Annotated in this window: 58 protein-coding genes and 2 pseudogenes (2 of these 60 cut by a window edge); 22 read left to right on the top strand and 38 right to left on the bottom strand. The window is 45.0% G+C overall.

What is annotated here, in order from left to right; genetic code table 11:
* Positions 1 to 696 carry the 5' portion of a GntP family permease gene (locus CS562_RS18865; protein WP_076287280.1) on the bottom strand. It extends 600 nt beyond the left edge of the window, so 696 of the gene's 1,296 nt are visible here — the first part of the coding sequence; it begins with the start codon at positions 694 to 696; its stop codon lies beyond the left edge, outside the window.
* 162 nt (positions 697 to 858) lie between these two features.
* On the bottom strand, positions 859 to 1,293 hold the full coding sequence (locus CS562_RS18860) for an Lrp/AsnC family transcriptional regulator (protein WP_099857887.1): 435 nt from the start codon (positions 1,291 to 1,293) through the stop codon (positions 859 to 861).
* Positions 1,294 to 1,453: 160 nt separating this feature from the next.
* Between CS562_RS18860 and CS562_RS18855 the strand changes: the two genes are divergently transcribed.
* Positions 1,454 to 1,915 carry a VOC family protein gene (locus tag CS562_RS18855; RefSeq protein ID WP_076287278.1) on the top strand — a complete coding sequence of 154 codons (462 nt, stop codon included), beginning with the start codon at positions 1,454 to 1,456 and terminating at the stop codon, positions 1,913 to 1,915.
* Positions 1,916 to 2,044: 129 nt separating this feature from the next.
* On the opposite strand, the gene CS562_RS18850 is transcribed toward CS562_RS18855, so the two are convergent.
* A complete protein-coding gene (locus CS562_RS18850) occupies positions 2,045 to 2,584 on the bottom strand; it encodes a C40 family peptidase (protein ID WP_076287277.1) in 540 nt (179 codons plus the stop codon).
* Between the two features lie 96 nt (positions 2,585 to 2,680).
* Between CS562_RS18850 and CS562_RS18845 the strand changes: the two genes are divergently transcribed.
* On the top strand, positions 2,681 to 3,598 hold the full coding sequence (locus CS562_RS18845; RefSeq protein WP_099857885.1) for a phosphatidate cytidylyltransferase: 918 nt from the start codon (positions 2,681 to 2,683) through the stop codon (positions 3,596 to 3,598).
* A 205-nt stretch (positions 3,599 to 3,803) separates the two neighbouring features.
* Here the strand turns inward: CS562_RS18845 and CS562_RS18840 are convergent, their stop codons facing one another.
* Positions 3,804 to 4,385, bottom strand: coding sequence for a hypothetical protein (locus CS562_RS18840; protein ID WP_099857883.1), 582 nt, complete (start codon positions 4,383 to 4,385; stop codon positions 3,804 to 3,806).
* Between the two features lie 146 nt (positions 4,386 to 4,531).
* On the opposite strand from CS562_RS18840, the pseudogene CS562_RS18835 reads away from it, so the two are divergent.
* Both CS562_RS18835 and CS562_RS18830 read left to right on the top strand, forming a co-directional pair.
* Positions 4,532 to 4,675 (top strand): annotated as a pseudogene (locus tag CS562_RS18835) (IS5/IS1182 family transposase); the annotation flags it as partial.
* A 330-nt stretch (positions 4,676 to 5,005) separates the two neighbouring features.
* On the top strand, positions 5,006 to 5,608 hold the full coding sequence (locus tag CS562_RS18830) for a hypothetical protein (protein WP_099857881.1): 603 nt from the start codon (positions 5,006 to 5,008) through the stop codon (positions 5,606 to 5,608).
* A gap of 90 nt (positions 5,609 to 5,698) precedes the next feature.
* Here CS562_RS18830 and CS562_RS18825 read toward each other — a convergent pair whose 3' ends face one another.
* Positions 5,699 to 6,274 carry a lysozyme gene (locus tag CS562_RS18825; protein WP_099857879.1) on the bottom strand — a complete coding sequence of 192 codons (576 nt, stop codon included), beginning with the start codon at positions 6,272 to 6,274 and terminating at the stop codon, positions 5,699 to 5,701.
* Positions 6,275 to 6,986: 712 nt separating this feature from the next.
* Between CS562_RS18825 and CS562_RS18815 the strand changes: the two genes are divergently transcribed.
* The 4 genes from CS562_RS18815 to CS562_RS18805 all read left to right on the top strand — a co-directional run bounded on the left by CS562_RS18815 (position 6,987) and on the right by CS562_RS18805 (position 9,595).
* Positions 6,987 to 8,036: a bifunctional transcriptional activator/DNA repair enzyme AdaA gene (locus tag CS562_RS18815; protein ID WP_099857877.1), complete on the top strand. Its 1,050-nt coding sequence runs from the start codon at positions 6,987 to 6,989 to the stop codon at positions 8,034 to 8,036.
* Between the two features lie 70 nt (positions 8,037 to 8,106).
* The gene (locus CS562_RS33500) at positions 8,107 to 8,367 is read left to right on the top strand and encodes an isocitrate lyase/phosphoenolpyruvate mutase family protein (RefSeq protein WP_257219540.1); all 261 of its coding nucleotides are present in this window, start codon (positions 8,107 to 8,109) and stop codon (positions 8,365 to 8,367) included.
* Positions 8,339 to 8,881, top strand: a complete 543-nt coding sequence (locus CS562_RS18810) for an isocitrate lyase/PEP mutase family protein (protein ID WP_257219539.1) — start codon at positions 8,339 to 8,341, stop codon at positions 8,879 to 8,881. Before CS562_RS33500 ends, CS562_RS18810 begins: the two co-directional genes overlap by 29 nt.
* Positions 8,882 to 9,076: 195 nt before the next feature.
* On the top strand, positions 9,077 to 9,595 hold the full coding sequence (locus CS562_RS18805; protein WP_076287273.1) for a hypothetical protein: 519 nt from the start codon (positions 9,077 to 9,079) through the stop codon (positions 9,593 to 9,595).
* Between the two features lie 55 nt (positions 9,596 to 9,650).
* Here CS562_RS18805 and CS562_RS18800 read toward each other — a convergent pair whose 3' ends face one another.
* From CS562_RS18800 to CS562_RS18770, 7 genes are all read right to left on the bottom strand, one after another.
* The gene (locus tag CS562_RS18800) at positions 9,651 to 10,349 is read right to left on the bottom strand and encodes a hypothetical protein (protein WP_099857876.1); all 699 of its coding nucleotides are present in this window, start codon (positions 10,347 to 10,349) and stop codon (positions 9,651 to 9,653) included.
* Positions 10,346 to 11,221 carry an ATP-binding cassette domain-containing protein gene (locus CS562_RS18795; protein WP_099857874.1) on the bottom strand — a complete coding sequence of 292 codons (876 nt, stop codon included), beginning with the start codon at positions 11,219 to 11,221 and terminating at the stop codon, positions 10,346 to 10,348. Before CS562_RS18795 ends, CS562_RS18800 begins: the two co-directional genes overlap by 4 nt.
* Positions 11,218 to 11,598 carry a GntR family transcriptional regulator gene (locus CS562_RS18790; protein WP_063565917.1) on the bottom strand — a complete coding sequence of 127 codons (381 nt, stop codon included), beginning with the start codon at positions 11,596 to 11,598 and terminating at the stop codon, positions 11,218 to 11,220. Before CS562_RS18790 ends, CS562_RS18795 begins: the two co-directional genes overlap by 4 nt.
* Positions 11,599 to 11,696: 98 nt before the next feature.
* Positions 11,697 to 11,867, bottom strand: a complete 171-nt coding sequence (locus CS562_RS18785) for an aspartyl-phosphate phosphatase Spo0E family protein (RefSeq protein ID WP_076287270.1) — start codon at positions 11,865 to 11,867, stop codon at positions 11,697 to 11,699.
* 241 nt (positions 11,868 to 12,108) lie between these two features.
* Positions 12,109 to 13,491 carry a transcriptional regulator gene (locus tag CS562_RS18780; protein ID WP_076287269.1) on the bottom strand — a complete coding sequence of 461 codons (1,383 nt, stop codon included), beginning with the start codon at positions 13,489 to 13,491 and terminating at the stop codon, positions 12,109 to 12,111.
* 274 nt (positions 13,492 to 13,765) lie between these two features.
* Positions 13,766 to 14,683: an aldo/keto reductase gene (locus CS562_RS18775; RefSeq protein WP_063565845.1), complete on the bottom strand. Its 918-nt coding sequence runs from the start codon at positions 14,681 to 14,683 to the stop codon at positions 13,766 to 13,768.
* Positions 14,684 to 14,857: 174 nt separating this feature from the next.
* Positions 14,858 to 15,748 carry a diacylglycerol/lipid kinase family protein gene (locus CS562_RS18770; protein WP_099857872.1) on the bottom strand — a complete coding sequence of 297 codons (891 nt, stop codon included), beginning with the start codon at positions 15,746 to 15,748 and terminating at the stop codon, positions 14,858 to 14,860.
* A 343-nt stretch (positions 15,749 to 16,091) separates the two neighbouring features.
* Between CS562_RS18770 and CS562_RS18765 the strand changes: the two genes are divergently transcribed.
* Complete coding sequence (locus CS562_RS18765) at positions 16,092 to 17,612, top strand: leucine-rich repeat domain-containing protein (protein WP_099857870.1); 1,521 nt, start codon at positions 16,092 to 16,094, stop codon at positions 17,610 to 17,612.
* 161 nt (positions 17,613 to 17,773) lie between these two features.
* Here the strand turns inward: CS562_RS18765 and CS562_RS18760 are convergent, their stop codons facing one another.
* Positions 17,774 to 18,688 (bottom strand): AraC family transcriptional regulator, encoded by a 915-nt coding sequence (locus CS562_RS18760; protein WP_099857868.1) that lies wholly within the window; start codon positions 18,686 to 18,688, stop codon positions 17,774 to 17,776.
* A gap of 119 nt (positions 18,689 to 18,807) precedes the next feature.
* On the opposite strand from CS562_RS18760, the gene CS562_RS18755 reads away from it, so the two are divergent.
* On the top strand, positions 18,808 to 20,145 hold the full coding sequence (locus tag CS562_RS18755; protein WP_099857866.1) for a glycoside hydrolase family 30 protein: 1,338 nt from the start codon (positions 18,808 to 18,810) through the stop codon (positions 20,143 to 20,145).
* Between the two features lie 118 nt (positions 20,146 to 20,263).
* On the opposite strand, the gene CS562_RS18750 is transcribed toward CS562_RS18755, so the two are convergent.
* Positions 20,264 to 21,226 (bottom strand): endo-1,4-beta-xylanase, encoded by a 963-nt coding sequence (locus CS562_RS18750; RefSeq protein ID WP_099857864.1) that lies wholly within the window; start codon positions 21,224 to 21,226, stop codon positions 20,264 to 20,266.
* Between the two features lie 321 nt (positions 21,227 to 21,547).
* Between CS562_RS18750 and CS562_RS18745 the strand changes: the two genes are divergently transcribed.
* A complete protein-coding gene (locus CS562_RS18745) occupies positions 21,548 to 22,738 on the top strand; it encodes an MFS transporter (RefSeq protein WP_099857862.1) in 1,191 nt (396 codons plus the stop codon).
* A gap of 253 nt (positions 22,739 to 22,991) precedes the next feature.
* A complete protein-coding gene (locus tag CS562_RS18740) occupies positions 22,992 to 25,277 on the top strand; it encodes a 5'-nucleotidase C-terminal domain-containing protein (protein ID WP_099857860.1) in 2,286 nt (761 codons plus the stop codon).
* A gap of 78 nt (positions 25,278 to 25,355) precedes the next feature.
* Here the strand turns inward: CS562_RS18740 and CS562_RS18735 are convergent, their stop codons facing one another.
* On the bottom strand, positions 25,356 to 26,048 hold the full coding sequence (locus CS562_RS18735) for a hypothetical protein (RefSeq protein ID WP_099857858.1): 693 nt from the start codon (positions 26,046 to 26,048) through the stop codon (positions 25,356 to 25,358).
* Positions 26,049 to 26,085: 37 nt separating this feature from the next.
* Positions 26,086 to 27,024, bottom strand: a pseudogene (locus tag CS562_RS18730) (macrolide 2'-phosphotransferase).
* Between the two features lie 431 nt (positions 27,025 to 27,455).
* Here CS562_RS18730 and CS562_RS18725 point away from each other — a divergent pair.
* The 3 genes from CS562_RS18725 (at position 27,456) to CS562_RS18715 (ending at position 31,655) form a co-directional block, all read left to right on the top strand.
* Entirely contained in the window at positions 27,456 to 27,812 is a 357-nt protein-coding gene (locus tag CS562_RS18725; RefSeq protein WP_099857856.1) for a hypothetical protein, read from the top strand.
* Between the two features lie 291 nt (positions 27,813 to 28,103).
* On the top strand, positions 28,104 to 29,549 hold the full coding sequence (locus tag CS562_RS18720) for a DEAD/DEAH box helicase (protein ID WP_099857854.1): 1,446 nt from the start codon (positions 28,104 to 28,106) through the stop codon (positions 29,547 to 29,549).
* Between the two features lie 288 nt (positions 29,550 to 29,837).
* Entirely contained in the window at positions 29,838 to 31,655 is a 1,818-nt protein-coding gene (locus CS562_RS18715) for an AbfB domain-containing protein (protein WP_257219552.1), read from the top strand.
* A 153-nt stretch (positions 31,656 to 31,808) separates the two neighbouring features.
* Here the strand turns inward: CS562_RS18715 and CS562_RS18710 are convergent, their stop codons facing one another.
* The 5 genes from CS562_RS18710 to CS562_RS18690 form a co-directional block, all read right to left on the bottom strand.
* Entirely contained in the window at positions 31,809 to 32,396 is a 588-nt protein-coding gene (locus CS562_RS18710) for a hypothetical protein (protein WP_099857850.1), read from the bottom strand.
* 27 nt (positions 32,397 to 32,423) lie between these two features.
* The gene (locus CS562_RS18705; protein WP_099857848.1) at positions 32,424 to 32,981 is read right to left on the bottom strand and encodes a class I SAM-dependent methyltransferase; all 558 of its coding nucleotides are present in this window, start codon (positions 32,979 to 32,981) and stop codon (positions 32,424 to 32,426) included.
* A 232-nt stretch (positions 32,982 to 33,213) separates the two neighbouring features.
* A complete protein-coding gene (locus CS562_RS18700; RefSeq protein WP_099857846.1) occupies positions 33,214 to 33,771 on the bottom strand; it encodes a GNAT family N-acetyltransferase in 558 nt (185 codons plus the stop codon).
* A gap of 157 nt (positions 33,772 to 33,928) precedes the next feature.
* Positions 33,929 to 34,195, bottom strand: coding sequence for a CD3324 family protein (locus tag CS562_RS18695; protein ID WP_099857844.1), 267 nt, complete (start codon positions 34,193 to 34,195; stop codon positions 33,929 to 33,931).
* Between the two features lie 272 nt (positions 34,196 to 34,467).
* Positions 34,468 to 35,367, bottom strand: a complete 900-nt coding sequence (locus CS562_RS18690; RefSeq protein WP_099857843.1) for a helix-turn-helix transcriptional regulator — start codon at positions 35,365 to 35,367, stop codon at positions 34,468 to 34,470.
* Between the two features lie 74 nt (positions 35,368 to 35,441).
* Here CS562_RS18690 and CS562_RS18685 point away from each other — a divergent pair, with 74 nt between their 5' ends.
* Positions 35,442 to 35,975, top strand: a complete 534-nt coding sequence (locus CS562_RS18685; protein WP_217504702.1) for a dihydrofolate reductase family protein — start codon at positions 35,442 to 35,444, stop codon at positions 35,973 to 35,975.
* Between the two features lie 112 nt (positions 35,976 to 36,087).
* On the opposite strand, the gene CS562_RS18680 is transcribed toward CS562_RS18685, so the two are convergent.
* From CS562_RS18680 to CS562_RS18665, 4 genes are read right to left on the bottom strand one after another with little or no spacing between them, the layout of a single operon-like run.
* Positions 36,088 to 37,212 (bottom strand): SGNH/GDSL hydrolase family protein, encoded by a 1,125-nt coding sequence (locus CS562_RS18680; RefSeq protein ID WP_099857841.1) that lies wholly within the window; start codon positions 37,210 to 37,212, stop codon positions 36,088 to 36,090.
* A gap of 48 nt (positions 37,213 to 37,260) precedes the next feature.
* Positions 37,261 to 37,743 carry an SRPBCC family protein gene (locus CS562_RS18675; RefSeq protein ID WP_099857840.1) on the bottom strand — a complete coding sequence of 161 codons (483 nt, stop codon included), beginning with the start codon at positions 37,741 to 37,743 and terminating at the stop codon, positions 37,261 to 37,263.
* A gap of 55 nt (positions 37,744 to 37,798) precedes the next feature.
* A complete protein-coding gene (locus CS562_RS18670) occupies positions 37,799 to 38,167 on the bottom strand; it encodes a DUF4180 domain-containing protein (RefSeq protein ID WP_099857839.1) in 369 nt (122 codons plus the stop codon).
* 25 nt (positions 38,168 to 38,192) lie between these two features.
* A complete protein-coding gene (locus tag CS562_RS18665; RefSeq protein WP_076287251.1) occupies positions 38,193 to 38,789 on the bottom strand; it encodes a TetR/AcrR family transcriptional regulator in 597 nt (198 codons plus the stop codon).
* A gap of 205 nt (positions 38,790 to 38,994) precedes the next feature.
* Here CS562_RS18665 and CS562_RS18660 point away from each other — a divergent pair, with 205 nt between their 5' ends.
* Positions 38,995 to 39,753 (top strand): MBL fold metallo-hydrolase, encoded by a 759-nt coding sequence (locus CS562_RS18660; protein WP_099857837.1) that lies wholly within the window; start codon positions 38,995 to 38,997, stop codon positions 39,751 to 39,753.
* 37 nt (positions 39,754 to 39,790) lie between these two features.
* Here CS562_RS18660 and CS562_RS18655 read toward each other — a convergent pair whose 3' ends face one another.
* Positions 39,791 to 41,113 carry an ATP-binding protein gene (locus CS562_RS18655; protein ID WP_257219537.1) on the bottom strand — a complete coding sequence of 441 codons (1,323 nt, stop codon included), beginning with the start codon at positions 41,111 to 41,113 and terminating at the stop codon, positions 39,791 to 39,793.
* A gap of 171 nt (positions 41,114 to 41,284) precedes the next feature.
* Between CS562_RS18655 and CS562_RS18650 the strand changes: the two genes are divergently transcribed.
* Together CS562_RS18650 and CS562_RS18645 are read left to right on the top strand one after the other, a co-directional pair.
* Positions 41,285 to 41,782 (top strand): DinB family protein, encoded by a 498-nt coding sequence (locus tag CS562_RS18650; RefSeq protein WP_099857835.1) that lies wholly within the window; start codon positions 41,285 to 41,287, stop codon positions 41,780 to 41,782.
* Positions 41,783 to 42,033: 251 nt separating this feature from the next.
* A complete protein-coding gene (locus tag CS562_RS18645) occupies positions 42,034 to 43,104 on the top strand; it encodes an SDR family oxidoreductase (RefSeq protein ID WP_099857833.1) in 1,071 nt (356 codons plus the stop codon).
* Positions 43,105 to 43,159: 55 nt separating this feature from the next.
* Here the strand turns inward: CS562_RS18645 and CS562_RS18640 are convergent, their stop codons facing one another.
* The 7 genes from CS562_RS18640 to CS562_RS18610 form a co-directional block, all read right to left on the bottom strand.
* On the bottom strand, positions 43,160 to 43,531 hold the full coding sequence (locus tag CS562_RS18640) for a winged helix-turn-helix transcriptional regulator (protein WP_099857831.1): 372 nt from the start codon (positions 43,529 to 43,531) through the stop codon (positions 43,160 to 43,162).
* 206 nt (positions 43,532 to 43,737) lie between these two features.
* On the bottom strand, positions 43,738 to 44,157 hold the full coding sequence (locus CS562_RS18635) for a MarR family winged helix-turn-helix transcriptional regulator (RefSeq protein WP_099857829.1): 420 nt from the start codon (positions 44,155 to 44,157) through the stop codon (positions 43,738 to 43,740).
* 67 nt (positions 44,158 to 44,224) lie between these two features.
* Positions 44,225 to 44,959, bottom strand: coding sequence for an SDR family NAD(P)-dependent oxidoreductase (locus tag CS562_RS18630; protein ID WP_076287245.1), 735 nt, complete (start codon positions 44,957 to 44,959; stop codon positions 44,225 to 44,227).
* 41 nt (positions 44,960 to 45,000) lie between these two features.
* Complete coding sequence (locus CS562_RS18625) at positions 45,001 to 45,816, bottom strand: SDR family NAD(P)-dependent oxidoreductase (RefSeq protein ID WP_099857827.1); 816 nt, start codon at positions 45,814 to 45,816, stop codon at positions 45,001 to 45,003.
* 266 nt (positions 45,817 to 46,082) lie between these two features.
* Positions 46,083 to 46,601, bottom strand: coding sequence for a hypothetical protein (locus CS562_RS18620; RefSeq protein ID WP_125477302.1), 519 nt, complete (start codon positions 46,599 to 46,601; stop codon positions 46,083 to 46,085).
* Positions 46,602 to 46,669: 68 nt separating this feature from the next.
* Positions 46,670 to 48,295 (bottom strand): rhamnogalacturonan lyase B N-terminal domain-containing protein, encoded by a 1,626-nt coding sequence (locus tag CS562_RS18615; RefSeq protein ID WP_099857823.1) that lies wholly within the window; start codon positions 48,293 to 48,295, stop codon positions 46,670 to 46,672.
* Between the two features lie 453 nt (positions 48,296 to 48,748).
* Entirely contained in the window at positions 48,749 to 49,102 is a 354-nt protein-coding gene (locus CS562_RS18610; RefSeq protein WP_099857822.1) for a DoxX family protein, read from the bottom strand.
* Between the two features lie 142 nt (positions 49,103 to 49,244).
* On the opposite strand from CS562_RS18610, the gene CS562_RS18605 reads away from it, so the two are divergent.
* Positions 49,245 to 49,604 carry a winged helix-turn-helix transcriptional regulator gene (locus CS562_RS18605; protein WP_076287241.1) on the top strand — a complete coding sequence of 120 codons (360 nt, stop codon included), beginning with the start codon at positions 49,245 to 49,247 and terminating at the stop codon, positions 49,602 to 49,604.
* A 139-nt stretch (positions 49,605 to 49,743) separates the two neighbouring features.
* Here CS562_RS18605 and CS562_RS18600 read toward each other — a convergent pair whose 3' ends face one another.
* On the bottom strand, positions 49,744 to 50,709 hold the full coding sequence (locus CS562_RS18600) for an SMI1/KNR4 family protein (protein WP_099857820.1): 966 nt from the start codon (positions 50,707 to 50,709) through the stop codon (positions 49,744 to 49,746).
* Between the two features lie 148 nt (positions 50,710 to 50,857).
* Positions 50,858 to 51,481: a hypothetical protein gene (locus tag CS562_RS18595; RefSeq protein ID WP_099857818.1), complete on the bottom strand. Its 624-nt coding sequence runs from the start codon at positions 51,479 to 51,481 to the stop codon at positions 50,858 to 50,860.
* Between the two features lie 168 nt (positions 51,482 to 51,649).
* Here CS562_RS18595 and CS562_RS18590 point away from each other — a divergent pair, with 168 nt between their 5' ends.
* Together CS562_RS18590 and CS562_RS18585 are read left to right on the top strand one after the other, a co-directional pair.
* Positions 51,650 to 52,387 (top strand): glycosyltransferase family 2 protein, encoded by a 738-nt coding sequence (locus tag CS562_RS18590; RefSeq protein ID WP_076287238.1) that lies wholly within the window; start codon positions 51,650 to 51,652, stop codon positions 52,385 to 52,387.
* Positions 52,387 to 53,118 (top strand): glycosyltransferase family 2 protein, encoded by a 732-nt coding sequence (locus CS562_RS18585; RefSeq protein WP_099857816.1) that lies wholly within the window; start codon positions 52,387 to 52,389, stop codon positions 53,116 to 53,118. Before CS562_RS18590 ends, CS562_RS18585 begins: the two co-directional genes overlap by 1 nt.
* Before the next feature lie 105 nt (positions 53,119 to 53,223).
* On the opposite strand, the gene CS562_RS18580 is transcribed toward CS562_RS18585, so the two are convergent.
* The 3 genes from CS562_RS18580 to CS562_RS18570 all read right to left on the bottom strand — a co-directional run.
* Positions 53,224 to 55,323 (bottom strand): TerD family protein, encoded by a 2,100-nt coding sequence (locus tag CS562_RS18580; RefSeq protein ID WP_099857998.1) that lies wholly within the window; start codon positions 55,321 to 55,323, stop codon positions 53,224 to 53,226.
* 402 nt (positions 55,324 to 55,725) lie between these two features.
* The gene (locus tag CS562_RS18575; RefSeq protein ID WP_099857814.1) at positions 55,726 to 57,231 is read right to left on the bottom strand and encodes a malate:quinone oxidoreductase; all 1,506 of its coding nucleotides are present in this window, start codon (positions 57,229 to 57,231) and stop codon (positions 55,726 to 55,728) included.
* A 358-nt stretch (positions 57,232 to 57,589) separates the two neighbouring features.
* Positions 57,590 to 57,671 carry the 3' portion of a contact-dependent growth inhibition system immunity protein gene (locus tag CS562_RS18570; protein ID WP_099857812.1) on the bottom strand. The gene runs 335 nt beyond the window's last position, so 82 of the gene's 417 nt are visible here — the last part of the coding sequence; its start codon lies off the right edge, out of view; it ends in the stop codon at positions 57,590 to 57,592.

Raw genomic sequence — 57,671 nt, 5'->3', positions numbered from 1 at the left:
CAACGGTGCCACAATCGCTTTTCTCAGTGGTGGATACTGTGAAGTGTCCACTTCACCCTGCTCTGCTTCCTGATCGGTTACCATTACACCTTTGTTTCTAAGCATTGAAGCTACGATAACGGTTACAATTAACCCGCAGATGGCTGGAATCACGCCTGCCAGCATGACATTGCTGAGATCCAGATTGAACCCCCGTGCTGCAGCGATCGTATTCGGATTCGGGGATATAATATTCCCCGCCTTGCCTCCACCGGATAAAGCAAGCAAAAGGGCCAGCTTGGATATACCCATTTTGTTACCAACAGACAGCGCAATTGGCGCTACGATCAGGACGGCCACGGGAATAAATACCCCAACGGCTGTAATAATCATCGTTGCCAGTGCCAAAGCCAGAATGGCCTTACTGCCGCCAAACTTTCGTACGATGGCCTGGGCGATTGTCTCTGCTGCCCCCGACTCCATCATAACTCCAGCTAATACCCCAGCAGCCAGTACACGAAGCACGGTGCCCATGACACTTTGAGTGCCGTTCACTAGTATATTTACAGTCTCTTCTAGATTAGCTCCGCCAATTAAAGCGCCTACAATTGCGCCCAGAAATAAAGAGTAGACCGGATTCAGCTTCTTCAGAATCAGTATAATCGCAATTGCAAGTCCTGCCAGCGCGCCGATCCAGCTAATTGTTAAAGGTTCCATTGTTCATTGCCCCCCATGCACTTGTTGAACACGCTTTCATTATAGTTGCTGGTGAGCCAAATAAATATTGATGATCAGACGAAATTCATTGTGCATATGCACAATGAATAGTGGCAAGACCGAATATCCTGCCACCATTACACTAACGTGCGTCGCTGCTTCCTAGAGCAGCACACGGTGTTCCATTATATTTTTCATACTGATATGGGATTTGGATGGACCAAGCTTCACAAGCGAGTCTTGGAACTCAGCAAGCTCTTCAATGGTTGCCGTCTGAACCTTGATCAGATAATTGTACTCACCGCTAATCCGATATAAATCCGTGACCTCAATAGCCTGTTCACAGAAGTGAACGAATTCCTCACAATGCTCTGTTTTGAGTAAAATAAAAGTCGTTGTCCCACGATTTAGTTTGGCCAGATCATAGATGGTTGAATAACCCGATATGACCCCATTTTCCTCCAGTTTGAGAATTCTCTCCTTGACTGAAGGTTGGGACATGTTCACCTCTTTGCTAATCTGTACAATTGGCATGCGTGCATGGTGCTGCAGCAGTCGCATAATTTGATGGTCGATCTCATCTATAACATAACCCATTTGTAGACCTCCTGAGCATCAGGCTAATTTAATAAGCTTTTTGAGATAAAAGAGCTCATAAATTGCAACTCTCACCCCATTATATCCTTTGATATCGCATGGTTCCAATGCAGCGTTCCCTTTATACTTTAGAAAACAATCTGTAGAAGGAGTGATGAGCATGAGTGTAAACGGACTTGCTCACGTAGCCATTCAAGCACGTAATTATGAGGATACCCTCTCATTCTATACCGATGTATTAGGATTTAAAGTTGGTCACTCCTGGAGTCTGCCCGCCTTTCAAATTACCGAGGCGTGCATGCTGATCTCACCGGATCAACGCACCTGCATTGAACTGTTTGACCCCGGAGCCGTAATCGCGGCCGAAGGCGAACCAGCAGACTCTCCGGAAGCAGTGAAGCATGGGGCATTGCTGCATTTCGCCTTTTACGTAGACCATGTGGAAGAGATATACGAGCGAGCGCTTGCTCATGGTGCTAAACCTTATATTCAACCCGATTGGATCTCACTTGGTGAACCCCCGCTTCAAGTTCGAAATGCGGTTGTGCATAGCCCGAATGGTGAAGTGATCGAATTCCTCGAAGAGGTTGATTTTGACCGTTCCTCTATATCATCTATCTAGCGTTACACAAACCGAACAGCCTGTTGCACGGAAATCCGTGGCGGCAGGCTGTTTTATACTATGTTATTTGAGCAATAGGACAGCGAGCGTATGGGCATAAGACATACTCCTTGCCCTCATTCCCTCTCTTCAATCCGGCGTATAATCGCTTAACTTCCCTTCATACACCAGCTGCAGTTGTTCACTTTGGCGAAAATCATCCGGGGTCACCAGCGCAGGCAGCTTGTTCCACAGCTTGATGCCTGAACGTTGCAGAATCTCGGCAACAAATTGCGAGCAAAAGTAGGAGTTGCTGAACTCTACTGGCTCCTTCAACGTAATGCCAATCACACCAAGCAGATTGTACATATATTTCTGGCGGCTGCGAATGAAGATGTGCAGCACTCGTTTCATTTTTTCCACTTCACGCTCCGTCACCTGAAGCTCATAAATCACACATGTGGTATTTGGATACTTACTGTATGTACCTGTCTGAATATCTTCCTTCACGAACCCGCCGTTCAGCGGATTGCTGGGATGCTTGCGCCCAAAGCTGTACAGCTCGGATAATTCCCGGTCAAATGAGATGGAGGCATGATTGTATGGTGCTCTGGTGTAACTCTGAATGACTTTGGTAAACAACGTTCCCGTATTCGTAAGCAGGATATAGATGGAGCGTGGTTCTGTCATAACGAAATTTCCCCTTATCAAGTTGGTACTATTCCTTCATAATAACATAGGTACCCTATATTGGAATCTTACTTCTGGATAAGCAGGTGATTGTACTTGAGCAGTTCACTCTTTACCTTAACACTGATTTTTATTGCTTTATTGGTCATACATATCGTGTACAAAATCATTACGAGGCTCCAGCCGGACAAGGATTATTCGGGCATTGGCAACAAAATCAAAACCTGGTGGGGCATGTTTGTCATCTTTTGTCTCGCCACCCTCTTCAATCCGATTGTCTCCCTGATCTCCCTCATGGTACTTACCTTTTTCGCGCTGAAAGAGTACTTCTCCATGATCCGTAGCACCCGCAAAGCTGATCGCAGGTTGTTTCTATGGGCGTATCTGGCGATTCCGGTACAGTTCTACTGGATCTATATTGGATGGTATGGGATGTTTATCGTGTTTATTCCGCTCTATGTCTTCCTGGTGTTACCCCTGCCACGTCTAATTAATAAGGGCACGGTTGGTTTCCTGCGCAGTGTTAGCTCGACGCAATGGGGTTTGATGCTAATGGTATTTGGACTTAGTCATCTGGCCTACTTCCCGTTCGCAACACCGGAATATGGTTCAAAGCTGGTCCTGTTCCTGGTCGTGTTAACCCAACTGAATGATGTGGTGCATTATCTGGCCTCGCTCTATCTGGGCAAACGAAAAGTGGTGCCCACGGCCAATCCTTTTTTGACCTGGGAAGGGTTCGCCTGTGCATTCGTTGTAACCACTGCCGCCTCTTATTTCATTCACCCTTACCTGACTCCGTTTGATGCACGTTTCGCGCTTTTCATCGGTGTGTTAATCGCTCTGGCTGGGTTCTTCGGAAGTCTGACGGTTTCTGTTCTGAAGCGGGATTTGTTAATTGGGGATGACAATAAGTTCGATGCGCTGAAAAAAAGCTACCTGAGCCGGGTCGACAGCCTGACGTACACCTCTCCAGTCATGTTCCACGTGGTGCGTTATTTCTTCGACTTTATGTAGGAACAGCAGTATCTGTTACAGATACGAGGTGCGGAAACGCTCAGTCGATAGAACAAAGTGAGAGCTCGCGTCATCAATAAAAAGCAGCCTTTACGGCTGCTTTTACTCATTTATGGGAGAAATGAAGGCATACGTATAATGTGCCTATTTCATTTTCCATTTTTGAATTAACAGAAAGCACCGAACACGGCTATGATATGCCTGATTATTTTAATTTAATTTCCTTCTCCGAGGTCACTTCTTTCCCCTCTTCATTGGTAAACACAAACGTCGCTTTGCCGCGTTCACCCTTCATCTCATCCGAATAGATAAATCCGGAGAATTGCCCGTCACCACTGATATAAAATCCTTCTTTCCCATTCGCGCCATGCTCGATCGCTTCCTTGTAGGAATTCACAATCGTTACTGTGTTGGACGTCCAGCGCATCTCGGATAAAGCGTAGCCCTCAGGAACTTGTTTTATCGCAAAATCAAAGCTATTGCCCTCGGACGGCTTATCCGTCTGATCAATGACGATCATGACCTGTCCTTCCGCATCAGCGGAGGATTCCGATTGGGCCGTAGGCTTGCCTTCATTCCCACTTTCATTCGCCTGATTATTGTTATTCTTCGCCTCAATATTGGGAACGGAACTATTTCCCGCTTCCTCTATGGGCTGCTTTGATTGTGGATAGGCGTGTTCCTGTACGGATTCGTTGTTGTTTTTCGCCCCACATGCACTGGTCAACAGCAGAATACATAGAGCAGACACCCAGAGAATAGATTTATTTTTTTTATTTTTCATCATTGGAACTCCCTCCATTGATCTAAAGTAACAAGCACGATGCATTCATCCAAAGAGAACTTTCCAATCAGCACCTTCTATAGTAATTACTACACCATATCGTCTCACATTAAGCTCCATATTATGTAAATGGGTTATAAGTTAGCTCGATTATTTCATCGATTGTGCGTGTTCACCAGCATGGATCAGGCGCAAAAGGGGCAAAGCAAGCGTTCGGACGTTCCCGGGGAGGACTAGGCACCAAAATTCATGCCGTAGTTGATGCGCTCGGAAACCCACTTCATTTCAAATTAATATTGTGATCTAGATAACATAAAGTTAACCTTATTCATAAATAATGTTAATTTTATGTCATTCATCACTTAAATTGCTCTGATATAATTTCTGCTAGGTAGAAAAAGGGGAATAACTTGTTGAAAAATGAGCGACATCGAAAAATAAAGAAAATGCATCCCCCCATTTGTTATACAGCAGTGAAGGATTACTTGCTGTATGGAAGTAGCTTTTAGCACATGGTGATATAAAAAACGATGGAACAGGAGATTTTAATCCATACGGGGATTAACTCAGTTATCAAGCGAGAAAACATGCGAAAACATAACTTTATAGTAGGAGTGTGAGATATGAAAAAAACATTATTGGCTTGTATGATGATAATGTTGATGTTAGCATCAGCTTGTGGAAAGGTTGAAACCACTTCAAGTTCAAATACATCTAGTGAGCCAAAACCTGAAGCAAAGGAGTCTACCAGTCCAGCTAGCACCTCCGAGTATTGTTCGCAAGGACGTGTAAAATTGGATAGTGAAACTGAAAAATTTATTTACGGAACTTGGAAAGTTAAGAAGCACCTTGGGTTTGCAAATTCTTATAATGATGCTTCTGAATATCCAACAGGGCAAAAATTTATCGGGGATGAAATTGTAATCGAAAACGACTTTTTTTCATCTAAAGGACTTAAAAACTATAGTGATTATCAATATGAGCTGAAGAATCCATTATATGAAATTACATCAACATGCGATAACGCTGACGCATTTTATAGACTATATAAAATAGATATGCCGGATCTGAATGCTAATGATGTAGTAAAAGCCATTGATATAAGTGATCCATCAACAAAGCTCAGTATACCTGTTAGCGTAAGTTTCTTTGTTGTTAATAACGATAGGCTGATCTTATTATCAGAGGCGACTATTTTTGAGCTTGAAAAACGAAGAACTAAATGAGTTTGCTTGTGGTAATAAATTTTGTGATAAAAGAAAGAAAGGTCAGCCATAAAGGCTGACCTTTCTTGTTTATGTTGTAAGACGATTGAACTATAGTGTATATACTGGATATTTATGAGTATAACCCGAGCCTTTACAAAACAGTTCTGCTTCTTCATTTCTTCGTCTCGTTAAGGTTCTATCATATGAAAATGCTTTACTTACTAGTTTAGAACAATTGTCAAGTTCCTGAGTTGAACGTGGCCCTTGGAAAGATGGGTAGATTAGCTTGTATGCAAGCAGAGCTACTACATCATCGGTACTAAGCACCCCGGAGCCTGCATTAAAAGTAAGCGAAACAAGTGCATCAAACTGATTTTGTGAAAGTGACATACCTGCAGGAAGTGCCACTTTATTCACTGATGATACAGCACTTGCAGTATCATTGGTGAAAAATGTATTTGCCTGAGACTGAGTAATTGGAGAAGTATAACTGAGTCCCAAAGATTTTGATAGAGCGTCAGCTTGTGCTTGGGTTAAAGTTGTATTCGCAGTGTATGTTTTAGACTTTGTTATCAGATGTCCATATCCAACTGTTGGAAAACCTTTTGGATCGGCATAGAATTTTAAGTTAAGTCCCTCATGCCCTTTCATAAAAGTTGCTCCATTAGCGCTTAGATTTGCCATAATAAATCACTCCTAAAGTTATTTTTATTAGTTATGAGAGCAATAAGGAGGAAACATAGCCAGAACAACCATTCCCCAGTGTTCTGCAATGCCGTATCGCCTTCACATATATATAAAGAGAAATAAGTCTCTTTTTTTACAACCACGCTCCAAATTTTTATTTCAATTCACTAATATCGAAAGTCTGTATCACCTCAATCATTTTGACATAGAGCTCTTGTTTTAAATCATCTTGATAATCAGCGGGGACTTGTCGCAAGGAGGTGGTATAAAAGATTCTAGGACATGTAATGTTGCCTCCTGATCGTGGTGTTGCTGTGCTTGTACTAAAAGTTCGGCCAACATAAAATCACCGCTTTACGTTTTTTGTATTTCATTCTTCAAGGCATTAATGGCATCGCTTAGTTCAGATATTTTTTTCGCCCTGTCAAATAGTGAACATTATCCTTTAAAAAGTTGTTTTGTCGCAGGTGGGGCAATCGGTGTCTTATCCGGCTGGCTGCTTCTGGGCGAAGTCATTCGGGATTACGTTTATATGGGCGGGCTATGCATATTCCTGGGGATCTTTCTGGTAAACTGGACTGGACGAGCAAATAATAAGGACGTATTAATAAAATAAAATATTCATGCCTGATTTTCGGCGATGCCCAGTGCATCGTTTTTTTATAATATCAACAAGGATAAACTTTACTGATATAAGGACGTGCGCCCAATGATTTCTGCTGAACTGAAAGAACAATACTATGAGGCTCTTGTGGCTAAGGATTCGGAATACGAAGGTTTATTCTATGTAGGCGTCAAGACGACGGGTGTTTTCTGCCGGCCTACATGCCCCGCGCGGAAGCCCAAGTTCGAAAACTGCGAATTCTATGAGACGGCTCAGCAGGCTTTGCTTGCTTCGTATCGTCCTTGCCAGCGCTGCCGCCCGTTGTCTCATCCCAATCAGGTATCTGATGTGGTACGCGTATTGGTGGAAGCCGTGGAGAACCATCCGGAGAAACGCTGGAAAGGCCAGGACTTCAAGGCATTATCTATCGACGAATCGACGGCCAGACGTCAGTTCAAGAAGCGATTTGGCATGACCTTTGTGGAGTATGCCCGTGCCCGTCGTATGGGACTGGCCCTGAAAAATATTCGCTCCGGTCGAACGGTCATTGATGCCCAGCTGTCCACCGGTTACGAGTCCGGCAGCGGGTTCCGGGATGCCTTCTCGCGAATCATGGGCGCAGCGCCCACACAAGTAGATGAACAAAATGTCTTGAAGGCGTCCTGGATCGACACACGTCTTGGACCCATGATGGCTGTAGCCGATGAGAAGGCGCTATATCTGCTCGAATTCGTGGATCGCAGAGGTCTGGAGCGTGAGGTAGAACGTTTGCGCAAACGAACGAAGTCAGCCATTGTACCTGGAGTAACAGAACCGATTCGTTCCATTGAACGGGAACTTGCGCAGTATTTTGAGGGCACGCTAACTGTATTCCATACCCCGTTGTTCTGGTTAGGAACACCATTCCAGAAGAGTGTATGGGAGCAATTGATTGCGATCCCACCGGGCGAGACGAGGTCATATCAAGATATCGCGAATGCACTGGGTAAACCTACAGCATGTCGGGCGGTAGCACAGGCCAATGGAGCCAATCAGCTGGCCATTGTTATTCCATGTCACCGTGTGATCAATGCCAGTGGAGAACTGGGAGGATACGGAGGAGGCCTGACACGCAAAAACTGGCTTTTAACCCACGAGAAGCAGGCTCCTGAATAACTCAAGAGATATGAAATGAACGGCATGTGGTATGAAGAGGATTAGCTATGTAACGGAGGAGATAAGTCTTATGAGTACGCAACAAGAAAAAGCGGCGATGTTCCACCAATCCCATACGAAAGGCAATCCCTTGATTCTGGTCAATGTCTGGGATGCCGGGAGTGCACTCGCCATCCAATCTGCTGGAGTAGCAGCAATCGCTACTGGAAGCTGGTCTGTATCTGCTGCCCACGGTGAACAAGATGGAGAGGCGATGCCATTCCAGCTGGTACTGGACAATCTGGTCCCGGATTACAGCGAGCGTGGATTTGCCTGTTACGATCGATATTGAGGGAGGGTATGGCAGGTTTGCGTCAGAAGTGAAGGGAAATGTGAGCCAAGTGATCCATCACGGTGCGGTAGGAATTAATATTGAGGATCAGCTCCCCTCTGGCGCAGGACTGTACGCTGTGGAGGAGCAATGTCTGAGACTGTCGGCTGCCCGAGAAGCCGCGGAGCAGGCAGGCATTCCGCTGTTCATTAACGCCCGCACAGATATCTTTTTGCAAAATGCACCTGAACGACACAATCACGCACTCCTGGAAGAAGCACTTATTCGCTCCAAGGCATATGCAGAAGCAGGCGCCAGTGGTCTGTTCGTTCCAGGCTTACAGAATCAACAACTGATTCAGGAATTGTGTGAATGTTCGTCGCTTCCGGTCAACGTGATGGTTACATCCCATGAGCCTTCACCGAAACAACTTGCTGGGCTGGGTGTGGCACGCGTAAGCTATGGGCCTTATCCTTATCTGCAAGCAATGGAATACCTGAAAGAACTGGGACAAAGTATTCTATCTGGAAACTAACACAAAGGCGTGCTTCTCATTTTTCACCAGAGGGAAGCGTACTTTTTCACGATATTCAATTAATGCTACTATTATAAGCGATCATCTATGATGTGAATCCTCAAACAGGTGCTAGACTGCGCCTGTTTTTTGATGCTTATCTTTTCACCTATGTATGTTATAATCACCACTACCCAACACTAACAGGAGGAAAATATGCTTAACGTTGAACAAAAGCTTGAAGTGCTACAATCGTATCCCCAACTGCAACGCAAAGATGTTTCTCTCGGTCGTGTTAATTTCCACTACGAAGAAAGTGCGTATGATAAAAAGATTGTTGCTCTCCATATTCACCCTAACGGTAACGGTTATATCTATGCAGGGCTACTGCCCAACTATGAGACCGATGCTAAAGGATTCGTCAATATTCGTGATTACTCCGAAGAAGATCTACGCACATTATTAGATGAGACAATCAAAGCGATGTCTCACAATCCCAACGCAGTTGAATTCGAGGTGCCAGAACAAGTAAAAACTGCTGCTCCTGCATTGGCTACAACCTCTACAGGTGGCGGAACATGGGTCGATGAAGATGGACATACGCTGACTTTAAAATATGAAGATGACATGTGGTATGTGTATTCCGGTGTTAATCTGGATATGGCTTTCGAAACACGTAGCGAAGCTGGCGAGTATCTCAAAGAAGAAGGATTCAAACCACAAGCTCAAGCCTAACTTATACAAAAAAACACGAGGTGTGTATGTACACACTCGTGTTTTTCTGATCTGATCAGTCTTTTCTGCCTTTCATTGTAAGCGGCGCATTCTTCATCATCGGGTACGTGCTCAGAAGCAAAGCACCTCCAATGACCCCCAGAGTGGTGAACAATGCGATGAGATTGACATTTGTAAACCACTGGACCCACGTGCTCAGATCTGATAGAACAATTACCAGCGTAACGATTAAGCTAACCCCAAAGAACAGGACAAAAAAGTTGCGCATCCCCAATCTAATCCAACAAACAGTTGAGAAGATGGATAACCCCAGCACCAGAAAACCAATCATCAGATCAAACCATAGATAGGAAAAAAAATGATATTCACTTGAATACAGCATACCTGGTTGATAAAAGGTTACGCCAAGCGTCCCATATTCATGGAGAAGATGCATAATGAAATAGATGACGTTCAGTATCGTAATTGTTCCTACGACCATCCATACCGAAATGATATAAAAGGATTTCATAAACTGTATTCGTGTACTGCCCATACCGATCGCAACCGGAAACAATGTGATGATGCCCGCGACCGCAAAAGCACAGATTCCTCCGTACATTGGACCGAATAGTTGAGTAGTATACGTCACATCAAAGATGAATCCAATGGCCAGATAGACAACTGTAAGCATGAGTGTAATTGACGAGAAAATCATTAAATACCAGCGCATATCGTCCAGAATCAGCCGATTCGTACCTTTCACCGAGTTCATCGCTTAATCCCCTCCTGATTACGCGTCCTGTTGACCAAATAATCCTGTAAAGTTGCCTTCTCAATGGAAAGCCCCTGCGTATGAGCGATGTCTTTCCACGTTTTCGAGTATGGCTCATCAATCATCACTTTCAAGGTCGATCCCATCTGGGAAGATTCTATGACCTTCACGTCTGCGGTAACTCGATTGACATCTTCAATTCTCCCTGTTAGAAGAACTCCTTTTTCGCGCATCTCTTCCATCGGCTGATTAAACAACACTTCCCCGGCTTGCAGAACGATGAGGGACTCACATAAAGGCTGAATCTCCTCAATATGATGGCTTGATATTAGAATTAGACGCGGGTTATCTTCATATGTCTCCAGTAAAGTATTGTAGAAATATTTACGTTTCTCCGCATCAAGACCATTGGTGGGCTCATCCAGAATCGTTACTCTTGCGTTACTGGCAAGACCCAATATCATCTGAGCGGCGGTCTTCATGCCTTTTGAGAATTTGGTGATCTTCTTCTTCACTGGCAGTTCGAACATGTCGATTAGTTGCTCGGCGAGAGCCTGATTCCACTGAGGATGGAAGTATTGACCGAATCGAACCATGTCGTTGATCGTCCAATTTCTACCCAGGGGATGGTTCTCCTGGATATAACACAGATTCTCCTGCGCAGCCAAGTTGTTGTATGGATCCTGGCCCATCACTTCAATGGTTCCAGTATCAGGCCGGTTATGGCCTGCGAGCAGACTCATCAGGGTTGTTTTGCCTGCACCATTTCTTCCCCACATTGCACTAATGATCGGCTCACTCTCATGTAACGTCACGTTTTTTAGCACCGGCGTCTGTTGATAGCTGTAGGTCACCTGCTCGATCTGAATCATAACTCACTCTCCTTATCTTTCTTGCCCCGGATCAAATCGATAATCATGTCCTCATTCATGTGAATCCGTCTGGCCTCTTCAAGTAAAGGTTTAATATATTCCTCGTAGAAATGCTGCTTTCGTTCAACAAGCAATGCTTCCCTGGCTCCCTTCGCAACAAACATTCCAACACCTCGCTGTTTGTAAATGATACCTTTGTCCACGAGCATTTGAAGCCCTTTGCGTGCCGTGGCTGGATTAATATTGTAAAAGCGAGAGAGTTCATTGGTTGAAGGGACCTGTTCCTCCACCTTCAATCTGCCGTCTACAATGTCATCCATAATCATCATGGATATCTGATGAAAAATAGGCTGAGATTCATCCAAATTCGATTTCATGCGATTCCAACTTTCATTCATTGTTAATTAGTTAGTCGGTTAGTTACTCATGTGACTAACTATAGTATACGGAAACCAATATGTAAATAGGCGAAGCACTAATTAATCAACTTTTTCATTTTGGCTCGATTGTATTGATTAATAAGACCGTCCAGAACTACAGATTGCTGGATGACTTCAGGATGAAGCAAACTGCCGTATTCCGACTGCAAGCGGTGAAGCTGTTGTCTGGCTTCTTCGATCTGAGACATTAACTCCAAGCAATCCATAGTACCCCTCCTTTTTGTCATATTTTAGTTTATTATGCCAATCGATAGGCCGCAAGGGGTACGACATACTTATTCTTCCACCAGACGCAAAAAAAGACGCCTCTGAATGAATATTCAGAAGCGTCCCTTACCAATTTTTTAAGTTCCGAATCCGTGGTCAGCAGTTCTCATAATTCCGGGGTCTGGAACTTCCTTGCCTGAGACAGGTTCCGTAGCAGGAGCTACAATGTAAATAATAATACTACATGTAGCTATCAGCAAAGCCAACTTTCTCTTCATTGAGTTTCTGCACCTCACTAATGATCAATTTGTATTGCTGTTTCGCCGTCTCAGTTGCAAACTCCCTATATTGCTCAAACAGTCCGACACCTCTAAGCATACCTCGTCCACTGCTAATTTCAATAGAGAATCGTAAACTATCCAGAACAAATTGTATTCCTGTGAAATACTCGTCTTTCTTTAGATAATACGCAGCGAGATCTGCTAAAAGACGTAAATATCGATCATCTGTAACCTGTCTGCTAACCTTTCCAATTCGGTTGCTCTGTTCCTGGTACGTAAAGTATGATTCATACTGTTCGAGCACATCATCAATATTTTTATCATAGCGATTGGCAGCAGTCACAATATCACAAAGCGCCGGGAAAATTTCATTTTCTTTTGTTGAGATGTAATTCAAATATTCAGGCAACACATCAAACTGTCCGCTCATTAATTGATATATATAACGGTTGCCCTCAGCCCATTCCTGAAACTGATTCATAACTACCATCTCGTCTTGATTAGGGTTCTTAACCCAACTGTTATCCGTGTATAAAGAAACATATTTAAGCGCGCCTTGATAGTCTTTAAGTTGATAGCACGCACTACCTGAAGCCAAATAAGAATACAGAATGTAAAACACAATTGGTCTTTTGGTTTCTTCCTGTTTCCTTCTTCCATTCAGCTCATAATGGATGGTTGCTTTCACCCTAAGCTTCTCGGACAGCTCCTGAACTTTATTCCATCTGTGCAAGGCACCAAAGGCATTGATCAGTTCATTAAGCGCATCCAGCTGATAGCGTTCATCCAGCCGATCCACATAGTATTCGAATTGAGCCGCAATGATTAGATTTCGTTGCTGATCATTGCTCAGCCCCAATCTGAATAGTCGATACTGACATAGTGCAAGCCGTTCGGAGTGTTGCATTTTCTCACTTTCGGCTATCGTTTCATATAGTAGAACGGCCGGTTTGAATTTACCAGCATGGTAGAATTCTTCAGCCAGATCAAATAACAAAGGAATATAAGATAGATTATCCATCATCAACCGGATAACATCTTCAATACAATTCAATTTATTCAATTCTGCACATCGATGAAGGAATGGTCCCAGTCTTCGCCAGTCAGGGGCAGCATGGACAAAACACTCATCTATATACAATTCATAGAAGTAACCTTCTTCAAGTCTCATAGCTGAAGTGATTCGATCCAGCTGCTGCATCGCAATCGGACGATTCTTGTTCAAAATGTTGCTCAGCGTACCCGAGTTAATTCCTGACGTTTCCGAAAAAAGACTAATGGACATCTGCTCACGCTTCAGATAACTCTCTAAATGATCGCGTATCGTGGTTGTCGGCTCCAAACTAACACCACCCTCCAAAATAAAAAACCATAAACAGGATTAACGGTATGCAAAAGTAATTATATGTAATAATTAAGCAAGGGTCAATAAGATAAATTCAACTAATTTGTATTAATTACAAAATAATCCTTTTGTTAAAATAGAGGCCCTACCCTTATTTTATACCGGGAACGAATAAGCATCAAATAAAGGATAAAATAAAAACACGAGCGCTATATACGCTCGTGTTTTATATGCAATACAGCAGATCATTCTGCTATGTATTGATTTGGGTTTAAGGCAGCACATTGCCAGCTGCACGATAGATTTCGTACCACTCTTGGCGTGTAAGGTGAACATCGCCAGCTTTGATGCAATCCTGCAAACGCTGGATGTTCATTGTACCTGTCACGGGCTGCATTTGTGCCGGGTGACGCAGCAACCAGGCAATTGCGATGGTCGTGTTGCTCACTTCATATTTTGCAGCAATCTCGTCGATCTTCGCATTCAGTTCCGGGAACTTATCGCTACCCAGGAATACACCTTCGAAGAATCCGTATTGGAACGGGGACCATGGTTGAATCGTGATATCATGCAGGCGGCAATAATCAAGAATACTGCCATCACGGTTAACCGCGGCATCGTTCTCCATATTTACGTTGATTCCACTATCAATCATCGTGGTATTGGTAATACTCAACTGCAGCTGGTTGGCTACCAGTGGCTGTTTAACGTATTTTTTCAACAGTTCGATCTGGTTCGGATTCTGGTTGGATACCCCGAAGTGACGCACTTTGCCTTCGCGTTCCAGCTGATCAAAGGCTTCAGCTACTTCTTCCGGTTCCACCAAGGTGTCCGGGCGATGCAGCAATAAAACATCCAGGTAATCGGTTTTCAAGCGTTGCAGAATGCCATCCACCGAATTCAAGATGTGCTCTTTGGAGAAATCAAACATGCCTTTGCGGATACCGCATTTGGATTGAAGAATCATATTTTCACGAACTTGGGGATTCATCTGCACAGCCTCTGCAAAGATCTCCTCACAAGCCCCGTTTCCATAAATATCAGCATGATCGAAGAAGTTCGCGCCTGCTTCCATGGCGGAATGAACAAAATGTTCAGCTTCTTTGCTGCTTAATGAATTAATTCTCATGCAGCCAACGGCTACAACCGGTATTTCAAGTGCGCTGCTGCCAAGTTTAATTGTTCTCAAGATGATTTCCCTCCATATTCGAATAGTATCGTACATTCATTCTCATGATCTTTGCCAACTAGTATATACTTGTCTTCCGTCTATGATTGTGACACAGAACTGCAATCGGTTTCAATGGAATTTTAGATTTCTTATATGGAATAATGGAGGTTTTTTTCTGCATCGTTCCTCCACCTATACTTCTTCCGGAACTATCACTTCAATATGCCGAGGCAATACACTGATTTGAATGGGCAGAGAGGGCCCTTCTTCTCCATCCACATTTGTGCGAATGGCTTCTGTAGAACGGACGTGAACTTCTTTTGCCGTAAAATAATCAACATCCTTATGATTCTTCAGATTGCCAAACAACAGGGACGTTCCGAGTGTTACCGTATTAAAGACATTCATGCTACGGATTACAAAACAATGTATTAATCCATCATCCACCGCTGCTTCCGGGGACAATTTCTCAAAACCTCCAACCGAATTGGTCAGTGCCGCGAGAAAAAGTGGAGACTCCCCTTCCCAGAACTGCCCATCATACTCAATAGTGAGTGGCTTGGCCGGTGTGTTCATCAAATCTTTCAATCCTTCTTTCAAATAAGCGAATGAACCCAGCTTCGACTTCTCTTCAGAGGATACCGAGAATAACGCCTCTGCCAATGAACCCGCTGCCACCACGTTAGCAAACAGACGATCGTTGATTTTACCAAGATCCACCTTATGGATCTGCTCCGAACGTAACTGCCGAATGGCTTCCTCCGGATCAAGCGAGATATTCAGCGCACGCGCAAAATCATTCACTGTACCCAGCGGCACCACACCCAGTCTGGGACGATGCTCCTGATCCATCATGCCGTTAATCGTCTCATGCAGCGTCCCATCCCCTCCAATGGAAATGACGAGATCACAGCCATCTTTGCAGGCACTCAGACAGTAGTTGGTCGCATCGCCCTCACCAGCCGTCTCATTGATCACCACTTCATACTGCTGTGATTCAAGAATTTCTTGTACCTGGGACACATATTGCTGAGCCTCTTCTTTACCCGACGATGGATTACTAATGATCATGGCTTGGCGCATACCTGCATCTTCTCCTCCAAATGGCTTTCTTACTTCATCTATACCCTTTCTGCCATGGAGTTGAATAGCATCTGGGGGAGTTGTACAATTTTTTTTGAAAAAGATGACTGGAAGAGTGCAGTATGGGGTTTGTATCATATAGAATAGAAGTAGATGTTCTGCCTGTCATGAATTTCTTGTTCCTTTTGCCCCATGATGGGTTAATAACTATAGATGTGTTTATCTATTATATCTGTCCATATCGTAACTATAGTAGTTTACCGACATAAATTGGTACTCACAAATTACATAAGAACGGTACACTTACCTATCATCAAAATCGGAATCGGAGGGAATTCATGCAATGAGAAGAATGACTCTACTATTTCTAGTCTTCATCCTGAGTCTCGGGGCGGCTGGGCAAGCGATGGCCTATACTACGGCAGACTTGGGCGAAGGAATCATCAAAGATCCTGCACTAGAGAACGGACTGAAGCTGATTCTGAACAAACCGGTAGATTCCCCGCTAACCTCTTCCGATCTGGAGCAGTTGAACGTAGTGGATCTCAGCAATGCAGGCATTCAAAGCCTGTCCGGCCTGGAATACGCCACGAATCTGACACACCTCCGGTTATATGGCAATGAGATTGAAGACCTAACACCGCTGGCGCATCTGACTCAGCTTCGCGAGGTTGACGTTCGCAATAACTACATTACATCGATTGATGCACTCGCTGATTTGAAAGACCTGGGACGGCTGTATATCAGCAACAATTCCATTTCTTCCATAGAAGTTGTACGTGGATTCACCCGTTTACATACGTTTCACGCCAGCGGCAACCAGATTACCAGTCTCTCCGCACTGGCGGATGCAGATGATCTTCAATGGCTTGAAATCTCGAATAATGCGATAACGTACCTGACACCACTGGCGGATAAAAGAAAACTGAAACAGCTCAATGTGGCCAACAACCACATTCATACACTGGATGTACTGGCTGATTTGCCGAATACACTTCAGAAGCTGAATGTGGCAGGCAACGAGATCTCCGATCTGATGCCCTTGAAGCATTTGACACGCCTGCAGGCGCTAGACTTCTCCGGGAATCAGGTTCAGCATCTGGCACCCTTGGAAGACCTGGTAGGGTTGAAAGAACTGAATGCGGAGTCCAATCAGATCTATGATCTGGAGCCGTTACGCCAGCTGTCCAAGCTGGAAGTACTGAAACTGTCCAATAACCGGGTGTGGGATCTGTCACCGATTGCCGGTTTTACTTTTACAAGAAACAGCTCTGCAAATACAAATACGATAACGGATATCTCGGCTTCCACTTCCTTATCCTCCGGTACGCAGACCTCGGTCTCTGAACCGGAACCTGCCGGACTCACGGTACAAAATAATTATCTGGATGTTGCGAGCGGCAGTGACACGATGCGCCTGCTAAACCAGATGAATGTGCGGGAGCAGAAACGTACTCCACAGGGTAATTTCCAGCGGCTTATTGAAGGATCTACCACAGCCTATGTCGGGGATCGTGCTTACGCACTGGAGGCTGCACCCTTTATCGATGAAGGACGGACCTATGTACCACTCCGCTTTGTCTCCGAGCAATTGAATGCCAGCGTGAACTGGAATCCGGATACACAGGAGGTTCAGATTGCGCAGAATGGTACAGTAGTTCGGTGGGCCGTGGGCAACAAACAGGTGATTGTAGACGATACACTTGCGATAAACGATGCACCACTGTTGATGAAGGATGGAAAGGCGTTTGTCCCGGTACGTTTTATTTCGGAGCAATTCAATACGACGGTTGCGTATATCGGAAGCAGCAAAACGATTCTGATCTTCGAAAACAAAGCGCAGGCCGAGAATGTACAGCCTTAATTAAGCCAAGCATCATCAAGCACCGAGCACTTATCTCAGCTTTTCTCAAATGCACAATTACATGCACAGCGAAGTCCCCGTCTGAACATCAGCGGGGATTTTTGGTGAGCAGTATACAGGATACGAGCTGGCAGTAATACGATTGGCGGAATAGCGATTATTTAATCAAAAAAACGGATGCTACCCAGGGTCTGCCTGTATTCACTGGGACTCATGCCAGTCCATCGCCTGAACTGCCGACTGAAGTGCGCAAGACTGGAATATCCGAGCATGGTGGCAACCCGAGTGAGGTTAAGATCAGGCTGGTGTATCAGCTGCTTGGCTTCGTGAAGCTTCAGTTCGGACAAATATCTGCGCGGAGAGATGCTGTATACTTTCTGAAATGTCTCCAGAGCATATCCAGGGCTGATTTGAAGCGTGGCCGCAATCTCTTCAATCCGAATCTCCTTATCCCCCAGCCCTTCCCGCTGGATATTCCCGGCATTGAAGCGGCTTTTGATTGCCTCGGCAATCAGTGTTGCATAGTGCGCCACAGTAGGCGATATGGTTTCTTGGGAACGGGAGGAGCTTTGCTCTGCCAATATCGCCAAAATCTCCAACAAACCAGCCTGCATACGGAACAAATCTGATGTTGTATATTCTTCTTTGTGCTGAAGCAGATCCACCCATTTCATCATGACTTCCGTTAATCGCTGATTATCCTCGCCGCCACATGGAAACAACATCTGCACATGTCTACTCATCTCCTGGCGAAACAGAATCTCATCAACATTGAAATGGGCAATAAAGTAGGTAAGCCCTTGCTCCTGATTACATTCATTGGTATGTTTGCACCCAGGCGGGATGAGCAATATATCTCCTGCGTGGAGATCATAACGAATATTCTCCAGTATCGTCGTCTGCGACCCTTCCAGAATCAATATCAATTCAAAGGCCAAATGCGATTCCAGCGGCACTTGCCAGCCCTGTTTCACCTTCTGCATATGAGCACCAAACAGCTTGACGTTCCAGTCCGTTGCAGGCAGCCATCGGCTCTCCGGAGATAGATAAGAACGGTATGGTTCAGGAATGATCATGCATTTCACCACCTTGGATTAGGGCAAATTTTACGCGGTTCAGCGTATCTTCTTTTGCAAAGGGACTTGATATACTGACTGTACATCATACCTGAGATTCAAGCGAGGAGGAAATTCCAATGTCCCTGACATTACATGGTTATTCCACTACACCAGATCATGCGTGTAAAGAGATTTCTTATACAACTACAAATGAAAGCGCTAACTTAAAGCTCACAGGTGAACAGCATCAGCTTGTCGAAGGATTTGGCGGTTGCTTTAATGAGCTTGGTTATATTGCCCTGTCCCACTTGAATGAGGAGCAGCGTCATGACGTATTTCATTCCCTCTTCCACCCGGAAGGAGAACATAAATTCAACATCTGTCGCCTGCCCATTGGCGCGAGTGATTATGCAGAGCAATGGTACAGTCACAATGAGGTGGACGGCGATGTGAGCATGGAACATTTTTCGATCGAACGCGATTTTAAATATCTGATTCCATACATCAAAGAGGCCCTGACCTATAATCCGAATCTGCAATTCTTCGCCTCACCGTGGAGCCCACCTACCTGGATGAAGTCACCAAAAGCCTATAACTATGGAACGCTGCGCTGGGAGAAGGATATCCTAGAAGCTTATGCGCTGTATTTCGTCAAATTCGTACAGGCGTACAAGGACGCTGGCATCACCATCCATCAGGTCCATGTACAAAACGAAGTCATCGCGGATCAGAAATTCCCTTCCTGCATGTGGACAGGTGAGCAGCTGCGTGAGTTTATCGCCGATTACCTGGGCCCTGCTTTTGATCAGCACGGTCTGGACACGGAAATCTGGCTGGGAACGATCAACGCACCTGATCCATGGGAAGAATTGATCAAAAAGAAAACAAATGATTTTGACGAATATGCCGGACTGGTGCTTAGTGATCCCAAAGCCTACGCCTATATCAAGGGAGTCGGTTATCAGTGGGCAGGCAAAAATGCCATCCAACGTACAGCCGCGAGCTACCCGGAGCTTCGTTACATGCAGACCGAGAATGAGTGCGGTGACGGTAACAACTCGTGGAACTACGCCAAGTATGTATTTAATCTGTACCAGCACTATTTCAGTAATGGAGTGAATGCGTATATTTACTGGAACATGGTTCTGGAGCCAAAAGGCCGCAGCACATGGGGGTGGGAGCAAAACTCCATGATTACGGTAGACCCGGATGCCAAAGGAATCATTCGGAATCCCGAGTATTATGTGATGAAGCATTTTGCTCATGATGTCGTGCCTGGTGCACGAAGAGTTGGACTGTCTGGAGCCTGGAGTGGCAAAGCCGTGGCTTTCCGCAACCCGGACAATAGTCTCGTCATTGTCATCAACAATCCGTTCAAGGACAGCCGGGACCTTCATTTGGCGTATGAAGGACAGACACTCCGGTTTGAGCTGGAGGCGGATTCCTTCAACAGTATTATCATTCCTCAATCCTAATACCCATTCAAACCACGAAATAGCGTCATGTCGCCCTACTTGATGTGGGCACATGACGCTATTTTTTTGTGCAAGCTATGGAAAGAAATGATTCTGTGAATGGTTCTGCCTGCCTAGCTTAAGGATTGTTCGCAAGATAATTTCTCAGCCATTGCAGCGCTGGACGCTCTGTACCATTCGTATTCACCAAATGGGAACCACTCACCCAAGTCTGACCTTGATTAAAGCCCCACAACGTCACACCTTTAACGGCCGAATGCTGCCAGAGGACAGGAAATTTCTGCTGGTAGCGCTGCAGCTGTGTGTTATCATCGCCGGTTATATCCAGTTCGGATACATAGATCGGCAATCCGGTTGCCGCAAGTTTGTTTAATACGGTATTCATTGTGCTGACAGAAACGTTATCCATATTAAAGTAATGACACTGGATGCCGATGCCATCAATCAGGCCTCTGCTCTTCAAAATATTGATGATCTGAACGTATTGATCAGCTGCATTCGGATCGCCAATAATCCCATATTCGTTCAGCAGAAGCTTGGCGTTCGGGAAAGCTTGTCTTGCTTGCTCAAAAGACCAAATAACCCAGTCCCACCCTGTCGCTCCATCACCACCAATGGCGTTACGATAAGAAGGTTTGGCATGTAATGGTTCATTGACTACATCGACAAACGCTGATTTGGAATATCTCTGGCCTGCTGCCTTGATCCACTGGATTACTTCAGCCTTCTGATCTGCAGCGGAGAGTCCACTAATCCAACCTGGCTCCTGACTTCCCCAGACAAGCGTGTGAAACTTGAACGGAAATCCATTGTTGTTGGCATAATTGTAGGCGATATCCGCCTGAGACCAGTTCATATTGTTACGCGTGGCTTCGACTGCGCCCCATTTCGTTGAATTCTCCGGCGTTACCTGGTTCCAATAGGGACTGAAATTGGAGGGAACACTGCTTGCAATGATATTGCCCAAAAACTTGCTGCCTTTCGATAACCCTGCACTTACACTGCCTACCGCTACTGAGGCGGCGAGCACACCTACCAAAGCCAGTGAACCGACAGTTTTGAACCATTTGGACTTGAACATGATCTTCCTCCTTCGAATATTAGTATTTGATTTATTAGTAAGCGCTTACAAATTCCATTTTACTGGATAAATATGTAATTATCCATATAGAAAGTATAGCTTGTCCCTCAGAAAGTATAGATGTTGGGGCACTAAAATGGTGACTTATCTAAATTGAGTTACATATTATTATATTTACAAATCTATAAATATAGATATAATGTAATTCTGAGAACTTATTATATCGGCCGTATATTTTTCTATAGATAAGGAGGCTTTTTCTAGTCCATTATATCTATTTTTCTATATATATATATATTAATTTGGAGGTCTACACTTTACATGAAATCTAAATCACAACAGGTTAATCCGTTACTCATCCTCATTCTGGCGCTGGGTGTGTTCGCCATCATCACTACAGAAGTAGGCATTATCGGAGTGCTTCCTCTGATCACACAGAAATTTAACATCACCGCTGCACAGGCTGGATGGCTGGTAAGTATTTTCGCTCTCGTTGTTGCCGTGTCTGGCCCTTTTCTGACTTTGCTTGTATCTGGTATCAATCGTAAAACCATTTTGTTAACTGCCGTGCTGTTGTTTGCCATTTCCAACGTAGTATATGCATACACAACCCGGTTCGACATGATGCTAATCTTTCGAATTATCCCGGCCATTTTCCATCCGGTCTTCTTCTCCGTTGCTCTCGTCACGGGTGCCAAGCTGGTCCCACCGGAAAAAAGCAGTCAGGCCGTTGCCAAAGTGTTTACCGGGATCACTGCCGGCTTTGCATTTGGCGTGCCCTTAACTTCCTACCTTGCGGAACGCTTCTCGTTGGAGGTTGCGTTCTGGTTCGGAGCGGTTGTCAGTCTCATTGCTTTCATCGGTATATGGATTTGGCTGCCCTCGATGCCTGTGCAAGAGAAGATGTCTTATGGCAAACAGATCGGCATTTTGCGTAAACCTGCGCTGTGGCTAAATATTGCTACTGTCATTTTTATTTTTGCAGCGATGTTCTCCGTATACAGTTATTTCGCCGAATACCTAGGGCAAGTCACCCAAATGGGCGGTTCATGGATTAGTGTGATGCTCTTGGCCTTTGGTGTTATTATGATTGCCGGAAATTTGGTATTCGGACAGCTGCTGCATCGGAATATTCCGAGAACTGTTCTCCTCTTTCCGGTGCTATACATGGCGGCTTATTTACTCGTTTTCTATGCAGGTTCCTATTTCATTCCGATGGTTATCATGGTGTTCGTCTGGGGTGCGATTCACTCTGGCGGTCTGATTGTCAGCCAAACTTGGCTTACGACTGAGTCTCAGGAAGCACCTGAATTCGGAAATAGCCTCTTTGTCTCTTTCTCTAATCTGGGGATTACCCTCGGAACCTCCATTGGCGGCTGGTTCATTGCCCAACTTGGAATTCATCAGGTCATCTGGAGCGGAATAATCTTTGGTCTGCTTGCTTTGGTATCCATCGTTGTCAAAATAAAATTTTTCACCTCTCGTAGTCGTAGTTCAATAGAGACGGTTTAAAAGTTAAGTTCCCAGCGTCATCTACAATCAAATATGATTTGGGTGTTGTTGAGGAAGAAGTTTAAACATATAAAGAGACGTGTAGAGACTACTCTAATCATTTCCAGTTAATTCCTATCGGATGATCCAGAGTAGTCTCTTTTATTTGTCATTTTGTGGTTTACATTTACCAAATGTTTATCTAGTATTAACTCCAATGACATATATCTTTACATAACACTAAATAACACTAGATAACAAGGGAGATTACAACATGCGCAAATTTTCGCCGAAACGTTACGCCGGATGGCCCTTATCATTCCTCTTATGTGCCTCCATCCTCTTCGCACCTTTTGCCTCCACTCCGGCTCAGGCTGCTGAAGCAGACAAGGAAACCAAGATTACATTGTTGGGAACATCGGACATTCATGGCCGATTTATGCCGTGGGACTATGCCCTGGACGGTCCAAATCCAACCGGCAGCATGACGCAGTTGTATACGATCGTGAAAAAAGTACGTGCTGAGAATCCAAATACGATTCTGTTGGATGCAGGCGACATGATTCAGGACAATTCTGCTGAACTGTTCAACGATCAACCCCAATCTCCCATGATGGTCGCAATGAACGAAATGAAATATGACGCATGGGTCATGGGGAATCATGAATTTAACTTTGGATTGGACGTATTAGAGAAGATTTCCTCACAGTTCAAGGGACAACCCTTGGTAGGTAACATTTTCAAAGAAAACGGCGACCGCTACATGCCTGCTTATACGATTATTGAGAAGGACGGTATCAAGGTTGGCGTCATCGGAATGAACACACCTATGATTACCGAGTTCGAAAAAGGTACGGATCACCTGGACGGCATCATTGTCAAAGACCCGGTGGAGGAGACCAAGAAGGCCATCGCTGAGCTGAAAGGCAAAGTGGACGTCATGGTTGGACTTATGCATATGGGACTCGATAACGAGAACGGGAACCCGGGCACCGGGGTTACGGATATTGCCAATGCCAACCCGGAGCTGGCTGCTATTTTTGCCGGACACATGCATACGCTGATTGAATCCCAAACGGTTAACGGCGTATTGATCTCCGAGCCGAACAAATATGGTTCACACATTTCACGGATTGACCTCACGTTTGCCAAAGAAGGCGACAAGGTTGTACTGAAAAGCAAGGAAGCACAATCACTCGCTGTAAAAGCAGCTGATGGCTCTTATGAAGTGTCCGATCCCGGACTGGAAGATACACTGCATCCGTTCCACGAGTTCGCTCGTGCCGATGCCAACATTGAAGTAGCTGAGCTAAAAGAAACCAACCTGGTACCAGCAGATGAGATCAAAGGCATTCCTGCTGTGCAGATTCAGGAGACACCACTCTCTGACTTCTTCACTGAAGTCATGCTGCATTATAGCGATGCCGACGTAGTCGCGCACCAGATCGATAACGATAAGGCCAAGCTGGATGTTGGACCGATCAAGAAAAAGGATATTGCGTTCAACTACCAATTTACCTTTGGTGAAGTAACCGTATATGAAGTGACCGGACGTGATCTGAAGGATTACATGGAATGGTCTGCGGGTTATTTTAATTCCACACGCCCTGGTGATGTGACGATCAGTTTTGATCCGAAACGACGTGCTTCCAAATACAGCACCGACGATTTCTTTGGCGGGGTGACGTATGAAATTGACCTGACCAAGCCTTACGGCAGTCGGATTACGAACCTCAAATACAGCAATGGCACAGTGGTTAAAGAAGAAGATACACTCAAGCTCGGCATGAATGCCTACCGGATGGAAGCCCTGATTGCCAAAGGTGGGGCACTGGAAGGACGTAAGTTCAAGCAATTGTGGTCCTCCAAGGATGCTTCGGCATTTGGCGAGATTCAAGGTACGATCCGTAATCTGTCCATTGCTTATCTCAAAGACGTGATGAAAGGCGTTTATGAACCGAAAATCCAGCACAACTGGAAAATCACCGGTGTCGATCTGACAGCACCTGCACGTACAGATATTGTAGAGCTGATTAATGATGGCCTCCTGTCTGTTCCGACAACGGAAGATGGCAAGTATACCAATATTGCGTCCATTAACATTTTGGATGCGGTGACTGAAGAAGAAATGACTGCACTTGCCGCCAAAGCGAACGTAAGTATCGCGAAATTCTCTGGCGTGAAAACCAAAGGTGAGTTCTATCAAGAGCTGAATAAAGCTCGCAAGGCGTCCACTGGCAGTGCTGAGGAAGAGACTAATACACCTGAGAAGCCGACAACACCAACGGTACCGAAACCAGACACATCGAAACCTGGAAAACCATCGACATCACCAAATACGGGTAAACCGGGTACAGTTGTTAAAGGTAAACAAGCCAAGGTAACTGCGGCCTACCTGAACATGCGCTCTAGCGCTTCATCCAAAGCCAAAGTAGTTACTGCCGTACCGAAAGGCACCGTCCTTGAGGTAATCAGTACAGATAAGTATGGCTGGGTCAAAGTGAAACTGGATGGACGTATAGCTTATGTCTACGGAAAATATGTAAGTATGCTGAAATAAATTGAAAGACCTCCTCCACAATGCATGTGGAAGAGGTCTTTTCTTTTTTGGATTTTAGGGTAATACGTACGTGTTCACCTACTCCTGCGCCAAGCTTCGAACCTTTTTCACAAACTGATCCAGCTTGATTCCATTCGTTTGTTTGGTGAATTCAAGCGCCTCATTGGAGAACCCTTCGTAGGCAGAAAGGACATAATCCCCATCGACGATATAGTACGTGCCATAACGAGAGGAGTAATAACCTCCTCGTTGCTCGGACTCTACTCCCTTTTTGATTGCTGTAACTATTCTCTGACCAGGCATAAGTTTTGGATCGAACGCCGCAAACGCTGCGTTATAGAACAAAAATGTCTCCTTGGCTACATTTTCTCCTACAATTACTTCGTGCACCTTTACCTCGTAAGAGACGAATTCAGCTTCGTAGGGAGTCATTCCCGTAGTCTCCTGCTTTTCTGCCATTTTGCGTTCGGGTGTATCTGGTTCAGTGGTTATCAACATGCTGAAATTCGGAAGAACGCTCACAACCTCTGCCACAACAACTGCATCTGAGAAGTCCATGATCTCTCTAAAGGTCACTTTTTTCATCCATGGAGTCACGAGAGACTGTGGCGATAATGGGTACGCCGCCCTCAGTTCCTGTAACCGGTCTTGAGAGAGAACATCTAAAAAATCTGATTTATCATCATCTGAGTTAGAAAAAGGGGCCGAGCAACCCAATAGGCCGAATAACGTGATTGCAATCAACCAACACACTACACGAAGTTGTGTCACGCACCCTTCTCCTCCCCAGCGTTTCCTCAACCTTATATTAATCCCGCTTAACGTCCCAGCTCGCAAGCATACCTCTCGCCATTTCCATATTGGATTCTTCCCCAGTGATTAATGCAAACTGCGCAACGATTGCCGGATATGCCGCCCACTGCTCCCGAATATGCTCCAGCATCCGCGGCCATGTCCTTCCCCCTGCCTTCTCATAGCGATTAAGCAAATTCCGTAAGCCTTCCTCTTCGAAGAGCGCATAATAGATGACAAAATCCTTACCCGGGTCGGCAATCTCTGCCTCCGTCCAATCAATCAGCCCGGTAACCCGCTGGGCATCGTCGACGATAATGTGCGGCGGATGCAGATCACCGTGATTGAACGTTGAGTGTTCAGGCCAATAGCTGTCCGTTGTCAGCCAAGCTTCCCACCGCTTGGACAGTTGTTCTGGCACCTCAAAGCTTTGTTTAATCTCTTCAATATTGGCTGCAAAAGCTTCACGAGCTTCTGTAGGCGTCTTGCTGCGCACTCCGCCCTTTATCGCCTCATCAGGATCAATGTTATGCAATGCCACTAGTGAAGTAGCGAGCGAATCGAAGAAATCGTCGGATAAGCTATCCTGTGAAAATCACCATGCGTATCCTCCCCCTGCCGGATCAACGACCGCAATCGGTTCTCCATCAAGTAAAGGATAAGCGATCAGTTCCGGCGTACAAATCCGCCACTCTGGTACCTCTACCGGTAGACGGCTTTTAACAACCTCCAGCACCTTGCGCTCATTTTCGGCTCTTTCCCATACATCCTCGCGCCGTGGCTGGCGCAGTATCCACTGTTGTCCCTGTTCATCGGTGGCAAACGCTACCCGAAAGTCCATACCGGACTCGTTAATTTTCATGGATTCCTCAGCAATATGAAGCCCATTCTGTGCAGCTAAAGATGTTAGTTCCTTTTGAAATTCCAACTGCTCATTCACGTTCAATTTTGTCATTTCAGGCTCTCCCCTTTTCCTCAATAAAATAAAAAACACAGACATCCATGCCTGTGCAGTTCATTTCGGATATTGGGTGTACCTGAATGCTCGCCAAAAAAATAGTAGTACACTAAAGAACCACTCTTAAAGAGCGTTTCTTTAATGACTAGCGGCATACGTGTAAATAGGCAAACCGATCCCGATGAGCTGCACACAGGCAGAAATACAGCAAGCGCAAACAAACGTTTCGCCATACTATCTCAATCGGAAAAAATTTACCACACATATCCCTCCGTTCTGTAAGTTAACCATATGTTAACATATTCCATTTTCTAGTTCCAGCTTAAATAGCAGTTTTTCTGTTATTTTTTAAGCGATGTGTAGGAACCTTGGTAGCTCAAAAACCGTCATACGTGTAGATACATTACAAAGAATGAGGTGAGCAACGAATGTCCATTGTGCGAAAATTATCCCTAATGCCGCTCATTTTACTTCTGTTAACGCTAGGATTTTCAGAAGAATCAGCAGAAAAGGAGGAGGGGAAAGCTTCTGTTAGCGGGGTGATCACGGATTTTGTTGAAGAAAAGGGACAGGTCCTCATCGATAATGAAGAAGATAACGGTAATAAATCAGGCCCCATCTTGATTTCTCTTCATACAAATGCCGAACTTATCATTGAAGGAGAGATTGTCGCAGCACCTTTGGATGATACACTGGTTGGTCGAAGTGCAGATGTATGGACAGATGGGGTTATCGCCAAATCTTATCCTCCGCAGACTAAGGCTTTGAAGATGGTCATCCATTAATAGAAAGCATAACATTCGATACATTTCGTTTCACGTGGAACGCTTTGATACACCTTCCCCCTTCGGAGGTAAGCCACTTCCCATAGGTGCTGCTCACAGTTTTTCTCGGAAAATGAAGTTTGGCAGCATTAAACTAGATGATTATAGCAATTACTCCGTTAGCGCATCTATATATAGAGTATAATGAAGAGGTATACGATAAATGTACGGTGCAATGCTTATATGTAAGCATATCGCAAAATGCGATTCCAAACGCCCCTGTATTCAAAACTAACGTAAAAGAGGTTAACGATGAGTAAGCAACAATTTAAAGATTATGGACTTGGCGAAGAAATCGTAAAAGCGCTGGATAGCCTGGGCTATGAAACCCCAACGGAGGTTCAAACCAACGTTATTCCAGTTGCCCTTGAAAATAAAGATCTTGTAGTCAAATCCCAAACAGGCAGCGGGAAAACAGCCGCCTACGGTATTCCAGTCTGTGAGCTGGTAGATTGGAACGAAAATAAACCGCAGGCTTTGATTCTCACGCCAACCCGCGAGTTGGCTTTGCAAGTGAACGAAGATATTACCAATATCGGACGCTTTAAGCGTATTAAAGCAACCGCACTATACGGTCAGTCTCCTTTTCATGTTCAAAAAGCCGAGTTAAAACAAAGAACGCATGTCGCTGTAGGCACACCGGGACGGGTACTGGACCATATCGAACGTGGCACCCTGCCGCTGGATCGGATCTCATACCTTGTCATTGACGAGGCCGATGAGATGCTGAACATGGGCTTCATCGAGACGGTGCAATCCATTATTCAAGCACTGCCTAGCGAGCGAGTGACGATGTTATTTTCCGCGACGTTCCCTGAAGATGTAGCCAAGCTGTCACGCAAATACATGAACAATCCGGTGGAGATTGAGATCAAGGCAAGTGGTCTTACCACAGCCACGATTGAACATGCCGTGATTCATGTGCCAGAGGTGAACAAGACGGCACTGCTGCAGGACCTGTTTATTGTTGAAAATCCAGATAGCTGTATCGTGTTCTGTCGTACGCAGGAGAACGTGGATAAACTGTTCCGTGTCATGGCTGACCTCGATTATCCAGCGGATCGCATCCACGGAGGCATGGAACAAGATGAGCGCATCGAAGTGATGAATGCATTCAGAAGAGGACAATTCCGTTATCTGATTGCAACGGATGTAGCCGCACGCGGGATTGATATCACGAATATTACCCATGTCATCAACTACGATATTCCTTTGGAAAAAGAGGGATACGTGCACCGTACAGGTCGTACGGGTCGCGCTGGTAAAACAGGCAAAGCCTTTACCTTGGTTACCCCGAAGGATGGCAGACGTCTGGCCGAGATCGAATCGTATATCGGATTTGAGATCCCTGTCGTTAAAGCTCCTTCCGAGGAAGCTGTGGACCGTCGTCGGGAAGAGTTCGAGAAGCGTTTGAGAATCGTGCCTGAACGCAAAAAGGACAAGCGTGAACAGTTGAATCAACAGATCATGAAGCTGAACTTCAACGGAGGCAAGAAAAAGAAACTCCGTGCGGTAGACTTCGTGGGCACCATCGCCAAGATTGAAGGCGTCACTGCAGACGACATCGGGATTATTACCATTCTGGATAATGTAACCGATGTGGAAATTCTGAACGGCAAAGGACCACTCGTGCTTGAGGTAATGCAGAATACAACGATCAAGAAAATGCAGCTCAAGGTTCGCAAAGGTCATAAATAGATTTTGAATCTGTTTAAATAGAGTGTTATTCAATAAGGGATAGTGGCTTATTTTATAAGTCTACGATCCCTTTTTTATATATTGATATGAGTTAAATGACTCGCTATCGCCGCTATATTCGGGATAAAGTTCCATTTGTTCATCAGGGTACACATTGTTCACTTGTACAAGATTCCATTTTAATTACACTAAATATGTAAACGCTTCACAAAGGACCGATATTAGGAGGTGTGTGTAATGGGCAATAGGAAAGCAGTCTGGTTTCTGGTCTTCGCGCTCACGCTAACCATGTTTGGCATTCATCCCGAACGGACCAGTGCGGCAAGCGTGACCATCACTAACGGTTCCGATTGGCTGGATACCGCAGGCAACCCCATTCAGGCCAATAGCGGAAACATTCTGAAAGTCGGCAGCACGTATTATTGGTACGGCGAGCATGCGGTCAGCGGCAAGTTTGACAGCGTTAATGTCTATACTTCAACCGATCTGAAGAATTGGACGTTCAGCAATGCCATTCTGACCAAGGATTCAGCCACCGAGCTGGCCTCCAGCAAAATCGAACGTCCCAAAGTCATCTACAACGCCGCCACAAAGCAGTATGTGCTATGGGCACATTACGAGAACGGTACAGATTACAATCTGGGACGGGTCGCGGTAGCAACGAGTAGCACACCAAACGGTAAATTCACGTATGAGGGAAGTTTTCGGCCTTTGGATTACGAGTCACGCGACATGACTGTTTTTGTAGATACAGACGGTACAGGTTATCTGATCACAGCATCCCGCAAGAATGGCGGGGCCAATGATACCATGGCTATTTTCAAAATGAATGCCAGCTATACCGGTGTGGAATCCTTTGTGGGTTGGCAATTCGAGAACGCCTATCGCGAAGCTCCTGCCGTTGTGAAAAAGGGCAATCGCTACTACCTCTTCACCTCTCAGGCTGCTGGCTGGTATCCAAATCAGGGCGCGTATGCCACCGCATCGTCCATGACAGGCACATGGTCCGCTCTTACGCCTTATGGCAATCCATCGGCCTTCGGCTCCCAGATCCATGATATTGCCACCATTACAGGCAGCAACACCACATCGTATATTTATATGGGAGACCGCTGGAATCCACTCAATCTTGGTGAACATAAACATATTTGGCTTCCTTTAACCTTGAATGATTCAAACGGAACCGCCTCACTGGAATGGTACAAAGAGTGGAATATCGATGCTGTAACAGGCACGGTAACGCCACCTTCTCTTGTTAATCATGCCCAAGGCAAAACAGCTACCGCCATCTCCACAGCCTCTGGCTCAACTGCATCCAATGTTAATGACGGCAACTATCAGACTTCTTGGACAGCGTCGTCCAATACTTGGCCAGCCTGGTGGCAGGTCGATTTCGGTGCACCGAAGACTATCACGGAGATCGATATCTCCTGGTTTATGTATAAAGGATCGGAAGGCTATTATAAGTACAAAATTGAGATCAGCAACGATGGCGTCAACTACTCTTCGCTTGATCGAACCAGCAATACCACCTATGGGTTTACGACCGACGCTGTTCATTTTACCGCCCGGTATGTACGTATCAATATGGTCAATGCTGTCCTGTGGAACAATCCGGGTAACTGGTACACCCCAACCCTGCACGAGGTCAAAATGCTAGGCCCAGCAACACCTGATGCGACGAATTACAGCCGTTTCAGCTCCTTCAATTATCCGGATCGGTACATCCGTCATTCCAACTTCACTGCACGGATCGACGCCAACGTCTCACCTGTACTAGATTCCCAGTTCCGCGTTGTAACCGGTTTGGCCAGCTCTACAGGCATCTCCCTGGAGTCCATCAACTTCCCTGGCTACTTCCTGAAGCGCAATGCCAGCAACAAAATCGTACTTGAAGCGTACACGGATACCGCCACCTACAAAGGAGATGCCACTTTCCTGAGCAGCGCCGGCTGGGCTGACAGCTCCAAAGTATCCCTCCAGTCGTACAGCCAGCCCGGATACTACATCCGGCATTACGACTATGTATTGCAGCTGGATGCCATCAATGCCTCCAGTAGTGCAACGGTGAAGAGTGATGCCACGTTTGGGCGAGCTGATTTTTAGTTTAGAAATTGGAGATGAGAATGAGCATCCACATCTCGGGAGAGAGGCTGCTTCTTCAGAAATCTTAACTGGAGACGTGGCCTCTTTTGCTATATAAAATTTGTGATTGGTGTGTACGAGGAAGCGCTGAACCCATTTGACTACACCAGTCCATCATTGGCTGGAAGACTTATTGACGATATCCAAGATTTCTTTCATATTGTATGTGTCGTCCTGAATACGCCATTCTCCTTGTTCTTGTAAAAAGGTAATCTCCCCTTCTAACGGAATGGTCTTCGTTTCTTCTCCATCATAATTCGTGAATACCAAATTTAGCGTGTACTCCACGAGCATCCAATCATTTTTACTTTCTTTCATCTTCGCTTGTATATCTTCCGTATGAAGTGACGCATCTTCTTTGTCTGCCACCTGAAATGGCAAACCCACGCTATTTCTTTCAAAGTTCCGTTCAGTCAGGAAAGGCTTCAAGATCTCTTTTTTGGCTAGCATCTTCTCTACGGTTAATAATTCTTCACTCTCCGTATTATCGACTGCAAACTCCGCCTTTTTATATTCCAAGGTCATTTCAAGAGCCTGCTGTTCTTCCTGGGCAGATGCCTTTTGGTTCGTCAATATACTCAACTGACTCGTTGAAGATGGAGCTGGCTCTTGAATACTTTCGGGTTTTGGGGACTCGTTACACCCCATCATTACGACAGACATCAGAGTAACTGTTCCGATGATATAATTTAATTTACGCAAAATCATCCTCCATCCTGTGCGTTCTTGTTATTGACTACAGCTGAATACATAAGCAGGCGGCAGGTTACGGTACACCCTTGTCATGCTTACGTTTTCGAAAAATTGCTTGAGTAATCCCCGTTTAAGTAACGTGTACTGAAAAGTAATGAACTTGCCATCTTGTTTCAAATATTGCCTTGATTTAGCTAAAATGTCCAGTGATACCTCCGCAGGCAGACTCGCAAAAGGCAGTCCGGATACAATGTAATCAACCTTATCCAGTCCATATTGTCGTATGTGCTGATCCACATGCACGGCAGAATCGTGAATGATGTGTACATTCGGAAGATGACCGTACTTTTTGCGAAGCAACTGGCAGAAGCGGGCGTTGTTTTCAATCAGGATCAGAACCGTCCCTGGCTGCATGTTCGCAAGCAGCATTTCCGTAAATACCCCCGTGCCTGGCCCATACTCCACAATGCATGATGCACGGCCAAATGCGATGTCTTTCACCATTTTAGTTGCTAGATATTTTGAGCTGGGGGCAATTGCTCCAATCCATCGGGGACCCTGGATGTATTGCTTCAAAAAGGATAACCACTCCATGCTGTCCGACCCCCTAAGTTGATTTCTGAGATCCGTATAGAATTCAAATCTGAAGAAGCAGTCGATGAAACTAAGAAGAATAATGAAGATTTGCGACCTTGGCATGCTATATCATATTCCGGAAGGACAAACCTTGCGAATGCTGCCGGTTAAACGTGAAGAAATATCCACAAACAAAAAAAGAGCCTACCAGATTACTCCTTAGGCCCTTAGATATAATCAAATATATTATCTAAACTAACGATTCACGGTTTGAAAATCTGAAGATCAACTTTTCTCCATCATGCGTTTGGTCCTGAAGCTCCACATAGTTTCCCTGGGTATAGTTCGATACAGTTTTTCGCCAAAAGTGTTGACCTACTTTATTTTTCTCCGAAGGATTCGTGAACAACTCCCACCGGCCCCGATACCTCTGGAATACCTCTTTTGCAGCGTGCTCTGCAATCCCCACACCTCTGAATGGCTGCATTAGAAAGAATTCATGTACAAAGAAATCCGTGTCTGCCGAACAATGCGGCGCAGTAGCAACAAATATGAAACCTGCTGGTACGCCATCTACTCTAATCAAAAATGCATAGAGGACATTCGGTTTTTCCCACCATATGTTCTGGACATCATATTGATCTTGCAACGTTTTATAATCATCACCCATTTCGAAAATCCCATGTTGATTCGGAGTGTGTTCTGTTTTCAGCCCATAATGTCCGGATAAATCATGAAGGTATAGAGGATACATGTTTTTGATGATATATGCCTCATGGTTATGCGCTAACTGTACTTCAATTTTCATGTTGTTCCCCCACAGATAACGTAATGTTTTGTTAGTAACAGTTCTATAAACTCATTGTATTGGTCTCCTTTCGCACAATATAGGCAGCAAACCATTTAAACTAATCCCTACACAAAAAGCCACATTCGATATCTCGAATGCAGCTCTAACCCTTAAATCACTTTTTGGAATATACAATTTTCTTAATGCTGTCGATGGACAAACAATATTTTTCTATGAGTTGGTCGATGGACATGCCCGCAGCGAATAGCTGGCGAATCTCATCGTTTCTTTGCTTCAAAATCATCCGACTGCCCGAACTCTCGCCCCACTTTTGATGGGTTTCCTTCGGTTTAGGGATATACACCAATCCACCAGGAATGTGGCGCTGGATCTCCTTTAGCAATGATTCCGGAAAGATCGTGTCTGCGTTAATATATTTCATATTTGCTCCGCTCCTTAAAAGTTAAGATCTTTAAGGCAGCAGAGTCAACCGATGAACACTTGTTATACGCATTATAGTGGTGTGGCGGAAATAGATTTCAAGCTCTATACAAACAACCGCCGTTGTTCATCGCATTGGACTCTGCATAGAGCGGATCGTGAAACTTCTTATGAATTGAATCATGGTAGCCCCCCATTCGGTGAATCCTATATAAGTTACTTTCATGGTACTCTTATATGTTCCATATGAGAACACAATATCCTTTACAACATTCAGTACTGGTTCAAACTCCGTTCCAGCAACTCTCTCACTTGTTGTTGCAGCTCCAGCGGCTCAATCACCTTCACTTCAGGCCCATAGGAGAGCAGCTTTCGCGCTGTAAAAGGAAACTCCTCAGGCGGGACAAGTCCTCTCCACTCATTCCCTTCAACCGACTTGAACAGTACATCTGATCCTGCCATTCTCCCCCCAAAATCCGTGAATTGCAGCACCACTTCTACGCTTTTTCTGTTTTCCTTATAATTCAGCCACTCTTTCAAACTAGGAACCGACTCGTCGATAGTATCCAGCATAACCAGCTCCTGCATGCGATCCACTCGATACAACAGCACCCGATCCTTCCTCCGGGCTGGCATATACCAATACCCGTGATCGTAATAGATGCCGATGGGGAAAGCCTGTACTTTTTTATGTCCCTGCCGGGAATGATATATAAATTCGATCTCTCTTTTATCTACTGCCGCGCTTAATATCTCTGTTGTTAGTGCCTCGACCTGCACAGCATGATGTTGAAGGAACGTAATGTGCTGCCTCATCCGTGTAATCAGATCCTGTACATCCTGAGGTAAAGTTGAATAATATTCCTCGGCGAGATGCTCACGAATCGATCCATACGGAAAATCCGGGACGTTCTCCAAATATTCAATCATCATAAACAAACCCAACGCCTCATGCTGTGTGAGTTGAAGAGGTGGCAAAATCCGATTAGGAAGCACTCGATAACCCCCGTTCACTCCAACCTCCGTATACAAAGGAAAGCCCAACTCCTGCAGATCATTCAGATCTCGCTGGATCGTACGGATCGACACCTGAAAACGCTCCGCCAATTCACGAGCCGTAAACTTCTTTCTCGAATCCATGAGTCGCATTAATGCGAGTTTTCGATTATTCATATTCACCCCACCTAACTACGTCAACTTTTGTCATAGTTGGAGTGTATCATACATTTCAGAAGGGAGCGATTGATATGTCTAACAATAAAGTTGTGCTATATATTGCGATGAGTCTGGATGGATACATTGCAAGACCGGATGGTTCGGTGGATTGGCTGTTCGATGTGGAAGGTGATGGTGGCGATAACGGGTATGGCGAGTTCTATTCAACGATTGGATCGGTGGTTATGGGACGTCTTACGTATGAAGAGGTGCTCAAGCTGTCAGAGGATTTCCCCTATGCGGATCGCCCGACATATGTACTTTCCCGTTCCCAACAAGCCCCTGCTCCACACGTACAATTTACGGACGAAGCTGTAGAGAACCTGATTCCTCGGTTGAAGCAGGACTCCAGCGGTGACATTTGGATTGTTGGCGGAGGCCAGCTGGTGCAAGCCGTTCTGGAACAACACTTGCTCGATGAGGTTGAGATTGCCATTATTCCGAAGGTTCTGGGTGAAGGAATTCCCCTCTTTCCAATAGGAACGGTACCAACTCATTTCAAAATGATTCATACGTACACGCTGGGGCAGATCATTTCGATCCGCTATCAGGTACAAGGGAAGTAACTTTAGCGTAGTTAACACATCCCTTTCGATGTATAAGGTGTACTAAAAGAAGAGCCAGGCCTCTCTAACTAAGAGAGGTCTGGCTCTTCCGATTTCAAATGTAAATTAAAATTTATTTTAAAATTTCCTTTAGATATTCCGCTAACGCATCAGCAGTTCTTCGATGAGATAACTCACCCGGATGGCTTCTGGCGCCTACCGTCTCCTCGGTCGTATTGGGAAGCTGTATCACCGAAACTTTTGTATCTCCAGCCTGTTTCGTATAAGCGTCAACAGCACGATAAATCGCTGGCATCATCGGGAACCCAAGCATGCCGTATGCCCATACGAGATGCGCCTCAGGATTGTTTTTTCGAAGTTGAATTAGGAATCGGGTCGCAGCATTCTCAAAAACAGCAAGATCCTCTTCATGGTAAGTCCCGTCTGCGTTAAGGCGTTGCTTGTACAACTTTCCGGTAGCGGGGTCCTTCCATGCCGGGGTTTGAAAAGCTCCTCCATCATTGCTTCCCAGGTTAATCACCACTACATCTGGCTGCCAGGCGTTAAAATCATGCTTGTCCCCTGCCCCAAGCGCTGCGTTCTTATCTCCGGTCACCAATCCACAGATTTGCTCGTAATAAGCAGGGATATTTGCATTCGGATTGTTATCCCAACTCGTCAGCACACCCCAGCCGCTCTGTGAGATGACGCGGTATTCTGCATTCAGCGTTTCTGCTGTCATGGCCGTATAATTATGTATGGCGCTGAACCACATCGGAATCCAATCCTCTTCCGCTTTGGCTCCAATTGCGCCTTCTCCGGATGTAATACTGTCGCCGATAAATTCAATCTTGTACGGTCTCTGCTCAACAGGCACGAAGACACCATCGGACTTCACTGCATTAATCTGCAAGGAACAGCCCGGATCTCCATTCATGGCCTGTACATCTTTGACGATGCGTACATTTTTCACCACATTCTCGTTCATTCCTCGGAATACGCAGATCCAATACCTTCCCGCCGTTAACATCTGTCTGCTCACCGGGACACCGTTAATCAGAATGCTGATCCAAGGTTCATACAGGTCATAATCAGATTCGAATTCCACCCACAACTCAGAGCCTTTTACATTAAGTTCAACCGCACTTCCAGTCCAAAACAAGGTTAGGGGCGACCGTTGTCCTGTCGTTCTGCCATGTACTTTAAGATTGCTGACATCAGATAACGCGTACGTCTGTAATTTCTCATTAGCCTTCACGATCTATTCCTCCCGCATGATTATCGCCCAAAGGGCGGTCTCATATGACTAGATTTTGAGAAAATGGTCTACATGCTTCTGGTACTTCCCGTACCAGATTTTCCATTCTGCTTCACGAGATTCCAAGGTACTGCCATCCAGTAATGCCTTAATGACGTTCAGACAGACATGCCACCCCGCTAGATCCTTAGGCGTATGGTTTGTGATGTGATGGATGGTTTCGAGAAGCAGCAGACGACACCCATTCGGCTCTGGATACAGCTCAAATCGAACCCGGTCTTCTGCCCAAGTATATTCGAGAACAGAGCCAGGGATAAGCTCGATAATGTTGAGTTCCATAAAGGTGCCATCCGGCATATTAAACTTGATGCTTCCACCTTCCCGAAGATCCGTTACTTCGAGTTCGGAGAACCATTTTGCAAGCTTTTCGTTTTCCGTCAAAAAGGACCATACATCCTCCGCAGCGTGCCTCCAATGACGTTCAAAACAAGCCAGGGTGCCATTCGGTACTCGCTTCAAATCTGCAATCATAATAGTACCTCCTCCATAAGGAATTAATCGATGACTTGCCGCTCTGCATGTGGAATTAATCGATATTATGCAAAGCCTTAAGCGCTTCCTCTTTGTTTTTCAAAAAGAAAACATGCTTGCCATGGTTGCACTCATAGATGAAGTCTCTGAGACTTTTGCTGTTGTATCCTTCAAAATCTCCGACTATGGCAAGTTTAACCTGGTAATTCACATATTTCTGCAAAATATCACCTGCAAGTTTGGTCTTCAGTTCGAAGAAATCTTCGGTGAGGTTGGATTTATCAATCAAGATTTTATGTGCGTCATCTGTATAGTTCACTGAGGCCATCAAATCCAATGCATCTTGAGTATTGTTAATAACGATGTCATTGCTTTCGACGATAGCGACCTTGGAGCGGCCCTGTTGATCAATGATTATATTCATTTTAATCCACCTTTCTCCTATTAAATTATTGGATTAATATTCGGTCATCCATAAATTGAGTGATATGAAGTACGGCATGCCGGATATACTTGCTATCTTCATAAAGCTTGCTTAACATAACGCCTCCCTCAATAATGGCGATGATGTTGCTGCTCACTTCCTCTAGTGCAATATCTGTTCTGAATTCCTTTTGCTCCGTACCCTGAATAAGGACCTGTGTCAGCTCATTCAGCAGATTGGTCATGGCATGCTGTGCCCTTTCTTTCAGCAAAGGGTGTGCATCATCACTTTCAACCGCAGTATTTAGTAGGGGGCATCCCCCTTCCAGCGTATTGTTTTCCATCATATCAATATAAACACCGCATATGGCGAGTAGTTTGTCTTTGGAACTTGTGACGCCTTCAAGAGCCTGTGAGTGGAATTGCAGCATCTGTGATACCGAGTAATCAAAAGCAGCCAGTGCTATCTCATCTTTACTTTCAAAATGATTATAAATCCCGCCCTTACGAACGCCGCATCGTTCTATAATTTCAGACAGGGAGGCACCGGTGTATCCCTTCGTGTTGAAAAGTGCTGCCGACTCACGAATAATATGTTCTTTGGTGATTTGGCCTTTGCGCACAATGCTCCCTCCTTTTCCATTCATACCGATTGGTCTTAAAATATCATACGCCTATGGCCTAATACAAGCATGTATTCATACGTATGCTGTACATGAAAACAGAAAATCAAGGATATTGCATGAGGAGCGTAGTTTGTGTTATTTTAAAACAGACCGGTCGGTATTATTAAACAAATACACGTTCCATCTAAGGAGAATATTCGCCATGACGCTAACCATTCAGCATATCCGCCATGCTACCTCCCTGATCACCATACAAGGAAAAACGATTCTACTCGATCCAATGTTAAGTGATACGGGAGAACTTCCGCCTATCCCCTTTACACGTCACGTTCGTAGAAACCCAACCGTCCCATTATCTGTGCCACTAGAAACTTTCAAACACATTGATGCGATACTCGTTACACATTTACATGTTGACCACTTTGACAAAACGGCAAAGAAAATACTCAACAAAAAGATGCCTGTACTTTGCCAGCCGGTAGATCAACAACGCATTTTATCGTGGTGGTTCGAGAATGTATTCCCTATCGAGCAGTTCAAACACTGGGAGGGGATAGATTTTACAAGAATTCGTGGTCAGCACGCAAAAGGAAACATCTCCAAACTGCTTGGCCCCATATCCGGGTTTATCCTGAATACACCTGACGACGGATCGTTGTATATTGTGGGTGATTGTGTCCTTACAGATCAGATTAAGCAAGTGTTCGAGCAGCACAAACCCCGGATATGCATCGTCAATGCACCAAATGCTCAATTGTTATTTGGTTCCGTCATTACAATGATACCCGAGGATATCGGTACAATCCTGAAGACTTCACCCTCCACCAAAGTTGTCGCTGTACATATGGATGCCATCCGACATTGTACTTCATCAAGAAAGGATCTATTACAGTACATAGAACAGCAGCAGTTATTAGATTCAGTCGTGATTCCTGAGGACGGAGAATACATTTACTTTTGAAATATAAAGACTGGCACAAAATAACGCCCTATATTCATCACCCACGATCATGATAGAAAGCATCGTCTGCACAGTCTTCCTTAACAAGATTAGCTTTCGGAATCGATACGACAAACGCGGAGCCCCTATTGCCTTGCGGCGCTGATTTCACGCTAATTCGGCCTTCCAGAGACTGAACGATATCACGTACATGGGACAGGCCAATTCCGGTTGCTGCAATGCCCACTTCATTGAATTTGGTTGTATAACCCGGTTCGAAGATCACGTCTCGCTTCGCCTCGGGTACACCTTTCCCAGAATCGATAACCACAAATTGCACATCCGCTCCCTCTTCCAATACTCGAATCCGAATTGTTCCGTTGTTCTCAATGGCTTCCACGGCATTGGCGATCAGATTATTCATTACAGTTAAGAGAGGAATGTAGTAAGGGGAGTCGCAATCATATTGCTGGTCGATATGAATCCCAATCTTTTTGTTCAGCATTTCACTATATTTCCGATTTCCTTTGGTTGCAAAGTTCAGTACCTCGGAAAGGCTCATATTCACTGATTTTTCGCTATCGTACAATTTCAACAGACCTGCAAGGATACGTTGGGAGTCCTTTTTGACCTCATGAATCTGTTGAGCAATGCCGAGCGTCCGCTGGCTATATTGGTTCAATTCCTGCTCTCTGAGATCACGATAAAGGTCGTAGCTGTCTACGGCAATGCCTTCAATGGTATTCATGGCTTTTTTCAGATAAAAGACTTCACCGTACAGACCAGAGTTAACGCTCAGCATCTGCTCCATCCGCTTCTCCTGTTCAGCATGCAGCAATCGCATCTGCCTCACCGCAAAGCTGTTATACAGCCCGATGATAAAGTAGCTTCGCAAACCACCGAGCACCAGCAGATAAAGCCATTCTTTCATATAAAAGATATTTGTCCCACTCAACACACCGCGAATGAATAGCTCGACAAGATTAGAGGAAAAATCAATGCACGTAATCAATCCACCCAGCACAAGAGGCGGTATCTCATGGAATCTGTTCTTGAGTTTGCTGAGGCCATAGGTGAACACGACATAATATATTCCCGCGCCCAGATTATCCTGCATACTTTCGACGATTGAGATCGAATTCACATGATTCAGTAAATCAGCCGATTGAAAAATGAAATTCGCAATCCCCGCCAAAATCCCTGTCTTTACATAAGACAGATGCGGCATAAGCATCAGCAAAAATAAAAGTATACTTACACCCAGACCAATCCGGAAGTAATCCTCCCGAAAAGGATTTATTTTAAAAAGCGCCCCCACAGCAGTCGCAAAAGCAACTGCTGTCATTTGCACATTTTCATTACGAACCCAATTGCGCATCATATTCCACCCACCATACATCCGATTAAGTAAAAATACTAACATATGAAGAATCCTTTAGAAATCCTGTGGCTGAAAATAGTTACACATTTTGATTTTGCAAAATTAAATTTTATACTATTAATTACACATCCATTAAGCTCAACCAGATGAACAAAGAGAGGATGATTTCACATGTCGGAAACCAATCAACTGTTCGGACAAGCCCTAGTCAAATCACTAGTCGGAGAACGCGGACATATTCGTATTGCACGCGCTCTACCGGACATTAGCGTAGAACTAGCTAGTCGCAAACACGAACATATGCCATACAGTATCTATCAATTGATGAAACATATGCATTACTGGCAACAATTTATGTTGGAGCATTTGGAAGGAAGAAAGCCGCAGCTTCCAGCGAATGTGATGGAGAGTTGGCCAGAAGATACGGGTCCTCAGGATGAAGCAGCGTGGGAGGCAGATATTCAGGCCTTCCTGGACGGGGTAGATCGAGCAGTAACGATTGCCGAAACGGTGCAGTTGGATGATTCTCTGCCGTATTTCCCAGGCGAAACCAAAGCCGGACTTTTGCGCAACATCGCATCTCATAACTCGTACCATCTGGGCGAGATTGTGCTGCTGCGTCGCTTCTACGGGGCATGGCCACCACCAGGAGGCGGTTTCCCAGCGTAACCCTATTTACATCCGATCAATTGGACGAATTTACAGACACATACATCTAAGCTGTGAAAGGACGATTGTTCCTTTTACAGCTTCTTGTGGTTATAGGCAAGTGACATCCATTGAAGTGCAGATTATAACGCTCATATCCTGCTCCAGGCTCATATATTACTTCAAAGTACGTATATGACTTTGAGGTGCGTACTTCTCATCCTTCTTTTTCTGACCCACAATATGAACAGAAGAAGAGAGGAGCATGTCCATTGAAAACCGAACAATTGGTTACCCGTTACACCGCGCTTGTCATTGGTGCTGGAGGTGTCATTGGAAGAAACCTCATCGATTATCTGATGACACTTCCGCAATGGAATATTATTGGTGTATCACGTCGCGGAGGGGAAGATGCCCCTAGGTTGCAATATATATCGGCCGATTTGCTGAACGAAGCAGACACACAAGACAAACTGAGTCATTTAACGACCGTTACGCATATTTTCTACGCCGCGTATCAGGATCGCCCAACCTGGGCCGAATTGGTACAGCCCAACTTGGCCATGCTCGTCAATGTCGTGAATACCATCGAACCGATCGCCCCCAATCTCCAACATATCAGTCTAATGCAAGGTTATAAGGTGTACGGTGCACATCTGGGCCCATTTAAAACACCTGCCAAAGAAACAGATGCACATCATATGCCCCCTGAATTCAATGTCGATCAGCAAATGTTTCTCGAGAATCGGCAACCCGGAAGCAGTTGGACCTGGTCTGCTCTGCGTCCATCCGTTGTATGTGGATTTGCTCTGGGTAATCCCATGAACCTCGCCATGGTTATTGGGGTGTATGCATCCATTTCTAAGGAACTTGGCTTGCCACTTCGTTTTCCCGGGAAACCCGGAGCTTACCATTCTCTACTTGAAATGACAGATGCATCACTGCTCGCTCGTGCGACTGTCTGGGCGGCAACCGATCCACGCTGTGCTAATCAGGCGTTTAATATCACCAACGGCGATCTGTTTCGCTGGAATGAACTTTGGCCCAAAATTGCTGCATTTTTCGAACTGGAAACGGCGCCACCCCTGCCTCTCTCGCTTGCAACCGTTATGGCAGATAAAGAGGTGCTTTGGAATTCCATGATTGAAAAGTATGATTTAATGAAGACCTCCTATGAGGATGTATCCTCCTGGCCCTTCGGTGATTTTGTCTTCTCATGGGATTATGATTTCTTCGCGGATGGATCCAAAGCCCGTCGCTTCGGATTTCACGATTTCGTTGATACAGAGAGTATGTTTATGGATATTTTCGAAAATTTACGCGAGCGTAAGATCATCCCGTAATAGATATAGCATGTACAATAAGCCGATTCCTGTTACAAGAATCGGCTTTGCACCATTAACCGTCAGATGTCGGCGGCTTGAATAAAATTTTTCCTCGATCACCATAAACCTTTTCCACATGTGTATCGCCCCATCTGCACATCAGATGAAGAATCTCTTTAAGACTCCACCCATACTCCGTCAACTCATATTCCACCTTCGGCGGGACCTGGTGATGGGAAATGCGGAAAATAATACCCGCCTCCGTCAATTCACCAAGCTGTTGGGTCAACACTTTCTGTGTAATGGAAGGTAGCAGCCTCATCAGTTCGCCATTACGCTTCTTGCCAAAGGTAAGATGGAATAAGATAACTGGCTTCCACTTGCCGCCAATCACTTCAAGAAGAGCCTCAACTGCAGTGTTATATACTTTGATCGGTTCCTGCATATCAGCTTCTAACCCCCTTCCAAAATTCAGTGCATACTGAACAAATTGTATTTTGCACACCAGCGATGCGCTGGATCATTATTGAACTAGAAGCGCTTGGCAAAATGCCTCTTATCCTTATATCATAACTAAAATTCTGACTGGATAGGTATTAGTGTTACAAAAAAATAGCCTGCTTCCTTTATTTCAAAGGTTCAGGCTATTCTTCAATCATCCCGATTCATCTTCTCAAAAATATTAACTAATTGTGCTCGATCCTCTTGGGTCAGTTTCTGGAATAAATTTTTACGCAGCTTCTGCCCCTCCAATATTGCTCTTTCGAGGACTTCGATCCCTTTATCGGTAATGTTCAAATATATAATGCGGCGGTCAGCTTCATCTACAATCCTGACGGCTAATTTCTTGGCAACCAGCTTATCAGCTAAATAACTGAGTGTAGGTGGGGTAAGGCCCAATAGTTTGGCAATATCTGAAGGTCGGCTTTTTCCATTTTGATTGAGATGACTGAGTACAAGCACATGAGAGACGCCGAGGTCCTCATTAAACGATTTGTTCCACTGTATAATCAATTTATTGGTGAAATTGTCCATGTTGTGTATGAGCTCAAAAATGTTCTGTTCTTCCATGTGATCCTCCTCGCAAAAATAAAACAACAGCCCTCATTCTACTTAAGGGCTGTCATCATTTTACACGCTATTGGGCTGAGTATCCACCATCGATAACCAGTTCAGATCCTGTAATGTACGAAGAATCATCCGATGCCAGGAACAATGCAGCGTTGGCAATATCGATAGCCTGCCCCAGACGTTGCAAAGGCGTTGCCTGAACGAGTCGATCAAGCAATTCCTTCGACGTGTTCAAAGCTTGAGTCATTGGTGTTTCGATGATCCCAGGGAAGAGAGCATTCACCCGAACACCTTGACGACCAAAGGTTGTCGCCGCTGCTTTGGATAATGCGCGTACTGCCCCTTTGGATGCCGAATAGTGGTTAAAGCCTTGTCCAATCAATGCGGTGTATGAAGAGATATTAACGATGGAACCTTTCTTTTGTGCTGCCATATAAGGAGCTACATGTTTCATGCCAGCAAATGGGCCAAAGCCATTAATGGAGAGCATTTTCTGCCAATCCTGCGCATTGATTTCCTCAAATGGCTTCTCTGAAGAAATGCCTGCATTGTTGACCAGAATATCAATTTTACCAAAACGTTCGTTAACTACTTTCGCTAATATCTCCCAATCTTCATCGGAGGAAACATTCAACTTCATTCCATACACATTCTCTTTTTGGCTTGCTTTCTCCAGTGCTTCCTCATTAATGTCTGCAGCAATAACGATGGCGCCTTCCTTTGCAAAGAGATCCACCATGCCTTCACCAATTCCTGAAGCTCCACCAGTAATAATAGCTACTTTATTATCTAATCTTCCCATATGAAAACGCTCCTAACGTATTTTATTTGTACGACGCTGCTTTAGTTGTTAGTCGTATTGTGTGAATTCATAAACTCTTCAAAATCGGGAACGGTTGGGTTGGCAATATAATGGCCGCCCTCAACCTGGATGGTCTGTCCCGTAATGAATTTGGACTCATCTGAGGCCAGGAATACGACGGTGTATCCTATATCATTGGGTTCCCCGTGATAAGGCAGTGCGTTATATTTTGCGAACATATCCAATACATCCGGAGGCATATTATTCTGGGCTGCCGGGGTCAAGATCAATCCAGGTGCGACAGCATTGCAACGAATGTTATGCTTGCCATATTGGGTGGCAATATACCTTGTTAGATTCACTACTCCTGCTTTTGAGGCACCGTAAGCAACCCGAACCGCATCGCCTGTAAAGCCAGCCATGGAGGCCGTATTAATGATGGAACCCTCACCCGCTTCAATCATATGAGGGATGGCGAATCTACAGCCGAGCAACACGCTTTTCAGATTCACGTTCATCAGCCGATCCCACTCGTCCAGATCTACGTTAACCACGTCCAAATCCTTCTTCAGGTTGGTCAGGCCAACGTTGTTGAACAGACTCGTGAGTTTACCATATTGTTGGACCGTAAATTCCACAGCTTCCTTAATAGAAAATTCGTCTCCCGCATCAACAAAAACGGCTACTGCATCTCCGCCTTCAGCTTGAATGTTCGCTGCCGCTTCTTTTGCCCCATTGACATTGAAATCAGCAATAACGACTTTCGCTCCTTCTCTCGCCATCAATTGGGCTGCGGACAATCCTATTCCAGAAGCACCTCCAGTTACAAGGGCTACTTTGTCTTTCATTCTCAACATGGTTCTCAAGCTCCTTTCATAAAGAAACCGAAAATAAATAGCAGCTCTATTATTTAATTATTTAGATGACTAAATATTAGATGTCTAAATAATAGCAGAGGAATGGTCTTTCTGCAATGCATACGGCCCTGTATCCTTATTTTGGATGCCTTTAGCGAAACAAGCGAAGTGTTATAAAAATACAGCCCTCATGGATTTGAGGGCTGTATAGCATCAAGTCTCTTAATCAATAAATTGATCCAAGTTTTCTGAAAATTTTGATAATGTCACTTTTCATTCTCCATCCCAGAGTCAGGATAAGGCTTGCCCACCGTATCATCTGGTGTCTGAACGTACCACTGAGCATATGTCGCGTTACCAGAATCGGATTCGGATTTCTCTGGCTTGCAAGTAAATTGGTAAGCAGATATATCCTTTCCGCGTAAGGTTACAGTCACGGCAAGCTCAGGGTCGCCCCAGCTTGGATATTTCCTACGGTACTGTTTATCAATAATTTCACTTTGAAAAGAAGGGCTGGTCATAAATACTGTGGTTTGAGTGAAAAGTCGATGAATCTCTTCTTCATCCGGTTCTGTTTTGACCGTATATGCGACTTCGACCCGAGGTGTGGCATAACGAATCTCCGTCTTTTGAATAGCAGGAAAATCTTGCTCGATATCCTGCCGAAATGATTTGACTTCTTCTGAAGAGACGTTGGTGTAAGAAGTACAGGCCGTCAAGAAAAGAATCAGAGCTAGAATATTCACTACGTGCAATATTCCTGAACAATGTTTGATGCCAGACATACAGTCACCGGCTTTATTTAATATATATGAACGTATGCAGATAAACCTCCCTCAGCACCCCGACTAAATTAATTCAACAATTCAACACAGTCATACACCCACCCAGCACTTAACCAATTGCCCAAGTCGCTGGAGCCACTGATTGGCGTAATGGTCACGGTGTTAGACCCATTAACGAAATAGGATGCCGGTATATTCCAGGAAAAGGTTGTATTGTTGCCCCGATAGGTCCCAATCGTAAAGCTCCGCGAATTCGGTTGGGATGAAGCTGCCGGATTGGTTAACGTTTGACCGTTAATCGTTACGCTGGGTCTTCCATTGTTGTATGCTGCCGTAATACCGATGTTAAGAACATGCGAAGATGCCGCTTGGGAAGAGTTCAGGCTAAAGGTAACGGTTGTCGGTGAGTTTTGCCCCCGGAACTGAATTGCTGGAAACTTGTTGGTTGCACTGCCGGTGGCATAACTGACAGGACCCCAGCTTGGATTACGGCTATCGGAAGGATGACGGATTGGAATCGTCTGGCCGCTCAGGAACTCCGATGGCGTACCATCCCAATTCCCAATACGCCAGATGCTGGATGCTTTACTTGGGTCATTGTTGATCGTACGCGTATTCAGCGTTGTCGTTGATCCTCCAGTGATGTTCACACTTTCCGTATAGACGGCCAGTTCCCCCTTATACACCGTCATGGTGTATGTACCCGGAATCATGCTGTATTTGGCAGCTGCCCCGCTCGAAGAGGCATTCACCCAATATTGGGCGTTGCTATTGGCAAAACCAACTGTATACGCATAACCCGTATCCATGCCAGAGAGCCCATTAAGCACGACATTACCTCGGCTGGATACCCAACCTGTCAGGTTCAGACCCGACATCCAGCTAAAATCAGGTACGCTTGGCGTTGCACCGGTGGTGAAAATCAAGGCATACGGCCCATGCAGACCCATGCGCCAATTTTCAGTCTGGGCATGTCCTGAATTCATGTAATTGTAGACCTCCGTATCTCCACCGCTCTGAAACTGAATATCACGGAAGAACGGACCTCCCGAACTTTTCTCTCGGTCGCCATAGGCCATGAACACACCCACACCGCTACCCGTAACGCCTCGAATGGTCAGATCCTTAGCTTGATCATTGCCGTAATACTTCGATGTACTCTGTCCGTTAGCGTAACCAAAAACGTCCTGGCTCTCAATCGCGCCGGTGTTATTCCGATTATTCGAATTGGCCGGAACTCCTGTTAATACGCTGCCGTTGCCCCTGAAAATATAGCGTAATTCACCCACAGACGGCTCTGCTTTGACATACGTGGCCATATAGATAATGTTCTCACCGCCCCGTGACGCATAATAGTGGGTAAGCGTGCTGGTTGATACGGTGATCAATACAGTTGATCCCGAAGGAGATGTGTTCCAGGTTACATTGGCGGAGCCCAAACCAGAGCCGATATGGGATGCCTTGCTGGAGCCGTTCAGCTCCGTTCCGTTCATTTTGGCAGATATGATATCTCCATTGGTTTTATTCACCGTGTATACCAGCCCTGCTCCTGTGTTCACTTCAATCCTCGACCCGTTATCCGTAACATAGATGGTGGCCGCGTGTCCGGTGGATGTTGGATATAATACCGCTGCTGCCATCATAACCAGTAATAGAAACGAACTGAATGCCTTCTTCATTAAACGTCTGCTCACGAGCTAATCCCTCCCTGGAATAGTTTTTTTAACGTTTTCGCAATGGGCCAAAATCAGATTTAAATATCGTATATGTGATAGCTGAATTAAAAGTAAAGCGCTTACATTATAATGTATGACAAACGAGCCTCTGTCTCATCTCGGTATTCTTGCTGTATGTGGCATATCCATGGAGTCAACTCTCTTCCATATCATCCGCTTTTACCGTCACCTCCTATATAGGAATAATCTGCATCTAACTTACTGGTAATATCATTAAAATAATACCATTATATTACATTCCGTAGCAATGAAAATAGCTATCAGCCTGCCGTAATCTCTCTCTGTTTTTTGTATCTTATCCAGATAAAAAATAGCGACCGCTCTCCGTAACCCTACCGGAAATCAATCGCCTCGCCTCTACTTCCCGTTATCCAAAATATTTGTTCATTGTCCCTATCGTGATCTTGAAACTCAGAAGCGGCCTACCGCTACGAACACAGCTAACGCCAGGAACACGATATTCACGCCAATTTGCTTATACTCCTTACGGGCAATGTGGAATATGGCTCCTAACAGTACAACGACAGCAAGACCAATGGCCGCCAGTGGCGTCAATCCAGGGGCGATATCTGTTACTTGAGGAACAATAAGTCCAATGACCCCAACCAGTTCCAAGATCCCGATAAAAAATACTAACCCTCTCGAAACTTCGCTTGCCCAAGGCCACGATTTCTTTGCCTGTTCATACTGGAACGCCTTCATCCATCCCGAGAAAATAAATCCTAAACCCAATATACCTTGAACAATCCATAACGCCATATTCATAACTCGTAAGCCCCTCTTCTTGTATATGATCAACACCTAGGCATATAATATTTTATGAGGTAAATATTTGGAAGTAGGCACTTAAACTAAACATAGTATACAAAAAGAAACCTTAGATAAATAAAGGAGTTGAGGGCATCATATGAGTACTTACTGCAAGTTTGAAACGGCGTTGGACATTCTTGTTGGAAAATGGAAACCGGTGATTTTACTTCGGCTTTTCGCCAATGGCACCATGAGATTTAGCGAGCTTCAGAGGGCCATCCCTGACATTACCAAGAAAATGCTCACCCAACAATTAAGGGAATTGGAGTACCACGACATCGTCCATCGTGAGGTCTATCAGCAGATTCCTCCCAAAGTTGAGTACTCCATCACGGAGTACGGTCAACGAATGACCCCTTTATTACAGGCCATGAATGATTGGGGCGAGGGTCACATCGATCATTTGAACGAGCTTTATGGGGAAGATCTGACGACTGAGCTGCCTGAACGCAGCTAAATAATACACCGGTGATCTCACCATTAACATTACGTTCTTCTCCTACAGCAGGAAGGAGAGGTTTCAACTGAAAAAGCTGCACCCTTTGTTACGGATGCAGCCTCTTCAATATTTTATATATCAGGAAGCTATCACCTTCTTACAGTGAACCCTCAAGATTTGCAGGTTGATTTCCCTCATTCACCAAACCTTGAATAAAGGTCTCAACATTGGGCGCAAGCCAAGTGATCTTGTAGCCTTCTGCTTTATTCACATGGACAACCTCGGGCTCACCGGCATTGCCGGATTCACGATAATCCAGCATCACGACCTCTGAATCGGAAGGACACTCACATAGAATGACACCAATTTCGGGGTACCCCCCTTGTTCGATGATCACCCGGCTTCCAGCTTCTCCACACAGTGAATGTGCCTTTTCCCGTCCAACACCCAGGATATTGAAAATTTCAACTTGAATCTTCCCATCACTCTCCGCCTGACTAACCGGAAAATAACGATAGTGGGGCACACCACCATTATGTAGTTTCATCATGTTCACATAGAATGTCGGCAGCTTGAACACCAATTGATCCTCCACTGCTTCAATTTGCTCATCGGTAGGAGGGGACAACACATATTGATCGACGTTTGCTGGACTGTCATTCCAGAAGCTCGTCGATTCGGGGTGGATACCAGGTGCAGCTTCGATGGTGGTTTCATTGATTGAATGGACTGTATCCACAGGCACCTCTACCTCTTCTTCTGTGAGCTCGTCTGCTGTTTTATTCCGAATCCATTCCAGGAACTCCTGTGTATCCTCATCTCCCGGCTCTAATCGGTCCGCTGCTTCGAAAGCTTCACGCGCGTTCTCATATTGCTCCAAATAATAATACGCCAGACCAATGCGGTAATGCCAAAGCGGGTCATTTTGTCCCTCTTCTTCAACCGACAGGAATTGCTCCACCGCCTCCTGGTAACGCTCCATATTATTCAAGGCTCTACCCAGATGGTTGACCAGAATATAATCCCGATCCTCTTCCCGAACCTCTGTAATCGCATCTATAATCTCTTCATACTCATCCTCTTCATGCCAAGCCTCTAGCCGTTCCAAGAGTTCATCATTCATTGACCTTGCCTCCCTGTCTTATTCGTTGTAGAAATTATATCAATAAATTATGAATAAAAAAAACGCAGCTTCATCGAGCTGCGAACAATAATCATCGTGAAGTGATCGAATGATAGATATCGATAATTTACGCCTACCTTACTGTAACCTATTTGGTATCCATAACAAGCGAATATTTATTGAAAATCCAGGACTCCCTCATATCATTCATAGCTTCTTTGCTAACCCGAACAGAAGTCTTTTGCTCGTGTAAACCTTCTGGTGCAGGTACGGAAAACCGCAGCAATTTGGTTATTTTTTTTATTTTATTTGCCACTTCATGATATAACCCATACGTTAACGGCCGATGCTCCCGAATATCCTCGTATATATAATATTTCCCAATCTCATCTTCCAAATCCATTTGGACCCCTTTAGGAAACGATAGCACGATAGACGGCAATTCATCCTCCGCCCATTGTCCAAGATACGGGAAGCTGACACCCTCGTTTTTCAAGAAAAATCCAGACTTCCCCTGATCCAGCTTACTCAAGAGCGAATATACGAAATGAGGGGGGATCTCCTCTCTGTTCTCTTCCTTCGTAGCAGTAAAAGATTGATAAAATCGGCTATACGCTTCATATACCTGATCATAATCATACTTGGTCTGCGCATGGTTGGGTCTGATAAATTGAACCTGTTTCTGCTCGAAAAGGGCTAGCAGGCTTTTGAGCTCTTCAGGCGTAATGAAAAATTTCAGTTTATAAAATCCACTGTTCTTTAATCGTTCCATTCTCTCACCACCAATTGTAAAATGGAGTCTCCTATTTCACCACTATTAGTTGAAGAGAGCCTTATGTGCGAATTCTCCATTTTGTAGATATGCCGTTCCTCTTATTTGCTGTCCACATATTTTGAAGAGAGATAGTTTTGAACATAACGGATAAGGGGAGCGGTCCACATGGGAGTCATGCCAAAAAGCTCTATCAAAAAGCAGGGAGTTTCTATTATTGCCTGCACGAAACGCCAAAGCTATATAAGAAACCTGTTTAAGAACTACAGCCGACAGATCCACGCCAAGAAAGAACTTATCATTATTATCAACAACAATAACATCCCCCTCAAGCCTTATCTCAGTCTAGCGAAAAAGTTCCCAAACGTACACGTATATCGTCTTCCGGAACGTACCTCCCTAGGTGCCTGTCTTAATTACGCGATCAAGAAAACGAAATACAACTATATTGCCAAGTTTGATGATGATGATTACTACGCTCCCTATTATTTGACGGAAAGTTTGCTAACCTTTCAAAGAACCAAAGCCGATGTCATTGGCAAGCGGTCTCATTATATGTATTTACGTGGGTCAAAGACGTTTATTCTTCGTTTTCCACAAGATGAACATCGACCTGTGACTCTAATCCCTGGCGCAACGCTAGTTTTTAAACGCAAGGTGATAAACAAAGTTCCTTTCCCAAATCAAAGCGTCGGTGAGGATGATCTTTTTTGCATTAGAAGCAAACGAAAAGGATACCGCGTTTATTCTGCTGGAAAAAATAATTTTGTCGCGATCCGCAGGAGAAACTCATCCAACCATACATGGATCATTAGCGATAAAGAACTGATCTCTCAGAGCCGAAAAATACCTTCTGTTACGAATTACAAGAAATATGTGCAGAAAAAGCCAAAGGGCTTATTATAATGGTGAACCCAGACCGTTCTCTTGATTTGAATGGAGTTTCTATCATTGTTTGTACCAAACGGCGACAATGCATGGGCAACCTTTTTCGTAACTACAGCAGACAAAATTATAAGATCAAAGAGCTTATCATCATATTAAATAATAATAATCTGCGTGTAAACGAATATATCCAGGCGGCAAAACAATATAGAAATGTAAGGGTAGTTTCTCTGCCGGAACAAGTATCGCTTGGACATTGCCTAAATTATGGAGCTTCATTATCTAATTTCAATCTCATCGCTAAGTTTGATGACGATGATTATTATGCTCCTCTCTATTTAACAGATAGCGTGCATACCCTGGGAAAGACCAGAGCAGATATTGTAGGGAAACGAGCCCACTACATGTACTTGAGCAGCAAAAAACTCCTTCTGCTACGTTACCCTACCAAGGCGAATCAATATGTTCCCCTGATTCAAGGAGCGACCCTGCTCGTAAAACGACATGTAATAAGCGAGGTTGGCTTTCCCGACCAAAATCGAGGAGAATGCGTGACGTTTTGTTCGGACAGCCTGGCAAAGGGCTATAAAATTTATTCAGGAGGTTCATCCCATTTCCTTGCGATCCGCAGGAGGAACTCCAAAGATCATACGTGGATCGTAAGCGATAAAGAGCTTTTAACAAGAAATGTTAAAGTGCTGAAAGTGAGAAACCCAAGAGAATTTATATGCCAACCCGATAACTTTATTTAAAATTACAGATCGATGATTCTGTTAACGGCAGGTTGAATATCAAAAAAAGAGCAGCATTTCGCTGCTCTTCTCTTTTCTCGATCCCGGTATTCATATGTGATGTACTTAAGCCAAATATTCAGCCATAATCTGCTCGATATCAAACGGGGTAATTCCTTGTTCCACCGAATAAATTGTATCGGCCTGATCCAACGTATCCACCAGTTCACCTCTAGCCTTGGCATGAAGCGTGAACAAGTCGTATAGATCCGGCTTGCGTAGTGTGGTCAAGGCTTTGCCCATCAGGACCATCCCTTTTTGATTACCTTCGACATTATTGTAATATTCCGGGTGCCTAGTCAGTGCCAGATCCGTCCAAATGACCGTACGCTCCACTAGATCCATAATGACGGGAATGGCAATCTGTGTATCTGCCGTGATATCAATCTTGTTTGCCACCGTGGACGGCTCGAAGATCTCGCCAGAACCCGGCTTCTTACGCATCATCCAGCCCACAAAGCATTCCGGCAAATCGCAATATGGATGACTCGTAAAGGAAAGCAGACTCGCCACCACATAACGCCCACCATAAGCAACAATCGACGGAATATGCAGGTCAATGAACTCACTCGCACCATGAGGCGCTGTCACGATATCCCCGCTGTGAACGGCCTTGTAGTTGGATGAACGCAGATTCGTATAGGAAATATGCTCCACATAGTTCCAGTTCTCATCGTACATCACCGCAGACAGATCGATATCTACACGCCCCGTTGCTTGACCATTCACGGTGCCTTCCTTCCACCAGTTGAAGAAACGAATCGTATCTCCCTCGGCCATCGGCACCCGGCTTCCCCGAACAATCGTATGAAGGGCCTTGCTCGCCGATCTTTGGGAAAAGGGAACCAGATAATCATGGAGCTGTGGATCAACATACGTCTTTCCAAGCGAAGGAAGGGCGGCGAAACGCTGCACCAGCGCCTGCTCACACATCTGCACGACGGCACGACAAGTGTCATCGTCCATCTCGGGAAGCTGATTCGGAATGGCGAAAGCCTTCGCTAAATTGCCTTTCGGAAAAAATACACGCAGATCCTGCGGTTCATTACGTCGGGCAAAATGCTCCCTCACCTGCAACAAAACCGGGGTCGATACGTGCTCCAGAATTTCTCCGAACGCCAGCAATACATACTCCTTATCCGTGGTAGAGCGCAACAGGTGATCCAATCTTCTCGCAAATTCACCAGGGCGCTGCTTCAACAGCTCAATCAAACTCCACACATTCTGATATTGGAAGGCCAACTCCACACTTCCGTTAAAGGTCGTAAACGACTTGTTATGACGCAAAATATCAAAAGCTTCCTCGCATCGCGGATAACGCAGCTTATATTCAGATGGATGCAGAATTTCGCCCAGACGAATCCAGCGATCCTTATATCGAAGCATGTCTTCCGTAATTGAACCGCATTGCTCCAGCAAACCGAGCAACAGGCGTCTCTCACGCCGCTTGAATTTGCGAAAAGGCGAAGCCAGAGCCAGGCTGACATCACCATCCGACCAGGCCACAGCAAGACGAAGCACATCCGTTGCCGTTCTGAAATACGGGCCGATTCGGTCGATATTAGCCTTTTCATACTTTAATAAGGAAGCTACTACGAACCCCACATTTTCCTTGAAAGGAATCTCGGCCGGCAACAGCGCATCCACTTCATCCGGTTCCGCAAGTTCCAGCACAGTATCGATATCTGCTTTGTCTGTCTCCGAGATGGAGCCGTTGGCTTCGATCAGTTGGCGGATGAGCGTCTGAAAGTCTGCCTTGTCTCCAAGGTCAATGACTTTTAGATTTATTTTATCCAGTAAAGGTACTCTTTCCACAGGTTCATGATTCGGATATACCAAGGTCAGATAATGAAGGATAGCATTCAGGTAGAGTTCCACCTCATCTTCCTCCATCACCTGTGTTGGAAATCCAGGGTACATCGGTTTGTAGTCCACATGCGCGCCGACCATGATTCTCAGATCAGCCACAACCTGGGCCACCAATGCTTCAAACTGTTCCTTGGATAATGTTCGCACTGCTTGCATCAATTCATCCGAGAATGTGTATCCAAGCGTTTCTATATTTTTAAGGGCAGTCGCCAAATAAACCTTCGGCAGCTGTTTCTCCCCTTGTTCTTGCTCGATCATGAGTTTGTTCGCTCTGCGCAAATAGATGGTATTGTTCATGATAAAAGAGTCCAGGAAAGCCATATCCCTACAATTGGTGGTCTGCTGTAGAAGGAAGGAATATGATAGCCTGGACGCCTCCTCTCTGAATTGAGATCTTCAGGAAAGCGGCAACCCTAAGTTCGCCAATGAAGTTAGAAGGAAGGATCGTCATAGCCTGAAGGCCAAAGGTCCGAAGTTTGTGACCCGAACCTTTGATGAACCCATCATCTCAGATTCCACGATCTCCCAACAGGGCGAAAGTATTACGACATGCGAAACTAAGGGGGAATTCTCTGACTTGTGTCGATCAGTACTGAAGAACGGCATACAACTGATGGTACATAAAAAAAGAGCTAAGCACGGTTTTTAGACGGCTTAGCTCTTTATCACACGCATGGTAAACAGGTTACATACAGCTCGTTACATCCGAACGACTGATTTCTCAGCTGTCAGCCCAAGCACCCGAGCGGTTGAAGCATGTACCTGGTTTAGAAGAGTAAGGTTGTCAACCAGTGATTCGCCATACGAAGGAACCATTTCCTTGATCTTTGGTTCCCAGGCATCCATATGCTGCGGGAAACACTTCTGGAGAATCTCCAGCATCACGTGAACAGCGGTTGAAGCCCCCGGTGAAGCTCCGAGCAATGCTGCAATCGAGCCATCCGCCGCAGTAACTACCTCCGTGCCGAATTGAAGGGTTCCTTTGCCGCCTTGAGCCGTGTCCTTAATCACCTGCACACGCTGGCCCGCCAGTACCATATCCCAATCCTCGCTCTTGGCATCCGGAACAAAGTCACGCAATTCGGCCATGCGTTGTTCCTTGGATAACATGAGTTGTTGGATCAGGTATTTGGTTAGTGAAATTTCTTTGACGCCTGCCGCGAGCATCGTGAGCAAGTTGTGCAGCTTCACGGACGTAATCAGATCGGCATTGGAGCCTGTTTTTAAGAATTTTGGCGAGAACCCGGCAAACGGTCCAAATAACAGCGACTTCTGATTCTCAATAAATCGGGTATCCAAATGCGGAACAGACATTGGCGGAGCACCCACCGAAGCTTTTCCATATACTTTGGCATGATGCTGTTCCACGACTTTCGGATTTTTACACACCATAAAGATGCCGCTAACCGGGAAGCCGCCGATATGTTTACCTTCAGGAATGCCGGATTTTTGCAACAAATGCAAGCTGCCGCCCCCTGCCCCGATGAAAACGAATTGCGCGGTGTGCCGTTCGACGGTTCCGCTCTTCAGATTCTTCACGGCTAATTCCCAAGATCCATTGCTTGTGCGTTTCATGTTCTTCACGCTATGTTGGTAGTGGATATCCACGTTTTGGCTTTTTAAGTGTTCCATTAGCATACGCGTTAAAGCACCAAAGTTAACGTCCGTACCGGAGTCAATTTTGGTGGCTGCAATCGGTTCATTGCCCGTGCGGTTTTTCATCATCAGCGGAATCCATTCCGCCAGTTTTTTCTTATTATCCGAGAATTCCATGCCTACGAATAACGGATGTTTCGATAACGCTTCAAAGCGTCTTTTTAGAAACTGGACATTCTGCTCTCCATGCACATAACTCAAATGAGGGAGCGGCATAATGAAGTCCCGCGGATTACGAATCAGATTGCTTTTGACGAGATAGGACCAAAATTGCCTTGAGATTTGAAAATGCTCATTCACCTTAATCGCTTTGCTAATATCTACGGATCCGTCTGGTCGTTCAACGGTATAGTTAAGTTCGCACAATGCTGAATGCCCGGTTCCGGCATTATTCCATTCGTTGGAGCTTTCCTCCCCCGCACTGGCGAGCTTCTCAAAAACCTTAATATTCCAGTCTGGTGCCAATTGTTTAAGCAAAGTTCCCAAAGTTGCACTCATAATTCCGGCACCAATCAAGATAACATCTGTACTCGTTTGTCCCTGGCTCATGTCTACCGTCCTTATATCCTATATTTGCCAAAAGGATGTAAGCGTTATCGATTTGGCATTGCAGCAAGCCCCATTCTTGAACAGGCCCGCCCCTTCTCTGAATGATATAACCTTGATCTAGTGTATCAATAATATGGATCAATTTAAATATGCAATTTGAAGATATTTGCTATTCCATCAGTATACGCTAGTTTATGTCAGATAGATAACCCGGTTATAGGGCTGAAAGATTAATTTGTTCAATAAAAAGAGACAATTCTGGTTGCGTGGCCTGAATTGTCTCTGAAAGATGGGCGTGTTGGTACCTTTGCCTTTAATAATTCGTCCTAAAAAAAGATCAAGATGCTACTCTCCAATGTTATCCCTGATAAAGTTCTAATTTTTTCATGAAATTAGTCAATAATTCAGTATACTCTTCCTGATCCTCTTCGTCAGCCCAT

Source organism: Paenibacillus sp. LK1 (genome assembly GCF_002750415.1).
Lineage (GTDB): Bacteria > Bacillota > Bacilli > Paenibacillales > Paenibacillaceae > Paenibacillus > Paenibacillus taichungensis.
This window is presented reverse-complemented; position numbering and strand designations above follow the sequence as displayed.

Excerpts from the sequence above, each read along its gene's own strand:
- CS562_RS18860 (WP_099857887.1), bottom strand. The coding sequence starts at position 1,293 with ATGGGTTATGTTATAGATGAGATCGACCATCAAATTATGCGACTGCTG.
- CS562_RS18855 (WP_076287278.1), top strand. The coding sequence starts at position 1,454 with ATGAGTGTAAACGGACTTGCTCACGTAGCCATTCAAGCACGTAATTAT.
- CS562_RS18850 (WP_076287277.1), bottom strand. The coding sequence starts at position 2,584 with ATGACAGAACCACGCTCCATCTATATCCTGCTTACGAATACGGGAACG.
- CS562_RS18840 (WP_099857883.1), bottom strand. The coding sequence starts at position 4,385 with ATGATGAAAAATAAAAAAAATAAATCTATTCTCTGGGTGTCTGCTCTA.
- CS562_RS18830 (WP_099857881.1), top strand. The coding sequence starts at position 5,006 with ATGAAAAAAACATTATTGGCTTGTATGATGATAATGTTGATGTTAGCA.
- CS562_RS18825 (WP_099857879.1), bottom strand. The coding sequence starts at position 6,274 with ATGGCAAATCTAAGCGCTAATGGAGCAACTTTTATGAAAGGGCATGAG.
- CS562_RS18815 (WP_099857877.1), top strand. The coding sequence starts at position 6,987 with ATGATTTCTGCTGAACTGAAAGAACAATACTATGAGGCTCTTGTGGCT.
- CS562_RS33500 (WP_257219540.1), top strand. The coding sequence starts at position 8,107 with ATGAGTACGCAACAAGAAAAAGCGGCGATGTTCCACCAATCCCATACG.
- CS562_RS18805 (WP_076287273.1), top strand. The coding sequence starts at position 9,077 with ATGCTTAACGTTGAACAAAAGCTTGAAGTGCTACAATCGTATCCCCAA.
- CS562_RS18800 (WP_099857876.1), bottom strand. The coding sequence starts at position 10,349 with ATGAACTCGGTGAAAGGTACGAATCGGCTGATTCTGGACGATATGCGC.
- CS562_RS18795 (WP_099857874.1), bottom strand. The coding sequence starts at position 11,221 with ATGATTCAGATCGAGCAGGTGACCTACAGCTATCAACAGACGCCGGTG.
- CS562_RS18790 (WP_063565917.1), bottom strand. The coding sequence starts at position 11,598 with ATGAAATCGAATTTGGATGAATCTCAGCCTATTTTTCATCAGATATCC.
- CS562_RS18785 (WP_076287270.1), bottom strand. The coding sequence starts at position 11,867 with ATGGATTGCTTGGAGTTAATGTCTCAGATCGAAGAAGCCAGACAACAG.
- CS562_RS18770 (WP_099857872.1), bottom strand. The coding sequence starts at position 15,748 with ATGCGCCAAGCCATGATCATTAGTAATCCATCGTCGGGTAAAGAAGAG.
- CS562_RS18765 (WP_099857870.1), top strand. The coding sequence starts at position 16,092 with ATGAGAAGAATGACTCTACTATTTCTAGTCTTCATCCTGAGTCTCGGG.
- CS562_RS18760 (WP_099857868.1), bottom strand. The coding sequence starts at position 18,688 with ATGATCATTCCTGAACCATACCGTTCTTATCTATCTCCGGAGAGCCGA.
- CS562_RS18755 (WP_099857866.1), top strand. The coding sequence starts at position 18,808 with ATGTCCCTGACATTACATGGTTATTCCACTACACCAGATCATGCGTGT.
- CS562_RS18750 (WP_099857864.1), bottom strand. The coding sequence starts at position 21,226 with ATGTTCAAGTCCAAATGGTTCAAAACTGTCGGTTCACTGGCTTTGGTA.
- CS562_RS18745 (WP_099857862.1), top strand. The coding sequence starts at position 21,548 with ATGAAATCTAAATCACAACAGGTTAATCCGTTACTCATCCTCATTCTG.
- CS562_RS18740 (WP_099857860.1), top strand. The coding sequence starts at position 22,992 with ATGCGCAAATTTTCGCCGAAACGTTACGCCGGATGGCCCTTATCATTC.
- CS562_RS18725 (WP_099857856.1), top strand. The coding sequence starts at position 27,456 with ATGTCCATTGTGCGAAAATTATCCCTAATGCCGCTCATTTTACTTCTG.
- CS562_RS18720 (WP_099857854.1), top strand. The coding sequence starts at position 28,104 with ATGAGTAAGCAACAATTTAAAGATTATGGACTTGGCGAAGAAATCGTA.
- CS562_RS18715 (WP_257219552.1), top strand. The coding sequence starts at position 29,838 with ATGTTTGGCATTCATCCCGAACGGACCAGTGCGGCAAGCGTGACCATC.
- CS562_RS18705 (WP_099857848.1), bottom strand. The coding sequence starts at position 32,981 with ATGGAGTGGTTATCCTTTTTGAAGCAATACATCCAGGGTCCCCGATGG.
- CS562_RS18700 (WP_099857846.1), bottom strand. The coding sequence starts at position 33,771 with ATGAAAATTGAAGTACAGTTAGCGCATAACCATGAGGCATATATCATC.
- CS562_RS18695 (WP_099857844.1), bottom strand. The coding sequence starts at position 34,195 with ATGAAATATATTAACGCAGACACGATCTTTCCGGAATCATTGCTAAAG.
- CS562_RS18690 (WP_099857843.1), bottom strand. The coding sequence starts at position 35,367 with ATGAATAATCGAAAACTCGCATTAATGCGACTCATGGATTCGAGAAAG.
- CS562_RS18685 (WP_217504702.1), top strand. The coding sequence starts at position 35,442 with ATGTCTAACAATAAAGTTGTGCTATATATTGCGATGAGTCTGGATGGA.
- CS562_RS18675 (WP_099857840.1), bottom strand. The coding sequence starts at position 37,743 with ATGATTGCAGATTTGAAGCGAGTACCGAATGGCACCCTGGCTTGTTTT.
- CS562_RS18670 (WP_099857839.1), bottom strand. The coding sequence starts at position 38,167 with ATGAATATAATCATTGATCAACAGGGCCGCTCCAAGGTCGCTATCGTC.
- CS562_RS18660 (WP_099857837.1), top strand. The coding sequence starts at position 38,995 with ATGACGCTAACCATTCAGCATATCCGCCATGCTACCTCCCTGATCACC.
- CS562_RS18655 (WP_257219537.1), bottom strand. The coding sequence starts at position 41,113 with ATGATGCGCAATTGGGTTCGTAATGAAAATGTGCAAATGACAGCAGTT.
- CS562_RS18650 (WP_099857835.1), top strand. The coding sequence starts at position 41,285 with ATGTCGGAAACCAATCAACTGTTCGGACAAGCCCTAGTCAAATCACTA.
- CS562_RS18640 (WP_099857831.1), bottom strand. The coding sequence starts at position 43,531 with ATGCAGGAACCGATCAAAGTATATAACACTGCAGTTGAGGCTCTTCTT.
- CS562_RS18635 (WP_099857829.1), bottom strand. The coding sequence starts at position 44,157 with ATGGAAGAACAGAACATTTTTGAGCTCATACACAACATGGACAATTTC.
- CS562_RS18630 (WP_076287245.1), bottom strand. The coding sequence starts at position 44,959 with ATGGGAAGATTAGATAATAAAGTAGCTATTATTACTGGTGGAGCTTCA.
- CS562_RS18625 (WP_099857827.1), bottom strand. The coding sequence starts at position 45,816 with ATGTTGAGAATGAAAGACAAAGTAGCCCTTGTAACTGGAGGTGCTTCT.
- CS562_RS18620 (WP_125477302.1), bottom strand. The coding sequence starts at position 46,601 with ATGTCTGGCATCAAACATTGTTCAGGAATATTGCACGTAGTGAATATT.
- CS562_RS18610 (WP_099857822.1), bottom strand. The coding sequence starts at position 49,102 with ATGAATATGGCGTTATGGATTGTTCAAGGTATATTGGGTTTAGGATTT.
- CS562_RS18605 (WP_076287241.1), top strand. The coding sequence starts at position 49,245 with ATGAGTACTTACTGCAAGTTTGAAACGGCGTTGGACATTCTTGTTGGA.
- CS562_RS18600 (WP_099857820.1), bottom strand. The coding sequence starts at position 50,709 with ATGAATGATGAACTCTTGGAACGGCTAGAGGCTTGGCATGAAGAGGAT.
- CS562_RS18595 (WP_099857818.1), bottom strand. The coding sequence starts at position 51,481 with ATGGAACGATTAAAGAACAGTGGATTTTATAAACTGAAATTTTTCATT.
- CS562_RS18590 (WP_076287238.1), top strand. The coding sequence starts at position 51,650 with ATGGGAGTCATGCCAAAAAGCTCTATCAAAAAGCAGGGAGTTTCTATT.
- CS562_RS18585 (WP_099857816.1), top strand. The coding sequence starts at position 52,387 with ATGGTGAACCCAGACCGTTCTCTTGATTTGAATGGAGTTTCTATCATT.
- CS562_RS18580 (WP_099857998.1), bottom strand. The coding sequence starts at position 55,323 with ATGAACAATACCATCTATTTGCGCAGAGCGAACAAACTCATGATCGAG.
- CS562_RS18575 (WP_099857814.1), bottom strand. The coding sequence starts at position 57,231 with ATGAGCCAGGGACAAACGAGTACAGATGTTATCTTGATTGGTGCCGGA.